The sequence below is a fragment of the Pseudocitrobacter sp. RIT415 genome (genome assembly GCF_003057695.2).
GTDB classification, from domain to species: domain Bacteria; phylum Pseudomonadota; class Gammaproteobacteria; order Enterobacterales; family Enterobacteriaceae; genus Pseudocitrobacter; species Pseudocitrobacter faecalis.
Map to the genome: position 1 here is coordinate 229,069 of NZ_QBJC02000003.1, position 57,671 is coordinate 286,739.

Below are 57,671 nucleotides of genomic sequence, written 5' to 3' on the forward strand. Positions count from 1 at the left end.
CATCGTTTGTCTGTGCCTGACGGAAGAACGCCGTAAACAGCTGGATCTGCCGATGATGGTAGAGAACAACACCAGCGCATACGGGACGGGCTTCACCATTACCATCGAAGCGGCACATGGCGTGACTACCGGCGTTTCCGCCGCTGACCGTCTGACCACCGTCCGCGCGGCAATTGCTGACGATGCAAAACCGTCCGACCTGAATCGTCCGGGCCATGTCTTCCCGCTGCGCGCGCAGAAGGGCGGCGTACTGACTCGTGGCGGCCACACTGAAGCGACCATCGACCTGGTTACTCTGGCGGGCTTCAAGCCAGCAGGCGTACTGTGTGAACTGACCAACGACGACGGTACCATGGCGCGTGCGCCAGAGTGCATCGAGTTTGCCCGCAAACACAATATGGCGTTGGTGACAATTGAAGACCTGGTGGCATATCGCCAGGCGCACGAACGTAAAGCAAGCTGATTGCTGGTTCAACGCCTGTAGGCCGGATAAGACGTTTTAGTTGCATCCGGCACTGAAAGCCCGCTTCGCGGGCTTTTTCGTTTTTAGTTGTAGTTAATTTTATATAACACCACTGTCTGGAACGGCCCAATTTTTACCGTTTCACCTGCCGCCTGACTGAGTTCTGCCTGATAGTTTTTTTCTCGCACCAATAGGTTTGAGTCGAAACTGGCGAACTCTTTGTAATCGTTATAGGTAAAGAAAGTATTATCTTCCGTATCGCGAATCTTTATTTGTAGCCCATTACTTAACCTCAGTGATGTATCGTTATCCGCCAGTGTTTCTGTGGTGTAGAACGATGAAGAGACCTTAAACGTGTCTGTACATTCTGAATCAGCAATGTTTTTAGTGGTTTTGACCGAGAAACTTCGGGTTAACGTTTTATGGTTAATTTCCATGTTGTTAAACGTGCCAAAATCGATGGTCTGGTTTTCCGGATAGATGCTGAACTTGACGCTACAGTCCAGAACACGAATCTGATCCAGGCCCGTCACATGATACTTGAGGTTTTTTGCTTCCGGGTTCTGGTTTACGCCGCCAACGCCGTCGAACTGCACCAAAATATAGTCACTGATACTGCTTTTATAGTCGTGAGGCGGCATCGTGATTATCTTCACATACAGCCTCATACGGGCAATAAACGTACGCGAGTAGTGAATGTTATTAACGTCGCCAGAACAAAGATCGTGCTCCCAGCCTGCCGCCTTAATTTGTTCCGGTGTGTAGATAGCAAGCTGTTTATTATCAAGGCATTGATGGGTATCAATGCCGATGCTGCCCTGAGAGGCGTCGTAGTCTACGCCTTCGTAGGTGACGCCAAGCTGATAATAGGGATCGTTGACGGATGTGTAAGGGTTTACCCACGCATAGATATCTTCGTTTCCGAAGTTTGGCGCGGTGCCCGTGTCACAATAAACCGGAATTTTAATATCATTACTTTCCCAAATTTTATCACCGGCTTTGGCATTACCAGGCACGGCGAAAGGCTCGATATTGGTATAGCCTTCCACCGGCCCATTTGAGGTACCCAAATGACAGTTCACGGCAAAAGCCGATCGCAGCGGAAGCAACGTGGCTAAGGCCAACGCCAGGATAACCAGTATGCGCCTCATTGTTTTTTCTCCGGTGGCGCTTTGACGTCACAGTGAGCATTACAGCGGACATTGAGCATGCGCAGCCCACCGTAGTCGTCAATATAGCCCAACATAAACACGTTTCCTGTATAACGATTCGCATTGAGCGTTTGCGAGCCAAAGGGTGAAAGCATCGTGCTTTCATATCCGGGGAATACGGCTTTATCGTCTTTGCCAAAGAAGGCCAGGGTGATGTAGTAGGGAGTAGGGTTTTTGACCAGCAGCGAACTCCCTTGTTGAGATGCGGTGATTTGCTGCTCAATTTTCGCATCAGGCGATTTTTTTAGGCCCACTGGCCGCCAGAACAGTTTAAGTTTTGACTGTAATGCCAACTGCAAAACCGCATGGTTATCGTTATTCTCCGGGACGGGCGGAATTTCACGCACGTTGAAGTAAAAGAGAGACTCGCGGTCAGTGGGCAGAGTGCTGGCTTTACTTTGTTTAACAATACGAACCTGACTTATTGCCCCGGGTTCCAGGCGCTGAATGGGGGGCAATGCCGCAATGGCACTGTCATCCTTTTGGCCATGCTCGTTTTCAATCCAGGAGTAAGCGAGGTAGGGCTGTGATTTGCTTTGATTCTCCAGTTTCAGGCTGCTGGCCTTCTCATCCGCATGAAAGATAACGCGGGTTCTGTCAGGTAAAACGGCTGCATGGCTTGTTAATGGCAGTAGCACACAGAGAAGGGGGAGTACTTTAGAAAGTGTCATTTCTCATCCTTAATTAATGACAAGGTAAAATAAGCTGCTGTGCGACGGATTCCAGGGATGCTGGTAGTTTAATCGTGCAGCGGTTCTCTTTGCCCCACTGTACGTTAAACGTCTGGCCGCCTTTGACGCCGCTCAGCCAGGCGTGTCCCTCTTCGCTCACCATGCCAACGTCGATATTTTTATCACTCAGATAAACCACCGCGCCCAGTGGCGGCACGCCGTTGTCTGCCGTATGGATGATGACAGAAAGATCTTTACCGGCGCGCGATACCAGCGATTTATAGCCGATAGCACCTTCCGTCCAGGCCTGACGCATAATATTTTCGTCAACCGTAACGCCATCAGGCAGGTTATTCATATTGACGGCAATGGTCGCAGGTGAATAACTGGAGATCATGGGGACAACCGTGTTGCCCAGCCAGTTAGTTTCGTTGAGCTCGCCCTGCACCGGGATGCCCGCAACGCCGTCGGCGTCGATCATAATTCTGGGCTCATTGCCAAAACTACGGCGATGCCATGCGAAACCCTGCCGTGTCGCCGTCATCGAACCCGTCCAACTGGCGCTGACCGAGCTGTAATCACTGGCGTTATAACTGCCCGAAAGTTGCAAATCGCCCACTGAGGTAATGTGCTGAAGATTACCGCGGAACTGCGCGCCGTTATCGGGTTTATCTGACTCAATGCCTGCCGATACACCCCAGGTGTCACGTGCGCTGGAGGAGTCATTCCAGCTCACCATATGGCTGGTGGTATTGCTACTGTGCATGTCGTAGTTAAGACGACGACCAAAATCGAACGGGATGGAGAGCGACATATAAAACTGGTTATCGCTACCTCGCTCTTCGTAATGTGTCGTGCTCCAGGATGTTGAGAGTGTGAGTCCTTTCCAGCTTCCAATATCGAAGTTAAACCCGGCCGTGAGGTTGGCGGTGGTTGATGTATCGCCATCCCACCACTCCTGACGCAAACCACTTAAATAAAGATTCAGATTGAGCGGATCAATGGGTTGGTTGAACGAAATGCTGAGTGTCTGTTTTTCGTCCTGGGTATCGGCGTCGTGATATTGATGATCAACAAAGTTGGCATAGCTATGAAATTCACGTTCGGAAAAGCGGTAGGCTGCCAGTGACACCTGGCTGTCGGTGGCATCAAAGCGCTTGCTGTAGTTCAGGCGGTAGCTACGGCCCCGTTCCTGATGGCCATCTTCAAAGGTACTGCTGGCATGGGTAATATCAAAAGAAACCGCTCCCAGCCAGCGCATATTTTGGCCAATACCAACGGCAACTGAGCGGTAATCGCAGCCAGCCGCCAGAATGCCTCCGTAGAGTGACGTGTTTGAAAGCATGCCCCATGAGGCTTCGCTACTAATGAAAGTATCGTTTACAACATGGTGAGAGATATCAGGGCGAGCGCGCCCGGCGGCCACTTTATAGCGCACCTGGCCTTCACGCGTCAGGAAAGGCGTGGAGGCTGCGGAAACCTGGAAACTGTTCACGCGGCCATCCTCCTCCTGCACTTTTACGTCCAGCGTTCCTTGTACCGACTGGTTGAGGTCGCTTATCAGGAACGGCCCTGGCGCAACTTTGGTTTGATAAATCACGCGCCCGGCATGGCTGACCGTGACCGTCGCATTCGTTTGGGCGATGCCGCTGATTTGCGGCGCGTAGCCGCGTAGCTCCCAGGGCAACATACGATCGTCGCTGGCGATAGCCGCACCATTATAGGAGAAGGCGTCAAAAATATTCGAACTGAAGTCAGTTTCGCCGAGGGTTAACTTAGCGCCCAGCGAGGGGAGCGGGCGAAACAGATAGGTTCTGGAGATGCTACGTGTGGTTTGCGCGCTGCCACTACTCTGCGTTTGGCTGATTTGATAGTCGCTACGTAAGCGCCATGCGCCGAGATTCGCCCCGGCGGTGCCATAGCTATTATAATTTTCACTGTGCTCACCGTGATTTGGGCGATAGGTGCTGGCAAATAAGTTGTAGTCCAGCAGCAGGCCTGCGACTCCGTTATCCCACGTTGCAGGCGGCATCCACGTATCGGAGCGCCACGCGAGCATAGCCTGAGGAATCACGATGTCCAGATTCTGGGTCGCTCTGTCCAGTTTGAATGTGATATCGGGTTGTGTAGTGAAATCGAGGCAATTGTCCTTAATCGCAAACGTATTACGGATATCTTCTTTTAACCCTAACTGGTCAGCGAGATCGACAGGAATGCAAACCGCTACGGTTTCTTTCTGTTTTTTCCAGCTAAGCTGACGGCCAGAAGAAATAAGGTTTTTATTCACCGTGACGGAAACAAAATAATCTCCCGCAGCGATGGCAGATTTATCTTTGAATTGAGAAAAATCAACGCCATCGCGCATGGATTTATCCAGCACGTTTAAATTAAATTCCACAGCATGGACGGGGAGTGTCAGTAATAACCCACAGCCAGCGGCGAGAAGCTTGCAATTATCCATGGTATCCATACCCGGGCATATGCAAAGAAGGAAGAACGGGTGGCCATCATGGCCACCGATGTTCTTAGTTATAGATTAACGTGTAGTTTGCGGTGGCGGTTACGCCGCCAGCGGTGACAGTATTCGCGCCAATTTTTTCCATCCAGGCCTGAAACGGCAGGATTTGGGTCGCAGAGTCTGGGTTCAGCGCGAGTTCTTTTGCGGTACCCAGAGTAATATTCGCACCAGTGGAATCCATTAAGCGAACGCCGACATTGCTTGCGCCGCCAGCAAAGGTGTTACTGAGCAGACCCGGATTGCTGGCGACAACGTTACTGCTGGTGAAGGTCACTTTCACTTTAGAAAGGGGTTGGCCCTTACCATCATCAGAGCTGGGCAGTGCGCAGTTCTCCAGCGTAATGCTTGAATCTTTGGCTTCAGTGTGGGTATTGGCGTTAATGAAGGTATCCGTCACTTCACCGAGATCGACTTTTTTATCGATATCGTCAGCTTTAATAGAGCACGGCGCGCTGATGACCAGCCCGGTAAAGGTGATTTTGCCGCCACCGCCATCAATATCATCTGCCAGGGCATACCCTGAGGCGAGTACAGAAATGGCTAACGCCAGCAGCGTTTTCTTTCCTGAATTCATGTGATATATCCTTTAAAATTAAATGCAAACGTTATTTTTGAATAATATAAAGTCGGATTATATCTGAAGGGAAGTAATGGTGGTTTTAGTTAAATTACAATCAATCGGCAGTTGAAGTTAAATAATTTGCTCAGAATAATATTGTTTAATTTAATTATTGATGCGGTGATTGTATTTTAATTTTCATGCAATATTAAGCCGGGTGAACAATAGGGTTAGATATCATAATAATCAATGATCTATATGTTTTTTTTAGGAATGTATTTAGTCTCAAATTGTAATGCTATCGGATTAGTTATACGCCGTACTGCTGCCAGCCATACGGCGTAAACCATTTAACCTAACCCAATCGATTGTAACAGAACCAAACTGAGCCCCATCACCGACATGCCGCACAGCACGCCATAGCTGGGGTTATTATTGGGGTCTATCTCTTTTGCCAGCGGCATCAGTTCATCGACGGAGAGGGCGACCATAATACCAGCCACCGCCGCCATAATCGCTGCCATCACCACCGGCGACACCAGGCTACCCAGGATCAACCATGCCAGTACGCCGCCAAGAATTTCCGCCATGCCGGAGATGCCAGCCCAGAATACGGCCTTGCGTTTTGAGCCTGTAGCTGCGTAGATCGGCCCGGAAACCGCTAACCCTTCAGGAATATTGTGTAATGCCACGGCGAAGGCGATGCCGAAACCCAGCTCCAGGTTGCTGCTTGCCGTGACAAACGTCGCGATGCCTTCAGGAAAATTGTGCAGGCTAATCCCAAGCGTCAGCAGGATTGCGGTACGTCGAAGATTGGGCGGAAGAGGCTTAACATCAGCGGGAACCAGATCCTGCGGATGTGCGTGCGGCAACATGCGGTCGAGCGCAAAATAGCCAAGTAGCCCGACGACAAACATGCCGTAGCCCAGAACAGGGGACATTCCTTCGGCATCCAGTGCGGCAGGAAGCATCTCCATCAGTGAAATCAGCAGCATAATGCCTGCCGCGAAGCCAAGGGAAAAGGCCAGAACGCGGTTAGAGGGTTTTTGACCAATAACACCCAGAACTGCGCCAATAAACGTGGCGGCACCTGCTAACAACGTCAGAATAAGAGGGACTGACATCGCTCACTCCTTATGATAATGATTATCATTTATATTATTAGAGATTGTCATCCATTACGAGAGGCACATTGCTTCTTTACGTCACCTTACATTCAAAATTTCTGAAGATCTTCATCATGGTTATCTGAGTTCCTCCTCCAGCATTCCAGGTTAAGGTGTTGCTATCAGAAAATACCTCTACAAAGGATAACATCATGTCTCGTACCCGAATGCCAGCGTTGTTTTTAGGTCACGGCAGCCCAATGAACGTGCTGGAGGACAACATCTATACCCGTACCTGGCAGCATCTGGGCGAGACATTGCCTCGTCCAAAAGCCATTGTGGTGATTTCAGCTCACTGGTTCACCCGTGGCACCGGCGTGACGGCTATGGAAACGCCGAAAACGATCCATGATTTTGGCGGCTTCCCGCAGGCGCTCTATGACATTCATTATCCGGCACCGGGGTCTCCGGCGCTGGCGCAGAGGCTGGTCGAGTTACTGTCGCCGGTACCTGTCACGTTGGATAACGAAGCGTGGGGCTTTGACCATGGCTCGTGGGGCGTGCTGATCAAAATGTACCCGAATGCAGACATTCCGATGGTGCAGTTGAGTATCGACAGCACTAAACCGGCGGCGTGGCATATGGAGATGGGGCGTAAGCTTGCCAGTCTGCGCGATGAGGGGATTATGCTGGTGGCCAGCGGCAACGTGGTGCATAACCTGCGAACCGCCAAATGGCATGGTGATGGCACGCCATATCCGTGGGCATCATCCTTTAATGCGTATGTGAAAGCGAATCTGAGCTGGAAAGGGCCAGTGGCTGCGCATCCACTGGTGAACTATCTGGAGCACGAAGGGGGCGCGTTGTCGAATCCGACACCGGATCATTTCCTGCCTCTGCTGTATGTTTTGGGCGCATGGGATGGCGAAGAGCCGATTTCGATCCCGGTGGACGGGCTGGAAATGGGAAGCTTAAGTATGCTGTCGGTGCAGATCGGATAGCAGAAAAAAGCCCGGCGTCGCCGGGCTTCAGGAGTCTTACTCGACAAAAATATGCGGATAGAAGCGGGAAAGATCCTGGGTGATCAGCGCGCGGTCTTCGCGAATGCCGATCCCCGCGGGTTGATCGTTGATAAGCCAGCTGCCAATCAGCGTATAGCTGTCGCCAAATTTCGGCAGCGGATGGAACTGCTGCACGATCATGCCTTCTTCGCCATAAGGGCCGTCAACTTCTTCCAGCGTTTTGCCGTTCTCAATGATCGAGATGTTAGCGCCTTCGCGTGAGAAGATCGGTTTCACCACATATTTGTCCATTTGCGGATGATCGTCTTCGGCAAAATAAGCGGGCAGCAAATTCGGGTGATCCGGGAACATTTCCCACAGCAGCGGCAGCAGCGCTTTGTTGGAAATTATGCTCTTCCATGCCGGTTCCAGCCAGCGTACACCTGCGTCTTCCAGCTTGGTTGAAAACATCTCGCGCAGCATGTACTCCCATGGGTAGAGCTTGAAGAGATTGCCGATAACCTGATCCTGAAGATCGGTAAACTGACCTTTTTCACCCAGGCCAATATCGTCGATATACAGGAATTCGGTGGCCACTTCCGCTTCTGCCGCGCAGTCCTGCAGATATTGCACGGTTCCGCGATCTTCCACGGTATCGCGACAGCAGGTCAGGTGAAGCAGCTGAAAACCGTGCTGCTCACGCAGTTCGGTGAAGCGCGCGATGATCTTTTCTTGCAGGCTGTTGAACTGATCGCTGCCTTCCGGCAGGTTACCGGAATTGAGCTGATCTTCCAGCCAGATCCACTGAAAGAACGCGGCTTCGTACAGTGAAGTTGGCGTATCGGCGTTGTTCTCAAGCAGCTTCGGCTCGCCCACGCCGTCCCACGCCAGATCCATGCGTGAATAGAGCGAAGGTTGATGCGTCAGCCAGGACTGACGCACAAAGCCCCAGGTGTGTTTGGGAATGCGGAATTTGGTCATCAGCTCATCGCTGGCGACCACGCGCTCGACCACTTTTAAACACATCTGGTGCAGTTCGGCGGTGACCTCTTCCAGTTTTTCAACCTGCGCCAAAGTCAGCTTGTAATAGGCTTCCTCGCTCCAGTACGGCTCGCCATACATGGTGTGAAAGTTAAAGCCATATTCGGTAGCCTTTTCACGCCAGTCCGGGCGCTCTGTAATACTGATTCTTTCCATGAGACTTAGCCGCCCATTGAGCGAGAAGAGGTGCCGGACGCGCTGCTACGCTGCATTGTCGCTTGTTTAGCGACAGACTCGCCAAACCCACCACGAGTGACCGTGCTGGTGGTCGCCGGTTTTGGCGCCATTGCGGTTTTCGGTACCGTCATGGTGCGGCCTGGCTGTGCGGCTCCGTAGTTTTTGCCGCTGGCGTCGGTGTATTTACCATATGCCGGGCTGGACGGGTTTTTAGAGGTGAACACCGGCTGCTGCTGGAAGCCCGCACCGCCGCTCATCATACGACCCATCATGTAACCGGCCATCAACGGCATCCAGAAGCTGCCGCTGCTTTGCGCCTGTGCCTGGTTTTCTGGCGCAACACCTGCCTGAGCTGGCGTTTGCTGACACTGACCTTCACCAAATTCCGCGACGCAATCTTCACGCGTGGCATATTTCGGCGCAGTACGTTCCGCTTCTTTCTGTGCGTTATTAAAGGCAGTGGTGCATTCCGCACTTTTCCCCGGGTTGGCGGCCGAGCAGTCGTCCGCGTTTTGATACAGGGTGACCGTTTCGTCGCTTTGTTCACAGCCCGCCAGCATAAAAACGGCGGTGACGGCGAAAGCAACCGGTGTTAAATGGCGTGCACTCCAGCTTTTGCGAAAAGCGGCGTGCTTAATATTATTTGTCCGTTTCATCGTTATCTTCCTGGACCCAGTGGTAGAGCATTAGCGCTCAGGATAGTGGATGACTGGTTGAAAATGAAGCGAGAAGGGGAAGAAACAGTAGGATCTTTACGTTGCCTTACGTTCTGCGCAATGTAAAACGCCACGCGTGTTCGGCGTGGCGTTTTTATACGGCGTGGAGCTTAACGATTCGCGGTAGTGGTCGCGCCGTTATAGCCGTCTGCTGAGGCGTCCTGCTGCGGATTTTCCGGGGCCACGGACTCAGGCGTCGTGGATACCGGTTTACCCAGCGTGCTGTTCAGCGCCTGCAGATCCTGCTCGTTCAGCGTACCCAGCGCAGATTTGATATTCAGCTGGTTAATCAGGTAGTTATAACGTGCGCTGGAGAGTTGCTGTTTCGCGTTATACAGCGTGGTCGTCGCATCCAGCACGTCGACAATGGTACGGGTACCGACTGAGTAACCGGCTTCCATCGCGTCTAATGAGCTCTGCGCAGAGACAACGGCTTGTTTATAGGCGTTGATGCTGCTGATAGAGGCATTGACGTTGTTGAAGGAGGAACGCACGGTTTGAACCACGGTACGGTGCGCGCTTTCCAGTTGCTCGCTTGCGCCAACGAAGTTGTACTGCGCCTGTTTAACCTGAGAAGTCACCGAACCGCCGCTGTAAATTGGCAGGTTGAAGCTCAGGCCGATAGAGTTCTGGCCGATATCGCGGTCAGCATAGGTGGAACCGCCGGTTTTGCTGCCGTCATACTTGGTATTGGACACGCTGGTGGAAGCGTTGAGGTCCAGGGTCGGCAGGTGACCGTCCTGTGCCTGACGGATCTGCTCACGAGCCAGGTCCTGGCTCAGACGTGCCTGCAGCAGCGACAAGTTGCGGCTTTCCGCTTCTTTCAGCAGCGCATTAACCGCTTTCGGCTTGTCGGTGGAGAAGCTGTCAACGTTCAGCGAAGAGAGTTCCGGGTAGTAGTTACCGGTGACCTGACGCAGCGCTTCAACGGCGTTGTCGAGATTATTGCGTGCGGTCACTTCATTCGCCAGCACGGTATCGTACTGTGAGCGGGCGTTCTGAACGTCGGTAATGGCAACCAGACCGACGTTAAAGCGCTGAGTTGTTTGATCCAACTGACGGTAGATAGCCTGTTTCTGCGCTTCAGTATAGGAAAGCGCATCAATCGCGCTCAGCACGTTAAAGTAGGCCGTCGCCGTGTTCAGAATAAGCTGTTGCTGGTCAGTCTGATACGTGACGTCCTGAATACCGGCGCTTTTTTCTTGCAGCGTCAGGGCGCGCCATTTCGACATATCAAACAACGTTTGCGTTAACTGCAGTGACGCACTGCTGACGTTGGAGTTTACGCCGTTGTTGTCACGGTAGCCGTTGGTATAGGTATAATCAGCACCCAGGCCAAGCTGTGGCAACAGTGGGCTACGCGCTTCGTTGATCTTTTCAAATGCGGCATCGCGGTCTGCTGCGGATTTACGCAGGTCAGGGTTGCTTAAACGCGCCTGCTGATACACTTGCAGCAGGTTCTCTGCCTGGCTCATTGCGCTGAAACCCGTAAGGCTCAGGCCAATAAGGATGGGGAGCAATTTCTTCATTTGCATTCCTTGTTGTGAAGCTTAGCGCTGATCTAATTCAGAAAAATATTCGCCGATTGTATCAGAGTCTGCCAGCTTAAAAAGTTGGCGTAATGTGCCATGCGGCGTTAATTTGCATCAATCTAGCATACAGGCAGCTAAACGGTAGCCAAACTGACCCGAATTCCACAATTTCATCACAAATGCATTTGGAACCAATCATGACTAAGACGAATGACTCAGTGGTTACGTTCTCGAAAAACGATGTAGAAATTATTGCACGGGAAACGCTGTACAGCGGTTTTTTTTCGCTTGATTTGTATCGTTTTCGTCACCGTTTATTTAACGGAGAAATGAGCGGCGAAGTAAAACGCGAAATTTTTGAGCGCGGTCACGCCGCAGTCTTGCTACCCTTTGACCCTGTGCGGGACGAAGTTGTGCTGATTGAACAGATCCGCATCGCCGCTTTCGACACCAGCGAAAGCCCGTGGTTGCTGGAGATGGTGGCTGGTATGATCGAAGAAGGCGAAACCATCGAAGAGGTGGCGCGCCGCGAAGCCGTGGAAGAAGCGGGCTTAATCGTCGGACGCACGAAAAAAATACTGAGTTACCTGGCAAGCCCGGGGGGAACGAGTGAGCGCCTCTCTGTATTAGCGGGCGAAGTCGACGCAACGACGGCCAAAGGCATTCATGGCCTGGCAGAAGAAAACGAAGACATTCGGGTTCATGTGGTAAGTCGGGAACAAGCTTATCAGTGGGTAGAAGAGGGAAAAATCGACAACGCGGCGACGGTCATCGCTTTGCAATGGCTGCAACTGCATTATCAAGACTTACGACAAGAGTGGTTAAAATGAAGCGCTATACACCTGACTTCCCTGAAATGATGCGGCTGTGCGAAACCAATTTCGCCCAGTTACGCCGATTACTGCCGCGCACAGATGCGCCCGGCGACGCAGTGAACTATCAGGTGGCGAATGCGCAATATCGGTTAACGATTGTCGAATCGACGCGTTACACGACGCTGGTAGAGATAGAACAAACGCACCCGAAGATCAGCTACTGGAGCCTGCCGTCCATGACGGTACGCCTGTATCATGATGCCATGGTGGCTGAAGTGTGTTCGAGCCAGCAGATTTTTCGCTTCAAAGCACGTTATGATTATCCTAATAAAAAGTTGCATCAACGCGACGAAAAGCATCAAATTAACCAGTTTCTGGCTGACTGGTTACGTTACTGTTTAGCATATGGAGCGATGGCGATTCCGGTTTAAGCATCGTGAAACCTAAGGACACCATTTGGAAAGCCTGTTAAACCTTCCGCTGGCTGGTGGGGCCAGTGTCAGGTTACTGCAAATTACTGATACTCACCTGTTCGCTAAAAAAAGTGAAACGCTGTTAGGCGTGAATACCTGGGACAGTTATCACGCCGTGCTTGAGGCAATCAACGCCTCGCAGCGTGAAGTGGATCTGGTGGTCGCGACTGGCGACTTAGCGCAGGATCACACCTCCGCGGCCTATCAGCACTTCGCTGAAGGCATCGCGCGATTTTCTGCGCCCTGCGTTTGGCTGCCGGGCAACCATGACTTCCAACCCGCCATGTACAGCACGCTACAGGATGCAGGGATCTCCCCGGCCAAGCGTGTGATGGTGGGGGAGCACTGGCAAATCCTGCTGCTCGACAGCCAGGTCTTTGGCGTGCCGCACGGCGAACTGAGCGAATTTCAACTGGAGTGGCTGGAAAAACGGCTGGCAGAAGCGCCGGAACGTCACACGCTGCTGCTGTTGCACCATCATCCATTGCCTGCGGGCTGTAGCTGGCTCGATCAGCACAGTTTGCGCAATGCCGCGTCGCTGGATAACGTGCTGGTGAATTTCCCGAAGGTGAAAAATCTGCTCTGCGGCCACATTCACCAGGAGCTGGATCTCGACTGGAATGGCCGTCGGATGATGGCGACACCGTCTACTTGTGTGCAGTTTAAACCCCATTGCGCCAACTTTACGCTGGATACGATTTCGCCGGGCTGGCGCTGGCTGGAACTGCATGCCGATGGCTCGCTGACCACCGAAGTTTGCCGCCTTGCCGGGTCGGAGTTTCACCCGGATACCGCGTCAGAAGGATACTGATGGCTACGCTTCTCTACCTGCATGGGTTTAACAGCTCACCCTGGTCTGCCAAAGCGACGGCGTTGAAAACGTGGCTGGCGGAGCACTATCCGGATATCACCATGGTGATCCCCCAGTTGCCGTCCTATCCTGCTGACGCCGCAGAAATGCTGGAGGCGCTGGTGTTAAAGCACGGGGGCGAACCGCTGGGTGTGGTCGGCTCCTCGTTAGGCGGCTATTATGCGACCTGGCTGTCGCAGTGTTTCATGTTGCCCGCTGTGGTGGTGAACCCGGCGATACGCCCGTATGAGTTGCTAACGAACTTCCTCGGTCCGAACGAGAATCCCTACACCGGTGAGCATTATGTGCTAGAGTCTCGCCATATTTACGATCTCAAAGTGATGCGAATTGACCCGCTGGAAGCGCCGGATCTCATCTGGCTATTGCAGCAAACGGGCGATGAAGTGCTTGATTACCGCCAGGCCGTTGACTATTTCGCCTCCTGCCGCCAAACGGTAGAGGAGGGCGGTAATCACGCATTTGTTGGTTTTGAAGATCATTTCACACAGATTATCGACTTTCTGGGGCTGCATTAAGCCGCTCCCATTACCTACGAACAGATCATGACACAATCTTCTTATAACGCTGATGCCATTGAGGTACTCACCGGGCTTGAGCCGGTTCGCCGCCGTCCGGGAATGTACACGGATACCACACGCCCTAACCATCTCGGTCAGGAAGTGATCGATAACAGCGTCGATGAAGCGCTGGCGGGCCACGCAAAACGTGTCGAAGTCATTCTTCATGCTGACCAGTCGCTGGAAGTCATCGATGACGGGCGCGGCATGCCGGTCGACATTCACCCGGAAGAGGGGGTACCGGCGGTCGAGCTGATTCTGTGCCGCCTGCACGCGGGCGGTAAGTTTTCTAACAAAAACTACCAGTTCTCCGGTGGCCTGCACGGCGTGGGGATTTCGGTGGTTAACGCCTTGTCCAAACGTGTGGAAGTAAACGTGCGTCGCGACGGGCAGGTTTACAGCATTGCCTTTGAAAATGGCGATAAAGTGGAAGACCTGCACGTAACCGGTACCTGCGGTAAACGCAATACCGGCACCAGCGTCCACTTCTGGCCAGACGAAAGCTTCTTCGATACTCCGCGCTTCTCCGTTTCACGTCTCAACCACGTGCTGAAAGCGAAAGCGGTGCTTTGCCCTGGTGTGGAAATTGTCTTTAAGGACAAAGTGAATAACACCGAGCAGAGCTGGCGTTATGAAGATGGCTTGACAGATTATCTGAAAGAAGCGGTGAACGGCTTGCCGACGCTGCCGGAACAGCCGTTTGTCGGGACGTTCTCCGGTGAAACGGAAGCGGTTGACTGGGCGCTGCTGTGGCTGCCGGAAGGCGGTGAACTGCTTGCTGAAAGCTACGTTAACCTGATCCCGACCATGCAGGGCGGTACGCACGTTAATGGTCTGCGTCAGGGCCTGCTCGACGCGATGCGCGAATTCTGTGAATACCGCAATATTCTGCCGCGCGGCGTGAAGCTGACGGCAGAGGATATCTGGGAACGCTGCGCCTACGTGTTGTCGGTGAAAATGCAGGATCCGCAATTTGCCGGCCAGACCAAAGAGCGTCTCTCTTCCCGCCAGTGTGCCGCATTTGTTTCCGGCGTGGTGAAAGATGCGTTTTCCCTGTGGCTGAACCAGAACGTTCAGGCCGCAGAAATGCTGGCCGAAATGGCAATTTCCAGCGCCCAGCGCCGTATGCGCGCGGCGAAAAAAGTGGTGCGTAAAAAACTGACCAGTGGCCCGGCGCTGCCCGGCAAACTGGCAGATTGCACCGCACAAGATCTCAATCGTACCGAACTGTTCCTCGTGGAAGGGGATTCTGCAGGCGGATCAGCCAAACAGGCGCGCGATCGTGAATATCAGGCGATCATGCCGTTGAAAGGGAAGATCCTTAACACCTGGGAAGTTTCATCGGATGAAGTGCTGGCCTCGCAGGAAGTACACGATATTTCCGTGGCGATCGGCATCGATCCGGACAGCGACGATCTCAGCCAGCTGCGTTACGGCAAGATCTGTATCCTCGCGGATGCGGATTCTGATGGTCTGCACATCGCGACGCTGCTGTGCGCGCTGTTTGTGAAGCACTTCCGCTCGGTAGTTAAGCAGGGGCACGTATACGTGGCGCTGCCGCCGCTCTACCGCATCGATCTCGGCAAAGAAGTCTATTACGCCCTGACCGAAGAAGAGAAAGCGGGCGTGCTGGAACAGCTTAAGCGCAAGAAAGGGAAACCGAACGTTCAGCGCTTTAAAGGGCTGGGTGAAATGAACCCGATGCAGTTGCGCGAAACCACGCTGGATCCGAACACGCGCCGTCTGGTACAGCTGGTGATTGATGATGAAGATGAACAGCAAACCAACGCCATGATGGACATGCTGCTGGCCAAGAAGCGTTCGGAAGACCGCCGCAACTGGTTGCAGGAAAAAGGCGATATGGCGGATATTGAAGCCTGATTAAGACCCTCTCTGCGGAGAGGGTTTTCATATCACTGATGATTCTTACGATACTGCAACGGCGTCTCACCGATGCCTTTCTTAAACGAGCTGATGAACCATGTGGTATCGGCAAAACCGACCTGGCTTGCCACCTCAGCCACACTGATTGTGCTGTGCAGCAGTAATTCGCAGGCTCGTCGTAACCGTATTGTATTCAAATAGTTATGAATATATTCCCCGGTCTCGACATGAAAGCGCCGTGAAAGATAGCTGCGTGATTTGCCGAGATCCTGCGCCAGTTTATCGAGACTGAATTTTTGCTGATAGTTCTCTTCAATCCAGAACATAACCGGGCTGGCGATGCCGCGGTTATCTTCCGGCATTTTTTCCTGCACCGGCGGCAGCATATGCAAAAGCGTCATCAACAGAGTGGTGACATGCTCCGCGCTTAGCCCTGAAGTGGCAAGCCCGGCGTAGAGAGTAAACAGATAATCGACGTGAACATGTGCGTCGGCAAGGTCGGCAACAAAGGCGGGGCCAGCGCGCTGAGACAGCATTTGCAGACGGCTACGCGCATCGGGAAAGTCGCGCAGCAGGCGAAGAATCGCATGCTGATCGAGATGAATTATCGTGCGGCGGTAGCTGTCCTGAGCCTGTTCATCCACCCTCACTTTGTGCAGCGTAAACGGCGGGAAGAAAAACAGCCGCCCCGGACGCATGGTGTACTGGCGATTATCGACAATCACCACGCCGAACCCCTCCTCGACGTACAGCACTTCCAGACACTGATGCCAGTGGTGATAGCGCACGCTGTTGGCGTACAGACGGCTGAACGATGCCACCTTGTCGTTCAGTGTGATCAGCTCCAGATGTTCCGAATTTAATGTTGTACTCATAGCAACAGAATTAAATTTTTACGTAATAATCCCCACAACTAAACCACCGTTTTAAATTTTATCAAGTCGCGGTTTATTTATTCATATCAGTTGTGACCGGGTTAACACTTCACCGCACGCCTGACTCTCTATGCTTGTACCACTTTCGGGGATGGCTAAGCAGAGGATTCTGGCGGTGATGGAAAAATCAAATTCATTGTCTTCACGTGAAGAGGTGGTGACCGCGCTCACGAGCATGTTGAGTGCGCTGGATAAACAGTTTCCCGTCGGTGCGGCGCAATTCTCGTTGGGTGATACCTGTGCGCATTACAGTGTGGATATTGCCGAAATGGAAGGGCTGTCACGCGCGCTGTGGGGCCTGTTTCCGCTGCTGGCGGGAGGGGCAGAAGTGCCATTCAGCGATAAATATTTCACCGCCATTAAGCGCGGCACCGACCCACATAGCCCGGCGTACTGGGGCGAAACGGGCCCGTACGATCAGCGTCTGGTCGAGATGGCGGCCTATGGCCTTGGGTTGGCGCTGTTACAGGGCCGTTTCGCCGATCATTTCAGCGCCGCTGAGCTGAATAACCTGCACCGCTGGTTGGATCAAATCACCGATTCACAAATGCCGGACAGCAACTGGAACTACTTTGCCATCATGGTACAACTGGGCTTTAAGCGCGCTGGTCTGCCTTACGATCGCCTGGCTGTCGATAAGCGCTTCGCGATGATGGAAGCCTACTATCTGGGCGATGGCTGGTACTCGGATGGCCCCGGGCGGCCCAAAGATTATTACATCTCAATGGCGTTCCATTTCTATGGATTGATCTACGCCACGCTTAACGGCAGCGACGATCCGCTGCGTGCGGCAACTCTCCGCGAACGCGCCACGCTGTTTGCCCGCGACTTCATCTATCTCAGCGCCGCCGATGGCGCTTGTGTACCGTTTGGCCGCAGCCTGACCTACCGTATTGCGATGGTCGCCTTCTGGAGCGGCGTGGCCTTCGCCGGGCTGGATGTCTTCTCGCCGGGCGTGGTGAAGGGCATCATTCTGCGTCATCTGCGCTGGTGGCTGGAAAAACCGATTTTCGATCGCGACGGTATTTTGACCCTCGGTTTTGCCTACCCGAATCTGGCGATGTGCGAGGATTACAACTCACCGGGTTCGCCATACTGGGCGCTGAAGGTCTTTTTGATTCTGGCGCTTGCGGCGGATCATCCGTTCTGGCTGGCGGAAGAACTGCCATTGCCCACGCTGGACGATGTTCATGTGATTGCCCCCGCGCAGCAGGTTTTGCAGCACAGCGAACATTCGCAGCACGTTGTGATGCTCACTTCCGGCCAGCTGGAGCTGAACAACTATGTGAACACCGACGCTAAGTACACCAAATTCGCTTACTCCAGCCGTTTTGGTTTCACCATCGAGCGCGGGCGTTATGGCATTAAACATGCGGCCAGCGACTCCATGCTGCTGCTTGCCGAGAACGATAACCACTGGCGTGGACGTCGGGAGTGCGAAAGCGTTGAGGTGCAGGAGAATACAATCGTTTCACGCTGGTCGCCCTGGCGAGACGTGCATGTCACCACCTGGCTTATCCCGGCGGGGGAGTGGCACGTGCGCGTACATCGTCTGGATACCGCACGTTATTTGCAAAGTGCTGAGGGCGGTTTCGCGGTGATGAAGGCCGATGCGCAGCAGGGGGAAGGCCGGTGTCAGATTACCGCGCGTAATGGCGTCAGCGTGATTGCCGATCTTTCGCCAACGCTTTCGCGCCAGAGTGATGCGGTCGTGACGCCGCCGAATAGCAGCATTATGTTCGCCGAATGTGCGTCGATTCCGCTACTCACTGCCGACCTGACCCCGGGTGAACACTGGCTCTGTTGTGCGGTGGCTGCCAGCGGCGACGTTAAGAAAAAATATCACCAGCCGCCACGGTTGGTTATTGAAAAAAATACGCTCAGGGTAATGGGTGCCTTAGACAAACAATATGCCGCTCTGAGTTTTTAATTTTCCGGGCGCAAGCCCGGAATACTCTCTGTTGACCCTATATGCTTTCGTCGAGGATGGTATGGAAAAGTTATCGTCTCAAAACAGGCTTGAATATTACAAAATAAGTACTTTTATCTTTCTCTACTTTTTTACCTGGTCCGCCAGTATTGGTTTATTCGCTATATGGCTAGGGCAAAAAGCCAATTTAAGCGGTACGGTGATAGGGACTGTTTTTGCGGTGAACGGTATCTTTGCCGTCATCCTGAAACCAATTTACGGTTATATTCTCGATAAAATTGGCATGAGTAAATGCCTGCTCTATTTTGTCGTTGCGGTCTCAGCCCTGATGGCACCATTTTTTATTTATGTCTACCAGCCGCTACTGCTGTCGCACACCATGCTGGGGATTATTGTCGGTGCGATTTATCTGAGCTTCGCCTGGTACGCGGGAGTAGCGGCCTGTGAATCCTATGCAGACCGTTACAGCCGCTTAAACGGCATGGAGTTCGGCCAGATTCGTATGTGGGGATCGCTCGGTTGGGCGGTGGCATCTTCCTTCTCAGGCCTGCTGTTTAACATCTCGCCCGCCTGGAACTTTATTATGGGCAGCGTGACGTCGATTATCATGCTGGTGGTACTGATTAGCCTGAAAGTGAACACTAACTCCGTATATGCAGGCGAGGTACTGACCAAAGACAAAATCGCCCTGGCTGATGTCTATGCCCTGCTGCGAAGTGGCAAGTTCTGGGCCTTCTGTATGTATGTCGCTGGCGTGGCGTGGATGATGTTTATCGCCGAGCAGCAGTTCTCGCGCTACTTCGTCACCTTCTTCGAGGATGTTCATCAGGGCAACGCGATATTTGGTTATCTCGGCACCGTACAGTCGGGTATCGAATTCCTGATGTATATGTTTATCCCGCTGGTAGTGAATTATATCGGTGCCAAACGAGGCTTATTAATCGTCGGCGCCGTGGTCGGTGCACGTCTGATTGTTTCCGGTCTGTGCGATTCCCATCTGCTTATTTCCGTACTGAAACCGCTTTATGGTCTGGAAATCTGTTTGCTGCTGGTGTCGGTATTTAAATATATCGCTGAGCATTTTGATAAACGCGTCAATGCGACCATGTACCTGCTTGGCTACCAGGCGATGTTATATGTTGGCAACGTCGTCGTTTCTTCACCTGCGGGTATTCTTTATGACCGCATAGGTTTTGAAAAAACGTACATCCTGATGGGCTCAATCGCCCTGCTGTTTACTGTTATCTCGGCATTTACCTTATCCGCCTGTCGTACCCAACGCAACCGCGCCGTGGCGCTGAATGTGGCTGAAAACAATGCGGGTAAATAATCCTGAACCGAAGAGTAATAAGGACACGAAAATGCACAAATCCGTCGTTGAGGAAACATTACCGGAATTTCCGGGCGCGCCAGTGAACATGGACGCGTTTAACGATGAAATGGGGGCTGCGCGACAGCACGTACTCACACTGATTCGCCGTCATATGGCTGAGTTTGGTGAAAAATTTCCGGCGGAGACCTGTGAAAAAGGATTTTACCCGCTGACGGAAAACGTCGAATGGACCACCAGTTTCTGGACCGGCCAACTGTGGCTCGCTTGGGAGATGAGCGGTGATGAGGCTTTCCGCACGCTGGCGGAAAAACATGTGCGCTCGTTTGGCCTGCGCATTGCCGGGCGACATGACACCAACACGCACGATCTTGGTTTTTTGTATACGCTCTCCTGCGTGGCCGCCTGGCGTCTGACGGGAAATCGTGATGCACGCGGTTTCTCACTACTGGCCGCCGAAGCGCTGCTGGAACGTTTTCATCGCAAAGCCGAGATCATTCAGGCATGGGGCGATCTCAAGGATCCCGAGCAGGCCGGGCGCATGATCATCGACTGCACCATGAACCTGCCGCTGCTTTACTGGGCCAGCGAACAAACCGGTGACCCGCGTTTTGCTGATGCAGCGAAAGCGCATGTGCGCCAGTCGGCGAAATATCTGGTGCGCGACGATGCATCGACCTACCACACCTACTATATGGATGTGCAGACCGGCGCGCCGCGTTTTGGCAATACGCAGCAGGGCTACGCGGATGACTCCTGCTGGTCGCGCGGGCAGGCGTGGGGCATCTACGGTTTTATGCTGAGTTACCTCTACACCGGTGACAGAGAACTGATTAGCCTGTCGAAAAAGCTGGCGAACTACTTTCTCAATCGTCTGCCGGAGGATGCCGTATGCCACTGGGATCTGGCGTTGCAGGGGACGGATGCCTTACGTGATTCCTCTTCGGCGGCGATTGCAGTTTGCGGCCTGCTGGAGTTGGTGAAATCTCTGCCGGTCACCGATCCGGATCGCGCGCGTTATCAGCAATGGGCGATGGGGATGATGTCGTCGCTGACGAAGCATTATCTGGCGGGGTTAGACGAGCCGGGTAACGGCCTGCTGAAACACTCGGTCTACCATTTAGCCGGGAACAAGGGCGTGGATGAGTGCAGTAGCTGGGGGGATTATTTCTATGTGGAAGCGCTGGTGCGCATGACACAGAGCTGGAAATTGTACTGGTGAGTCATTGCCCGGTGGCGCTGCGCTTCCCGGGCCAACATTATCATGTTGCCGGGGACGCTTTCGTGCCACCCGGCAAAACACTGGAACGTTAAACGCCCGCTTCCAGGATACGAATAGACATATCCAGCACGTCGTTTTTCACCGCTTCACTGTAGGCTTTCATATGCGGGGTCTGCAGGTGCGCTTCAAGATGCGCGATGCTTTCCCACTGCTCAACCATCACGATAGAGTCGGGTGACGTGGTCTGGAAGCTCACGCCTGCGGCATGGTCAACCATCGGCGCGTAGCCGTGGCAGCCTTCTTCCTGCAAAACGGTCGGGATGATTTTCGCAAACTGATCCAGAACCGCCTGACGATGGTGTTGGCCCGGACGTGTACGAATCTCTGCAATAACTGTCAACATAGTAAACTCCTTCTTAATCCAGCTTCCCAGTTAAGCAAAAATTTTACCAAGATGCTCGCGGTATTCTGCAATATAACGTGGAACGTCAGGCATTTTGATAACGTCGTTGGCGATAAAGGTCGGCAGCGCTTCCATTCCCAGGAACTGGTTGGCTTTGTGGAACGGCAGATAAACACCGTCTACGCCCACGCCATGGAAGAACTGTTCTTTATCGGTGAACGCTTCCATCGGCGCGTTCCAGGTCAGGGAAAGCATATAGGTTTTGCCCTGAATCAGACCACCGGAGCCATATTTTTTGCTGGCATCGGAACGGGTGCGGCCATCGCTGGCATACAGCGAACCGTGGCCTTCGGTGAACACGTCATCGATATATTTTTTCACGGTCCACGGTGCGCCCATCCACCAGCCCGGCATCTGCCAGATAACGGAGTCGGCCCACAGAAAGTTTTGGACTTCGGCCTTCACGTCGTAATCGCTGTCGGCGCGCACAACTTTAACATCATGCCCGGCGTCGCGCAGGAAGCTTTCCGCGACCTCGGTCATGGTGTCGTTCAGTTGACCGTTAGAGTGGCCGAATTTTTTTCCGCCGTTAATAATCAGTATGTTGCTCATTTTTTGTCCTCGATGAAAAGCGTTTGGCTATCATAATACTCCTCCGGACGAAGCGTGAATATGAGCAAAATGTGCAAAGTCTTTTGCTCCAGAAGCAATAATCTTATTACCAGCGCACCCGCGCTTCAAACCCACCTTCAGGAATATTGTCAAAATTCACCGTCATCCCGTGCAGAGATGCAATGCGCCGCACAATCGACAATCCCAGCCCGCTGCCCGTTTGTTCCTGGCCTGGCGGGCGATAAAAACGCTCGCCCATTCGCGCCAGCGCATCCGGTGACACGCCTGGCCCGTTATCGCGCACGGTAAAACCGTCTTGCTCCAGCGTCACGTCGATAACACTGCCTGATGGACTGTAGCGCACGGCGTTATCCAGCAGATTACGCACCAGCAGGCTCAGCAGCAGCGGCTGGGCGGTGCGGGCGATGTTGAGTGCGTTGAGGTGCAAGCGCACTTCGATTCCCGCACGCTGGGCGCTGTGATAAATATCCATCACCGCGGATTGCAGCAACTCTTCCAGTTGGACGGTCTGTACATCCGCCAGGTTATCAAGCGAGTCGAGGCGGGAAAGAGTGAGCAGTTGCTCCACCAGACGGGTGGCGCGGTCGATCCCTTCATGCAACTGCGATAAGGCTTTCTCGCGCGCGTCAGCATCATCCTGTGAGAGCTGTGCCACTTCGGTTTGTACTTTCAGTGCGGTTAACGGGCTGCGCAGTTCATGGGCGGCGTCAGAGGTAAAACGTCGCTCGCGGATCATCATTTCGTGGGTTCGATGGAAGAGGTGATTGAGGGCGTCTACCAGCGGACGCACCTCATTCGGCACGCCCCGTGTATCAAGCGACGTATCATCTTCCGGCGAGCGGCGGCGCAGGGTGAGCGTCAGTTTTTTCAGTGGGCGTAGTTCACTGCTAAGCAGCAGGATCAACAGTAAAAACATCACCGGCAGCGCAACCAGCCACGGCGTAAGCTGCGACGTGATGATATCCAGCGCCATCTCTTCGCGATACTCCCACTCCTGGCCGACCACGATGCGGTATTTTTTATCGGCGGTGGTTAGCCACAGAAAACGCCAGCGATCGTCGTCATTGATTAAGTTGCCATCGTCAAACCCTTCCCGGCGATAGCTATAAGGGATAAACGGGCCATTTTCGCCGTCATGCATCACCATTCTGCCGTCAATCGCGTATACCGCGAAGGCCAGCACGTCTTCGTCAAGGTGACCGTGTTTAACCTTCTTCGGCGCGCGGATAAACTGCTGCGAACTACGCACGTCGGTAAAATCCATTGCACTGATGCGCTTGGCGAAGAGCATTTGCTGGGTATCGAAGAGTTTATCCAGCTTATTGGTGGTTTGATGCCAGGCCACCAGGCTGGCGCAGAGCCATGCGGCGGCGGAAAGCAGCATAAACAGCAGCGTCAGGCGGACGCGCAGGCTGAGGCGGGGAAACAGTTTCACTGTGCCCCCAGGGTATAACCGATGCCGTGTACAGTGCGGATAAACTCGCTGCCCAGTTTGCGGCGCAGATGATGCACGTGCACTTCCACGGCGTTGCTGGTGACGTCATCATCCCAGCTGTAGAGCTTTTCTTCTATCAGCTTGCGCGGCAGCACGCGCCCGCTGTTGCGCAGCAGCAACTCCAGCAGGGCGAACTCTTTCGGTTTTAGGGCGAGAGGGTCGCCGTTAAGCGTGGCGGTGAGTTTACCCGGATCGAGCGTCACCGCACCGTGGCGCAGTTCATTGCTGGGCTGCCCGTGTGCGCGACGAATTAAGGCTTCCAGCCTGGCGGCGACTTCAATCAGCGCAAAGGGCTTACATAAGTAGTCATCCGCACCCAGGCGAAGCCCTTCAACGCGTTGGCTGAGCGCATCGCGCGCAGTGAGGATGAGAACCGGCTCATGATGCGATTTTTCTCGCCAGGCGCGCAGAATATCCAGTCCATCAATGCCAGGCAGCGTGAGGTCGAGGATCACGGCGTCATACGGCGCGCTGTCGAGGGCTATTTTTCCTTCTTCGCCCCGGGTAAACCAGTCAACCGTAAAGCCCATTTTGCCAAGGCCGGTCTTTAACCCGTCGCCAATCAGCTTGTCATCTTCCACCAGTAAAATTCGCATCTTGCCTTCCTTGCCTCTCCGCTTGAATAAAGCCAGTAAACCCTTATCAGACCTGCGCTGTACAGTAAAAAAATGAATATTTTTACCTTAAGAAGTCGTTAAGCATTATCCTGTTTAATGGCTTTCGTAATGAAATTTAAGGGAGAAAATATCATGAAGAAATTTGCTGCAATGGCCGCCGTCCTGGCGCTGATCGCTACCCCGGTTCTGGCTAACACTCAGGGTGGTTTTTCCGGCCCGGGCTCAACGTCAACACAAAGCGGCGGCTTCGTTGGCCCGGATGGCACTGCAACCACCGTTGCTAATGCGAAAACCCTGCGCGATGACACCTGGGTTACGCTGAAAGGGACTATCGTTGAGCGTATCTCTGACGATCTCTATACCTTTAAAGATGAGACCGGCACTATCAACGTTGATATCGACGACAAACGCTGGAATGGCCTGACGGTGACGCCGCAGGATAAAGTTGAAATTCGCGGTGAAGTGGATAAAGACTGGAACTCGGTTGAAATCGACGTTAAACAGATTCAGAAACTGAAACCGTAATCAGAAAGCGCCAGCGGCCTGTCTTGTCGTTGGCGCGTTTTCAGGATGTATGTTGAGGTCACTATATGGATGTTACCCTCGTTGATTTTCCGCGCACGCGGGTTGCTTTGCTGCAACATCGTTGCAGCCCGGAACTGGTTAACTATAGCGCTGCGAAATTCATTTTATGGCGCAGAGATACAGGTTTGTCACCGGTTGAGCAGAGTCAAACCTTCGGCATCGCCTGGGACGATCCTCAAACCACGCCGCCGGAAGCGTTTCGTTTTGATATCTGCGGCAGCGTAAGCGCGCCTGTGCCTGAAAACGCCCACGGCGTCATCAACAGCGAAATTCCCGCCGGGCGCTGCGCGGTTGTACGCCACCACGGCTCGCTGGATACGGTCAGCGAAAGCGTCTGGTTCTTGTTGCGCGACTGGCTGCCGGGCAGCGGTGAAACGCCACGCGATTTCCCGGTCTTTTTCCAGTACCACAATTTTGTCGATGACGTTGCTGAACACGAACGGCAAACGGATATCTATTTGCCACTGCAATAAACCGCCTTTCTCGCCTTCTCTCACGGACTTGTGACTCAGCCCGTGAGATAGGGTATTATCTGCGGCAATATTGCCGTCCGAACGGTCAGCATGCAGATTTGAGGAACCCCCATTAATGAGCGATATGGCAGAGCGCCTTGCGCTACATGAATTCACGGAAAACGCCTACTTAAACTACTCCATGTACGTCATCATGGATCGCGCGTTGCCGTTTATTGGTGATGGTCTGAAGCCGGTGCAGCGCCGCATCGTCTATGCGATGTCTGAACTGGGCCTGAATGCCAGCGCCAAATTTAAAAAATCGGCGCGTACCGTTGGTGACGTGTTGGGTAAATATCACCCGCACGGCGACAGCGCCTGCTATGAAGCGATGGTGCTGATGGCGCAGCCGTTCTCATACCGTTACCCGCTGGTCGACGGCCAGGGGAACTGGGGGGCGCCGGACGATCCGAAATCGTTCGCGGCAATGCGTTATACCGAATCGCGCCTGTCAAAGTATGCTGAGCTGCTGCTGGGCGAACTGGGGCAAGGCACGGCGGACTGGGTACCGAACTTTGACGGTACGATGCAGGAGCCGAAAATGCTACCTGCGCGTCTGCCGAATATTCTACTGAACGGCACCACTGGCATTGCGGTGGGGATGGCGACGGATATTCCGCCGCACAACCTGCGCGAAGTCGCAAACGCCGCCATCAGGCTGATTGAACAGCCGAAAACCACCCTGGATGATCTGCTGGATATTGTGCAGGGGCCGGACTATCCGACCGAAGCCGAAATCATCACCCCTCGCGCGGAAATCCGCAAAATTTACCAGAACGGGCGCGGTTCAGTGCGTATGCGCGCGGTGTGGAATAAAGAAGACGGCGCGGTGGTGATCACTGCGCTGCCACATCAGGTTTCTGGCGCGAAAGTGCTGGAACAAATCGCCACCCAGATGCGCAACAAAAAACTGCCGATGGTTGATGATTTGCGTGATGAATCAGACCACGAAAACCCGACGCGTCTGGTGATTGTGCCGCGTTCAAACCGTGTGGATATGGAGCCGGTGATGAATCACCTCTTCGCCACCACGGATCTGGAAAAAAGCTATCGTATCAACCTGAACATGATTGGCCTGGATGGTCGTCCGGCGGTAAAAAATCTGCTGGAGATCCTCACCGAATGGCTGGCGTTCCGTCGCGATACCGTGCGCCGTCGTCTGAACTATCGTCTGGAGAAAGTCCTTAAGCGCCTGCATATCCTCGAAGGTTTGCTGGTGGCGTTTCTCAACATCGACGAAGTCATTGAGATCATTCGCACCGAGGATGAGCCGAAACCGGCGCTGATGTCGCGCTTCGGCATCAGCGAAACGCAGGCTGAAGCCATCCTTGAGCTGAAATTGCGCCACCTCGCGAAGCTGGAAGAAGTGAAGATTCGCGGCGAGCAAAACGATCTGGCGAAAGAACGCGATCAGTTACAGGCGATTCTCGCGTCCGAGCGCAAAATGAATAACCTGCTGAAGAAAGAACTGCAGGCGGATGCCGATACCTTTGGCGACGACCGTCGTTCTCCGCTGCATGAGCGTGATGAAGCGAAGGCGATGAGTGAGCATGACATGCTGCCGTCTGAGCCGGTGACCATTGTGCTGTCGCAGATGGGCTGGGTGCGTAGCGCCAAAGGTCACGATATCGACGCGCAGGGCCTGAACTATAAAGCGGGCGACAGCTGGAAAGCGTCGGTGAAAGGCAAGAGTAACCAGCCAGTGGTGTTTGTGGATACCACGGGCCGAAGCTATGCCATCGACCCCATCACGCTGCCGTCGGCGCGCGGCCAGGGTGAACCATTGACCGGTAAGCTGACGCTGCCGCCAGGCGCGACCGTTGAGCATATGCTGATGGAAAGCGACGATCAGAAACTGCTGATGGCGTCCGACGCGGGCTATGGCTTCTTGTGTACGTTTAACGATCTTGTCGCGCGCAACCGCGCGGGTAAAGCGATGATCTCGCTGCCGGAAAACGCACATGTTCTGCCGCCGGTAGTAGTAGAAGATGAGTCTGACATGCTGCTGGCGATCACCAGCGCGGGTCGCATGCTGATGTTCCCGGTGAGCGACCTGCCGCAGTTGTCGAAAGGTAAGGGCAACAAGATTATCAATATCCCGTCGGCGGAAGCGGCGAAAGGGGAAGATAGTCTGGCGCACCTTTACCTGCTGCCGCCGCAAACCACGCTGACCGTGCACGTCGGGAAACGCAAAATCAAACTGCGTCCGGAAGAGCTGCAAAAAGTGACGGGCGAACGCGGTCGTCGCGGTACGTTGATGCGTGGATTGCAGAAAATCGACCGTATCGATATCGACTCTCCGCTGCGTCAGAGCGCGGGGGAGAGCGAGGAGTAAAGCTTACCCCTCACTCTAACCCTCTCCCCTGGGGAGAGGGGATAGAATGTGCCTGACATGAAGAACTGCGCGGTTTTTCACCCTCTCCCTAAGGGAGAGGGCTGGGGTGAGGGGGACAAAATGCACTTTCTAAAGTAAAAACGTTGTTAATTACGCCGTTGCGATTAAGAATAGCCCTTACGAGGGTTTGCGAGTCACAAATCCTGACCAATATATAACTCTAAGCGGTCAGGGCTTCAGAGGTAGCTATGCTATTTATTTTTCGTGTCATCATCGTGGTCATTTATTGCATCCTGGTATGCGTGTTTGGCTGTATCTATTGCCTGTTTAGTCCGCGTAATCCGAAACACGTTGCCACCTTCGGCCATATGTTTGGCCGCATGGCCCCGCTGTTTGGTCTGAAAGTTGAAACCCGCCTGCCTGCGGACGCCGCAAGCTACGGGAATGCTATCTACATTGCGAACCACCAGAACAACTACGACATGGTGACTGCGGCAAATATTGTTCAGCCGCCAACCGTTACCGTAGGCAAAAAAAGTCTGGTGTGGATCCCGTTCTTTGGTCAGCTCTACTGGCTCACCGGTAACCTGCTGATTGACCGTAACAATCGTGCGAAAGCACACAGCACCATTGCCGAAGTGGTGAAAGCCTTCAACAATCGCAAAATCTCTTTCTGGATGTTCCCGGAAGGCACGCGTAGCCGTGGCCGTGGCCTGTTGCCGTTTAAAACCGGCGCGTTTCACGCAGCCATTGCGGCAGGTGTACCGATTATTCCCGTGTGCGTTTCCAATACATCGGATAAGATTAAACTTAACCGCCTGAATAATGGGCTGGTGATTGTTGAAATGCTGCCGCCTATCGATACCCGCAAATGGGGTAAAGACCAGGTACGCGAGCTTTCCAAATATTGTCGTGATGTAATGCAGGCAAAGATAGAAGAACTGGATAAAGAAGTCGCCCAGCGCGAGTCTGACGGAAAACTATAAAACCGGGTCAGGCTCTCTCGCCGCCGGGCGAATAAAGCACGGCGGCAATCATCAAACGCGGTGCTGGCTTACGGGAAACGAATTCCTTTTTTGATTGATCAGTTTTCATGGAGTTTATATGTCACTCAGTCGGCGTCAGTTTATTCAGGCATCGGGCGTTGCGTTCTGCGCAGGGGCAGTGCCGCTGAGGGCAAATGCCGCAGGGAAACAGCCTGAGCTGCCGATACCGCCGCTTGTGGAATCGCGTCGCGGACAGCCTCTCTTTCTTACCTTACAACGTTCACACTGGTCCTTCTCTCAGGGTACGCGCGCGCCTGTCTGGGGCATCAATGGTCGCTACCTTGGGCCGACCATTCGCGTGTGGAACGGTGATGACGTTAAACTGATTTACAGCAACCGCCTGACGGAAAATGTTGCCATGACCGTGCGCGGTCTGCAGGTTCCCGGCCCGCTGATTGGCGGCGCGGCGCGAATGATGTCGCCAAACGCCGACTGGGCGCCGGTGCTGCCGATTCGACAATCCGCGGCAACGCTGTGGTATCAGGCCAATACGCCAAACCATATGGCTCAGCAAGTCTACAACGGTCTGGCGGGGATGTGGCTGATCGAAGATGAAGTTAGTAAGTCCTTACCCATTCCAAATCACTACGGCGTCGATGACTTCCCGGTAATCATTCAGGACAAGCGTCTTGATAATTTCGGTACGCCGGAATACAGCGAACCGGGCAGCGGTGGCTTTGTCGGCGACACGCTGCTGGTGAATGGTGCCCAAAGCCCTTACGTTGAAGTCTCACGCGGTTGGGTGCGTCTGCGCCTGCTGAACGCCTCTAACTCGCGCCGCTATCAGTTGCAGATGAGCGATGGCCGCGCGCTGCACGTCATCTCCGGCGACCAGGGCTTTTTGCCCGCGCCTGTTTCGGTCAAGCAGCTGTCGCTCGCGCCTGGCGAACGTCGTGAAATTCTGGTCGATATGACCAATGGTGATGAAGTCTCCATCACCTGTGGGGAAGCGGCAAGCATCATGGACCGCCTGCGTGGTTTCTTTGAGCCGTCGAGCATTTTGATCTCTACACTGGTGCTCACCCTGAAACCGACCGGCCTGCTGCCGCTGGTCACCGATAACCTGCCGATGCGTTTGCTTTCCACCGAGATCATGACCGGTACGCCGCTGCGCAGCCGCGATATCGTGCTGGGGGATGATCCTGGTATCAATGGCCAGCTGTGGGATCCGCAGCGTATTGATATCACCGCGCAGCAGGGAACCTGGGAGCGCTGGACGGTACGCGCGGATGAGCCCCAGTCATTCCATATTGAAGGCGTGATGTTCCTGATTCGCAACGTTAACGGCGCGATGCCGTTCCCGGAAGACAGAGGCTGGAAAGATACCGTTTGGGTGGATGGGCAAATTGAATTGCTGGTCTACTACAACCAGCCGTCCTGGCCGCACTTCCCGTTCCAGTATTCCAGTCAAACGCTGGAACTGGCCGATCGCGGCTCGATTGGGCAAATTCTGGTAAACCCGGCACCGTAACGCGGGATGCAGGAAGCCGCGCCGGGTAATGCCCGGCGCTGCTGTTTTACATCGCTTGCAGACGCGCAATTCTGTCTTCAATGGAGGGGTGTGTGGCAAATAACCCCGTTTTTCCCCGATCGGCTTTCAGAGGTGATGTGAACCAGAGAGATTGACTCGCGTTATCGACCCGCTCAATCATCTCTGCGCGTCCGCTGATTTTTTCCAGTGCCGCGATTAATCCCTGCGGGTTGCGCGTCAGCTCAACCGCCGTTGCATCTGCCAGAAATTCTCGATTGCGTGAAAGCGTTAAACGCACAATGGTCGCGACGATGGGAGCTAATAACAGGAATACAAAAGCAGCGATATACAGCACCATGCTGCCACCGCCACCTTTACTACGGGAACTTTTACGATTTTTGCCCCCGCCCAAAAACAGGCTTTGTTTGCCCAGCGAACTCATTAACGTAATGGCGGATACCAACGCGACGGCGATAGTCGCAAGGCGGATATCATAATTACGTACGTGCGCCATTTCATGGGCGATGACGCCTTCGAGTTCATAGCGCTCCAGGCTTTCCAGAAGCCCACGAGTGACCGCCACGGCGGCTTTTTCCGGTGATGTGCCAGTAGCAAAAGCATTGGGGGATACATCGTCGATGATAAAAATGCGCGGCACCGGGACGCCCGCGACATTTGCCATATCTTCTACCGTTTCAAACAGAACAGGTGCCTGTTCACGGTCAGTGATTTCTTTTCCACCGTTCATCCACATCACAACTGCGGAACCTTGGTAGATCATTATCAGGATATACACAATGCTAATGAGCATCGAGGCGCCAACGCCATAAAAGAAATTCTTGAACAACAGAAAACCCATCGCTGCGCCAACTTCAATCAGCAAAAGAAAGAAAATAATCACTAATAAAAATGTGTTGCGTTTATTGTGGGCAATTTCTTCAAATAACATGAGCGCGTTCCTTGCGGATTAGAACTTAACGGTGGGTGTTTCCCGTTCAGTTTCGGCGATGCTTAACATCTCTTTTTTCTCGAAATGATGGAAATTGGCAATGATATTTGATGGGAAAGATTCTACCCGATTATTCCAGTTCATTACGGTTGAGTTATATAATTGACGTGAATAGGCAACTTTATTTTCCGTGGTGGAGAGTTCGTGCTGTAACTCAACGAAGGAATCGTTCGCTTTGAGTTCTGGGTAGCTTTCGCTAAGCGCGAAAACGGAGCGCAGTGCACCAGTGAGTTGATTGTTCGCCTCAAGCTGTTGCTGTGGGCTGTTTCCGGCAGCAATGATGCTGTTACGCGCAGCGATCACCTTTTCCAGCGTATCTTGCTCATGACGTGCAAATCCCTTTACAGTTTCGACCAGATTAGGAATTAAATCGCAGCGTCTTTTTAGCTGCACGTCGATTTGTGCCCACGTCTCCTCGACGCGGTTACGGTTTTTTATAAATGCGTTATAGGTTCCAATATAGAATCCGGCCAAAATAATAACGATGGCAAGCGCGATAAGAAAAAACATTGTCGATCCCTCTGATAATAAAGTCATCACTATAAATAATGTGGCGTTAGGGGTAAATATAAGTTGTGTTAGCCGGCGGTTTTTTGTGATGTTTAGTGTGGCTTCGTTATCGGTTAATATTTCTGGTAAATTTATTTATGAATCCTGATTAATATTATGAATAGTTTTGCGACTCCTGTAGAGGGATAAACTCTCCACACCCTCGCTTACTTGTTCCTTCTCCGCTGTCACGCTCGTCAGGATGCTTACCTGGTAGAATCACCGCGCCGCGCCGCATACCTGGCAACAATCTCCTTCATTTCCCCCCTGAATACAGCGTATAATCCCCGGCCTTTGATTATTTTTTTACCACTTTTCTTTTTGGAAGCAAAATGAGCTCTATCTCCCTGATCCAACCGGATCGCGACCTGTTCTCCTGGCCGCAGTACTGGGCCGCCTGTTTTGGGCCGGCGCCGTTTTTGCCAATGTCCCGTGAAGAGATGGATCAACTTGGCTGGGATAGCTGCGATATCATTTTGGTTACCGGCGACGCGTACGTCGACCATCCAAGCTTTGGTATGGCGATTTGTGGCCGTATGCTGGAAGCGCAGGGGTTCCGCGTGGGCATCATTGCGCAGCCGGACTGGAACAGTAAAGACGACTTTATGCGCCTGGGTAAGCCAAACCTCTTTTTCGGCGTCACCGCAGGCAACATGGACTCGATGATCAACCGCTACACGGCCGATCGTAAGCTGCGTCAGGACGATGCCTACACGCCGGATAACGTCGGTGGCAAACGCCCCGATCGTGCAACGCTGGTTTATACCCAGCGCTGTAAAGAAGCGTGGAAAGATGTGCCGGTGATCCTGGGCGGCATTGAAGCCAGCTTGCGTCGTACCGCGCATTACGATTACTGGTCTGACACCGTGCGCCGTTCGGTACTGGTTGACTCTAAAGCCGATATGCTGATGTTCGGTAACGGCGAGCGCCCGCTGGTGGAAGTCGCGCATCGTCTGGCGCAGGGCGAACTCATTTCACAGATTCGCGATGTGCGTAACACGGCGATTATCGTCAAAGAAGCGCTGCCGGGCTGGGCTGGCGTGGATTCAACGCGTTTAGATACGCCGGGGAAAATCGACCCGATCCCGCATCCGTATGGTGAAGATTTGCCGTGTGCTGACAATAAGCCGGTGGAACCGCAGAAAGCGGAAGTTAAAACCGTCACCGTTCAGCCGCCGCGTCCTAAGCCGTGGGAAAAAACCTACGTGCTGCTGCCGTCTTTTGAGAAAGTGAAAAACGATAAAGTGCTGTACGCACATGCTTCGCGTATTTTGCACCATGAAACGAACCCCGGCTGCGCACGTGCGTTGATGCAAAAGCACGGCGATCGCTATATCTGGATCAACCCACCGGCGATCCCGCTTTCCACCGAAGAGATGGATAGCGTGTTCGCGCTGCCGTATCAGCGTGTACCGCATCCGGCATATGGCAATGCGCGCATTCCGGCATATGAGATGATCCGCTTCTCGATCAACATCATGCGCGGCTGTTTTGGCGGCTGTTCTTTCTGCTCCATTACCGAGCACGAAGGGCGCATTATTCAGAGCCGTTCGGAAGACTCGATCATCAACGAGATCGAAGCCATTCGCGATACGGTGCCAGGCTTTACCGGCGTCATTTCCGACCTCGGCGGGCCGACCGCGAACATGTACATGCTGCGCTGTAAATCGCCGCGTGCCGAGCAGACCTGCCGCCGTCTCTCCTGTGTTTATCCGGATATCTGCCCGCACATGGACACCAACCATGAGCCGACGATCAACCTTTACCGTCGCGCGCGCGATCTGAAAGGTATCAAGAAGATCCTCATCGCCTCCGGTGTGCGTTACGACATCGCGGTGGAAGATCCGCGCTATATCAAAGAGCTGGCAACCCACCACGTGGGCGGTTATCTGAAGATTGCGCCGGAGCATACGGAAGAGGGGCCGCTGTCGAAAATGATGAAGCCGGGGATGGGGACTTATCACCGCTTTAAAGAGCTTTTCGACACCTATTCGAAGCAGGCCGGGAAAGAGCAGTATCTGATTCCGTACTTTATCTCTGCACACCCGGGTACGCGTGATGAAGATATGGTGAATCTGGCGCTGTGGCTGAAGAAACATCGCTTCCGTCTCGACCAGGTGCAGAACTTCTATCCGTCGCCGCTGGCGAACTCGACCACCATGTATTACACCGGCAAGAACCCGCTGGGTAAAATTGGCTATAAGAGTGAAGAAGTGGTTGTGCCGAAAGGTGATAAACAGCGTCGCCTGCATAAAGCGCTGCTGCGTTACCATGATCCGAAAAACTGGCCGATGATCCGTCAGGCGCTGGAAGCCATGGGTAAAAAACATCTTATCGGCCCGCGTCGTGATTGCCTGGTGCCGTCACCGACGCTGGATGAGATGCGTGAAGCACGTCGCCAGAACCGCAACACGCGCCCGGCGCTGACTAAACACACGCCGGTGGCGCATCAGCGTCAAACGCCAGCAGGCGCGAAGAAGGCTCCTGCCGCGCAGCCACGCCCGGTTAATACGGGGGCGAAAAAACGCGCAAAACCGGCGGCAGGGCGTTAAGAATCCTGCTCCGCTCTGATTCTGGCCGCTAATGCGGCCAGCTTCTCATCATCCGCCCGCTCGTGATCGTGAGAAGATAAATAGCCCTCATACTGTTCAAAATACTTCTTCTGCGTAAACTCGATAGGCTGCCATTTCGTCATGTCGCCGGTGCCATGCATCGGGCTGAGTTTGCTGTGCACGTGGTCCACGCCGAAACCTTCAAAAAACATTCCGCTGCGACCCACATCAGCAAAAGATTTATCCAGCAATTTAGCCACTTTCTGTGTCGCCAGAACCAAATCGGCCAGCGCCTGTGGTGGCATATCAAAGGCATAGCTTGGATAGTGTTTTTTCGGAATGACGACGGTAAAGCCTTCGGTATTAGGGAAAATCGACAGGAAGGCCAGGTGATGTTCATCTTCCCAGATTTTATGGCAGGGCGCTTTGCCCGCAACGATTTGGCAGAAAATGCAGGTCATGCGATCCTCGCGAAAAAGATAAGGTGTAAGCCAGATTATCACAGATAAAAAAAACGCTACCGTAGTCGGTAGCGTTTAGTATGAATGCGTTAGCCGCCGAATTGATCCGGGTCGGGCCCAAGACGTTTGCCTTTATCCAGTTTGGCTATTTCGCCCAGTTCGTCTTTATCAAGACGGAAATCCCAGACGTCGAAGTTGGCGGCAATACGCGCAGGCGTCACCGATTTCGGGATGACGACCAGGCCGTTATCCAGGTGCCAGCGAATCACGATTTGTGCCGGAGTTTTGCCATATTTATCCGCCAGATCGCGAATGATTTTCTGATCGAATACTCCTTCGCCGCCCTGTGCCAGCGGGCTCCAGGATTCGGTTTGAATTTTATGCGTCGCGTTCCACGCATGCAGTTGGCGTTGTTGCATCAACGGGTGAAGTTCAATCTGATTGATAACCGGGGCGACGCCGGTTTCGTCGATAATGCGTTGCAGGTGATTTACCTGGAAATTGCAGACGCCGATGCTTTTTACCAGCCCTTGCTGTTGCAGTTCAATCATCCCTTTCCACGCGTCCACGTAGTGGTCAATGGCGGGAACCGGCCAGTGCATCAGGTAGAGGTCGAGATAATCGAGTTGTAGCTTCTCAAGGCTTTCCTGTAGCGCCTCGGCAGGGCGTTTCTGATCGTCGTTCCACAGTTTAGTGGTGATAAACAGCTCTTCACGCGGAACGCCCGCGCTTTTCAGCGCCTGGCCCACGCCATCTTCGTTCTTGTAGGCGGTGGCGGTATCAATCGAGCGATACCCGACCTCCAGCGCTTTATGAATCGCGGTGACAACCTCCTCGTTGCTTGCTTTCCACACGCCGAGACCCAGTTGCGGCATCACGTTGCCGTCCTGGAGTTTGATTACGGTTGGATGTGTCATGCATTTCTCCTTTTCTCTCTATTGCTTATCGGCGCAGTGGGCCCGATAAGATTTGTAAGATCAATTCTGGTCGAAATATGCAAAAACGAAAGCCAGACGCTAAAGACTTAGGTCTGGCTTTGAGTGGGGATTAACGTGCCGCTTCGTAAATGCGACGGCTTACTTCTAGGGTAATATCCTGATTTTCACCCAGTTTTGTCATGCCATGCTCTTCGAGTTTTTTCAGCAGCGCCGGGATGGAGCTCCCGTCCAGCCCGTAATCGGACAAATGAGTCGGAACGCCCATTTGCTCGAAGAAATTGCGGGTGGCGGCGATGGCAGCGTCGATACGCGCATCATCGGAACCTTCGGTGATGTTCCAGACGCGTTCCGCGTATTGCAGCAGTTTGGCGCGTTTGGTGTCACGTTTTTCATTCCACAGGGCAGGCAGGACGATGGCCAGCGTCTGTGCGTGGTCAAGGCCGTGCATGGCGGTCAGTTCGTGGCCCAGCATGTGGGTCGCCCAGTCCTGCGGCACGCCTGCGCCGATCAGGCCATTTAACGCCTGAGTTGCCGCCCACATAATATTGGCGCGAATATCGTAGTTTTCAGGTTCTTTCAGCGCTTTCGGGCCATCTTCAACCAGCGTTAACAGAATGCCTTCCGCGAAGCGATCCTGAATTTTGCCGTTTACCGGATAGGTGACGTACTGTTCAACCGTGTGTACGAAAGCATCAACCACGCCGTTGGCTACCTGACGCGGTGGCAGCGTGTAGGTGTAAACCGGATCCAGAATCGCGAAGACCGGCTGCACGTGCGGCGACATAAAGGCGCGTTTGTCGCCGGTGGTTTTACGAGAAATAACCGCACCTTTATTGGATTCAGAACCGGTTGCCGGAAGGGTAAGGACGGAACCCATCGGAATCGCGCTGTTCACTTTGCTGCCGTAAGTTTCCAGAATTTCCCACGGGTCGATAGACGCATCGTAATGCGCTGCCGCCGCGATAAATTTGGTGCCGTCCAGAACGGAACCGCCGCCAACGGCGAGCAGGAACGTGATTTTTTCGTCGCGGGCAATTTTCACCGCGTTCATCAGCGTTTCATAAGACGGGTTCGGTTCAATACCGCCAAACTCGCGAACGTCAAGACCTTCCAGAGCGGATAACACCTGATCCAGTACGCCGGTTTTTTTCACACTGCCGCCACCGTAGGTCACCAGCACGCGAGCGTCTTCCGGAATTTGCGCACGCAGGTTTTCAATAACGCCTTTACCGAAAAGAATGCGGGTTGGAGTATGGAGATCAAAATTAAACATGGCTCGTTTCCTTCATCGGAGGATGGAAAAAGTGGGTAGCAACCGTGGCTACCGGATGACGACTATTGTGGTCTTCAGGGTCGATCCTCTCAATGCACATTTCTGCCATTGTCTTGCCCATTTCTCCACAGGGCTGGAGAAAAGTAGCGAAAAGGTCAACAATGAAAGCCTGTATTCATCTGGCGGGAGAGTGGGGAAATGAACCGGGAAGAGATTTGTGCGTTGTTAACGGATAAGATTAAATTATTGAAAAGTAATGAACAAAGTCTTAGTGCTTTGGTGCCAGATATCCAGCTTATCTATGGTACTCAGCCTGCCGCACGCACACCCGTTATGTACCGTCCTGGGATTATATTTCTCTTTTCTGGCTATAAGATTGGCTATATCAATGAACGTACCTTCCGCTACGACGCCAATGAATATTTACTGCTGACGGTGCCGCTGCCGTTTGAGTGTGAAACCTTCGCCACCGAGACCGCGCCGCTGGCCGGGTTACGTCTGAACGTCGATATTATGCAGCTTCAGGAGCTGTTGATGGATATCGGGGAAGATGAACGCTTCCAGCCTGCAATGGCGGCGAGCGGCATTAACTCGGCGACGCTCTCTGATGAGATCCTTTGTGCGGCAGAGCGCCTGCTGGATGTGATGGAACGTCCGCTGGAGGCGCGCATCCTCGGCAAACAGATTATCCGCGAAATGCTGTTCTATGTGCTTACCGGGCCGCGCGGTGGGGCGCTGCTGGCATTGGTCAGCCGCCAGACGCATTTCAGCCAGATCAGTCGCGTGTTGAAGCGCATCGAAAGTCAGTACACCGAAAATCTGAGCGTCGACCAACTGGCCGCCGAGGCCAATATGAGCTTGTCGGCGTTTCATCATAACTTTAAATCGGTGACCAGCACGTCACCGTTGCAGTACCTGAAAACGTATCGCCTGCACAAGGCGCGCATGATGATGGTACATGATGGTTTGAAGGCAAGCGCAGCGGCAATGCAGGTGGGATATGAAAGCGCATCTCAGTTTAGCCGCGAATTTAAACGCTATTTCGGCATTACACCGGGAGAAGATGCGGCGCGTTTACGCGCGATTCAAATCGTTTAGGCAAGAGGCTTTTGTAGGCCGGATAAGCGCAGCGCATCCGGCTTCAAAGCGCATCCGGCCCTAAAGAGCAGCGCCCTCAGGCGCTGCAATACTTCTTCTTAATCACCACCACCAGCGTACCGAGCAGCCCGGCAACCAGCAGGAAAATAGGCAGGATCATCAGGAAGGTCATCACCTGATCTTCATGACGTTTTACAAACGGAATCATGCTGATGGCATAGCCGAGGCTGGTGACGACGCCCACCCACAGCAGCGCGCTCAGCCAGTTAAAGAACTGGAAGCGACGATTAGAGAGCCCGGAAATGCCCGCCATGGTTGGCAGCAGCGTACGCACGAACGCCAGAAAACGCCCGGCGAGCAGCGCCAGCAGGCCGTGACGATCGAACATGCAGGTCGCACGTTGATGATATTTTTCCGGTAATTGCGCGAGCCAACCTTTCACTGTGCGGGTGTTGCCCAACCAGCGCCCCTGAATATAGCTCAGCCAGCAGCCGAGGCTGGCGGCAGTCGTCAAAATGATCACCGTCGGTACAAATCCCATCACCCCTTTGGCGATGAGCGCGCCCGCGAGCAGCAACAGGCTATCGCCCGGCAGGAAGGACGCCGGAAGCAGACCGTTTTCTAAAAACAGCGTGGCAAACATAACCAGATAAACCACCCCCACAACGTGAGGATTCGCCAGTGCGGCAAAGTCATGTTGCCAGAGCGCGGCGACAATATCTTGAATGACGACCATGGACTTTCCTGTGGAACAGCATTTTCGCTTATTGTACTCCCGAATTGCCTGAAACTCTTTGATCCCTCGCGCAACAACAGATGCACAGCTGTTCAGGAATAAGAACAACCTGAGCCGTATGCGTTTACGCCGGAATATTCTGGCCATTCGGTTGATAGACTGTTCTCAAAATCTTGAAAACGCGCGAGGCATTGCGCGACGCGTATCTTCAGGGACATTGCTAACCAGACAGCCCGGGGCGATATACCACCGGGCCTGAGGCTATTTTACACAATACGTGCGAAGCCTGCTGCTAAATCCGCGCTCAGATCGTCAATGTTTTCTAAACCAATATGTAAGCGAATCAGGGTGCCCGTGAAGTCGACAGTGCCACCGGGGCGAATCTCCGCCAGTTGTTCTGGCTGGTTCGGCAGGATCAGCGACTCAAAACCGCCCCAGGAATAGGCCATGCTGAACAGGGAGAAGTTGTCGAGGTAAGCAGAAAGTTCGGCATCCGTTAAACGCTTTTTAAGCACGAAGGAGAACAAGCCGCTACTGCCTGTAAAATCTCGTTTCCAGTATTCGTGACCTTTACTGCCAGGCAGCGCCGGATGATTCACGCGAGCAACCTGCGGATGTTGTTCCAGCCATTCGGCAATCTTCAGGCTGCTTTCATGATGCTGACGCAGGCGAACGCCGAGCGTGCGCAGGCCACGGCTGGTCATGTAGGCGGTATCTGCATCCACCATTTGGCCCATCAGATACGCATTTTCGCGCAGTTGCGCCCAGCAGCGTTCGTTAGATACAGCAGTACCGACCATCGCATCAGAGTGGCCAATCAGGTATTTCGTGCCTGCCTGAATTGAGATATCGATACCGAAATCGAGCGCTTTAAACAGTACGCCTGCCGCCCAGGTGTTGTCGATCATGATGATCGCCTCCGGCGCAACGCTGCGCACGGCGGCGACAATCGCCGGAACATCATGAACTTCCATGGTGATTGAGCCTGGAGATTCCAGGAACACCACTTTGGTATTGGGTTGAATCAGATGTGCGATTTCGCTGCCAATCATCGGGTCAAACCAACTCGTGGTGACACCCAGTTTACCGAGGATTTTGGTACAGAAATCCTGGCTCGGCTCATAGGCGGTATTGGTCATCAGCACATGATCGCCCTGCTCAACGAAGGCCAGAATCGTATTAGCGACCGCCGCTGCACCGCACGGGAAGAGGGCGCAGCCCGCGCCGCCTTCCAGCTCGCACATCGCTTCCTGTAATGAGAAATGGGTGAGCGTGCCGCGACGCCCGTAGAAGAGTTCGCCTTTCGCGCGATTGCGGGTGGCATGTTTCTTCGCCTCTACGGTGTCGAACACCAGCGAAGAGGCGCGCTGAATGACGCTGTTTACCGAACCCTGCGTGTACTTTTTACTCCGCCCGGCGTTGACCAGCGCGGTATCCAGGTGCTTATCTGCCATCTCTCTCCTGCCTATTTTTATACGTCTGGACGTCTAAATTATCACGATTGTTGCAAGATGTACCCGCTTGCACGATATAAAGCAGAAAATTTCTCAAAAAGCGCGGTGGTGACTTTTTTACTGCGTAAGCGCAAGGAAAATAAGTATGATTTGAGTCACTATGTAAATACTAATGAGAACTACTATCAATTCGACGTCGTTTTGATATTATTGTGCTCAGATTTTGTGATTTATGTCCTGGAGATACAGAGTGGGTAATAATTTGATGCAGGCGGATCTCTCCGTTTGGGGTATGTATCATCATGCCGACATCGTTGTTAAAGTGGTTATGATTGGCCTGATTCTGGCATCCGTAGTCACCTGGGCCATCTTCTTTAGTAAGAGCGCAGAGTTGTTCTCCCAGAAGCGTCGCCTCAAACGCGAGCAGCAGCTGTTAGCGGAAGCCCGCTCTATCGATCAGGCGCACGAAATCGCCGCCGCCTTCCACGCGAAAAGCCTTAGCACGCAACTGATTCATGAAGCGCAGGACGAGCGTGAGCTTTCTGCGGGCTCTGAAGACAATGAAGGGATTAAAGAGCGTACCGGCTTCCGCCTGGAACGTCGCGTTGCCTTCGTGAGCCGTAATATGAGCCGCGGCACCGGTTACCTCGCGACTATCGGCGCCATTTCCCCGTTTGTCGGTCTGTTTGGTACCGTTTGGGGTATCATGAACAGCTTCATCGGGATTGCGCAGACACAAACCACCAACCTGGCTGTTGTTGCGCCGGGTATCGCAGAAGCGCTGCTGGCGACCGCAATTGGTCTGTTTGCCGCGATTCCGGCGGTGGTTATCTATAACGTCTTCGCCCGTTTGATTGGCAGCTATAAAGCAAACCTCAGCGATGTTGCTGCGCAGGTTCTGCTGCTGCAAAGCCGTGACCTGGATCTTAACGCCAGCGGCGTGACCCAGCCGGTACGTTCCGCACAGAAATTACGAGTAGGTTGATGCCCCATGGCAATGCGTCTTAATGAAAATCTGGACGATAACGGCGAAATGCATGAAATCAACGTGACGCCGTTTATCGACGTTATGTTGGTTCTGCTGATCATCTTTATGGTTGCCGCGCCGCTGGCGACGGTGGATGTAAAGGTCAATCTGCCCGCGTCCTCCAGCCAACCGCAGCCGCGCCCGGAAAAACCGATCTATCTGTCGGTGAAAGCGGATAAGTCGATGTTCCTGGGTAATGACCCCATTACCGATGAGAACATGGTGAATGCGTTGAACACGCTGACGGAAGGGAAGAAAGACACCACAATCTTCTTCCGTGCCGATAAAACCGTCGACTATGAAACGATGATGAAGGTGATGGACACCCTGCATCAGGCGGGTTATCTGAAGATTGGTCTGGTAGGGGAAGAGCACGCAGGGGCGAAATAAACCCCTCACCCCGACCCTCTCCCTCAGGGAGAGGGTGAAAACCGCACTCACTTAAACCCTGGCTCTGTCGGTGCCCTCTCCCTTGAGGGAGAGGGCAGGGTGAGGGGGTAAACACCGCACATTTCCCCTAAGTCCTCTCCCCTAATAAATACTTCTCCCAATATAATTATCCTTCGCTGCTTTAAATTAAATTTAATTCTTTTTATATAGTTATTAAAAACACCACGAAGAATATATTCTCCCCCTCCACTGGTAATGATTTACAAACTCTCTACGCTTATTAATGGCGTTAAAAATACTAATAACATTACCTGTACAGTGCGGGGCAATATGGATAAATCAAACAATTCAGATACTCGCGGATTGCTGCGTGAAAGCATCTCTGTCTCGTCTATTCGCCAGCGGGCCGACGGCCAGATGTTGGCGCTGGTATGGTTACTTTGGGGGATCACCCTGTCTGTGGGATGGATGGCTGACAACGCGCTGGTAGCACTCTTTTTCGCGACGCCATTAGCGCTTCTGGCTACACTTGTCACCGCATTTTTTCGCGGTCGATTAATTTCACGGCTGATTTTTGCGTTTATCCTGATGGCCTTTTCCGCACTGCTTATTCAGCTTGGTGAGGGAGAAACGGAATATCACTTCTCTGTCTTTGTGCTTTTATCGGCGTTGCTGGCCTGGCGTGACTGGCGTCCATTAGTGATGGGGGCCGCAATTATCGCGGTACATCATTTAGTCTTTAATTATTTGCAGGAATATCACCTTTATCACATCGTCATTTTTATGCATACCGGCCTGCATATGGTGGTGATGCATGGTGTATTTGTGGTAGCGCAAACGCTGTTCCTGGTCGTACTGGCGGTGCGTATGGAACAGGATGCGATATCTGCCAGCGAGGTGGCGAAACTGGCGGCGGTGATTAATCGTGAACCCGGAAGCCTGACCCTTTCGCGAGAAACCCACGTCAGCCATTCGCCGTTTGCCCGTACGTTCAGCCGTACACTGGGTGCGATGCGCACTACCCTTGAGCAGGTGAGCGGCAATGTGGGGCAGTTGCTGGACGCGTCGCACACGATTTTGCAGCGCAATACCGCGCTTTCAGAACGCACCGACAGCCAGGCCACTTCTCTCGCTATCGCCGCCAGCGCAATGGAACAACTGGCTAGCGCTGCGTCACAGACCAGTGAACAAGCCGGCGAGGCGCGCAAGCGTGTTTTACAGGCGTGCGATGTCGCAAGGCAGGGCGGGGAGAACATCCGCGCGGCGACGGCCTCAATGATGCATATTCGTGATGAATCGCAGCAGATTAATAGTATTCTGGAGTTAATCGACGGCATCGCCTTTCAAACCCATATTCTGTCGCTGAACGCCTCCGTTGAAGCCGCGCGTGCGGGCGAGCATGGCAGAGGGTTTGCGGTAGTCGCCTCTGAGGTGCGTTCGCTGGCACTGCGTTGTGAAGAGGCTGCAAAAGAGATTCGCCAGCTCACCGCCGCTTCGGTGAAAAGTACGCATCAGGGCGCTGAACAGGTCGAACTGGCAGGAAATACCATGCAGGCGATCATTAGGCACATTGAAGGCTTGCAGGACTCCCTCGAAATTCTCTCTTCGATGAGCGAGCAGCAGCGAGCCAGCGTCATACAGATGAAGGGCAGCATCGCCAGCATCGACGCCAGCGTGCAGGAAAATGTTCAGCATGTGGCGCAGACCATGCAAATGGCGCAGCAACAGCAGCGCTATACCGGCGAGCTGCAACAGGCAATTTCGGTGTTCAGGTTGGTGTAAATAACCCTAAATTGCTGATGCGAATTGTTGAAATGATGTTGCATGGTTGCGATATACTAAGCCGAATTGAGTTTATCGGCAGGACACTATGGAACGTTTTTTTGAGAATGCGATGTATGCGTCGCGCTGGATTTTAGCCCCGGTCTATTTTGGCCTTTCATTGGCGCTGTTGGCGTTGATGATTAAGTTTTTTCAGGAGATTTTTCACGTACTGCCTAACATCTTTGAGCTGGCAGAAGCCGATCTTATCCTGACGTTGTTATCACTGGTCGATATGACGCTGGTGGGTGGTCTGCTGGTGATGGTGATGTTTTCCGGTTACGAAAACTTTGTCTCACAGCTGGATATCAGCACCCACAAAGAGAAGCTGAACTGGCTGGGGAAAATGGACGCCACATCGCTGAAGAATAAGGTCGCGGCGTCGATCGTCGCTATTTCCTCTATTCATCTGCTGCGGGTGTTTATGGATGCCAAGAATGTGCCGGATAACAAGCTGATGTGGTATGTGATTATCCACCTGACATTTGTGCTCTCGGCGTTTGTGATGGGGTATCTGGATCGCTTAACGCGCGGCCAGAAGCATTAAAACGCGACTCGTGCCCGGTAGCGATGCGCCACCGGGCAAGGGGGGGGCTATTTATCTGACGACGCCTGCCACAAATTCAGTTGCCCATCGGCAACATGCTGATCAATCTGCGCCAGCTCTTCTGCGGTAAAGTTCAGGTTATTCAGTGCCTGAACATTCTCTTCAATCTGTTCCGGTCGACTCGCGCCAATCAATACAGACGTTACACGATTATCTTTCAGCAGCCAGCTCAGGGCCATTTGCGCCATGCTTTGGCCGCGGCTTTGCGCCATCTCGTTTAACAAACGCAGGCTGTTGAGGTTGCTTTCGCTCAACATGTTTTCAGTCAGACCGCGTGCTTTTTTCCCTTCGGTCTGCATGCGTGAGCCGTCCGGAATTCCATTGAGGTATTTACCGGTCAGCAGCCCCTGTGCCAGCGGGGTAAAGGCGATGCAGCCAACGCCGTTCTCTTCCAGCGTATTCAACAGACCGCTCTTATCGACCCAGCGATTGAGCAAGTTGTAGGAAGGTTGGTGAATAAGTAGCGGAATTTTCCACTCGCGCAGCAGTTCCGCCATTTTTTGCGTGCGCTCGGGTGAATAGGATGAGATCCCCACATACAGCGCTTTTCCACTCTGCACCGCCTGCGCCAGCGCGGCAGCGGTTTCTGCCATCGGTGTGTTTTCATCCACGCGGTGCGAGTAGAAGATATCGACGTAATCCAGCCCCATCCGCTTCAGGCTCTGATCGAGGCTGGCGAGCAGGTATTTGCGCGAACCGCCTTTTCCGTATGGCCCCGGCCACATGTCGTATCCGGCTTTGGTTGAGATGATCAGTTCATCGCGATACGCGGCGAAATCTTGCCGCAGCAGGCATCCAAAGTTCTCTTCCGCACTGCCTGGAGGCGGCCCGTAGTTATTGGCGAGGTCGAGGTGAGTAATGCCGCAGTCGAACGCTTTACGCAGTAGCGCGCGCTGGCTGTCGAGCGACTGGATATGACCGAAACTGTGCCATAACCCGAGTGACAGCGCGGGCAGTTGCAGGCCGCTGTTGCCGCAATAGCGATATTGCATCTGCTCGTAACGGGCAGGATTGGCGGACCAGGTCATAATGTCTCCTTGATTGTCTGATTTCTGAAACGCTGTTTCCAGATTAACGTTTTTGTCACATCCAACCCGTCGGCGGGATCACAATGCTGATGATTTATGGGCAATAAATCTGTCTTGTGCTTTTCTTAGTTAATGCCTGTTAATGGAGATCCCTCGATGACCCGACTGACCGCCAAAGACTTTCCGCAAGAGTTGCTCGATTACTACGACTATTACGCGCACGGTAAAATTACAAAACGCGAGTTTCTGCAACTGGCGGGGCGGTACGCCGTCGGCGGCATGACTGCGCTTGCGTTGTTTAATCTGCTCAAGCCCAACTACGCGCTGGCGGAACAGGTCGAGTTCACCGACCCGGATATCAAACCGGAATATATTCGCTACCCGTCGCCCAACGGTCACGGCGAGGTGCGTGGTTACCTGGTCACGCCGACGAAAGCCGCCGGAAAGGTGCCCGCCGTGGTGGTGGTGCATGAAAATCGCGGCCTTAACCCGTATATAGAGGATGTTGCCCGACGCGTCGCGAAAGCGGGCTATATCGCCCTTGCGCCGGATGGCCTCTCTTCCGTCGGCGGTTATCCCGGTAACGATGATGAAGGGCGCGAGTTACAGCAAAAAGTTGATCCCACCAAACTGATGAATGATTTCTTCGCCGCAATTGAGTTTATGCAGACGCATCCGCAGGCGACGGGCAAAGTCGGGATCACCGGTTTTTGCTACGGCGGCGGCGTGTCGAATGCGGCGGCGGTGGCTTATCCTGAGCTGTCTTGCGCGGTGCCGTTCTACGGACGTCAGGCCCCGATCGCGGATGTCGAAAAAATCAATGCCCCTTTATTGCTGCATTATGCGGCGCTGGATACGCGTATTAATGAAGGCTGGCCGGCAATGGAAGAGGCGTTAAAAGCGCATAAAAAAGTGTACGAAGCCTATGTTTATCCGGGCGTGAATCATGGCTTCCACAACGACTCGACCCCGCGCTACGACAAGGCCGCAGCGGAGCTCGCCTGGCAACGAACGCTGGCGTGGTTTGAGAAATATCTGCACTAAAAGTATAGGCTGCAAATAGCACTGGATATCGCTCAAAAATGCGCTATATAATTTTATATATAACGATTGAGGGTTGAGCGATGGATAACCATTTTGGTAAAGGCCTGATGGCCGGGCTGAAAGCACCTTACGCCGACAGTGCGCAGAAGGTTCTGGGCTTTTGTTCTGACTATAAACGCGGGTTTGTGCTGGGGTTTTCCCATCGCATGTTTGAGAAGACGGGCGACCGTCAGCTTAGCGCCTGGGAAGCGGGCGTTCTGACGCGACGTTATGGCCTGGATAAAGAGATGGTGATGGATTTCTTTAAAGAACACGAATCCAGCACCACGGTGCGCTACTTTATGGCGGGCTACCGGCTGGAAGGGAGATAAACCGGGTGGAATGCACCCGGTTTCCGCCGTTTAACCCTGACGTTTATCTTCCGTTTGGGTGTCGAAATCGCTGGCGGCATGACGTTCATGCAGTTGCTCATTCAACGGGCCGTTGGTGCGATTAACAATGCGTCCACGCTGTACCGCCGGGCGGCTGGCGATATCCTTCGCCCAGCGCTGCACGTTTTTGTAGCTCTTCGCATCAAGGAACTCATCCGCACCGTACACGGTACCCAGCGCCACGTTGCCGAACCACGGCCACACTGCCATGTCGGCAATGGTGTACTCTTCGCCTGCCACATAGCGTCCGCGCGCCAGCTGTTTATCCAGCACATCCAGCAGACGTTTCGCTTCCATGGTGAAACGGTCGATCGCGTACTCAATTTTCACCGGTGCGTAGTTATAGAAATGACCAAAGCCACCGCCGAGGAACGGTGCAGAGCCTTGCAGCCAGAACAGCCAGTTCAACGTTTCCACACGGCCCGCCGGATCTTTGGGCAGGAAATGGCCAAATTTTTCCGCCAGGTACAGCAGGATATTGCCGGACTCGAACACGCGGGTTGGCGGTGTGGTGGAGTGGTCGCGTAGCGCCGGGATTTTCGAGTTCGGGTTCACGTCAACAAAGCCGCTGGAGAACTGATCGCCCTCACCAATGCGGATAAGCCACGCGTCATACTCCGCGCCCGTCACGCCCAGAGCTAACAACTCTTCGAGCATGATGGTGACTTTCTGCCCGTTCGGCGTACCCAGCGAATAGAGCTGAAGCGGGTGATGCCCAACCGGCAGTTCCTTCTCATGCGTCGCACCGGAAACCGGGCGATTGATATTGGCGAACGCGCCGCCGTTATTCTGTTTCCACTCCCAGACTTTGGGAGGCTGATAGGTATTGTCTGACATGTTGGCCTGCCTTTTTGATGATGTGTTGAGGCAGTGTAGCAGTTGATGGCGGAAATGATCACCCTCACCCCGGCCCTCTCCCTGAGGGAGAGGGTGAGGGCATCAGACCGCACAGTGTGACAGCGTGCACAACAGGTGTATGATTAACCGACACCTGTTGGATAAATAACAACGTGCAGGGACGACCTCACCCGCTATTACTCGCCGCCTGCATGCTCTGAGGAAGACACATGAGTTGTACGAGTAGTGACGCGCCGTTTGGCACGTTGTTGGGATATGCACCGGGTGGCGTTGCCATCTATTCTTCAAATTACAGCAGCCTGAAGCCCGAAGAGCGGGCGGATGATGTCTCGTTCCGTAGCTATATCGATAACGAGTACATGGGCTACAAGTGGCAGTGCGTCGAATTCGCGCGCCGCTTCCTGTTCCTTACCTACGGTTTCGTTTTCACCGATGTCGGCATGGCCTATGAAATCTTCTCACTGCGCTTTTTGCGTCAGGTGGTGAATGACGACATTCTGCCGTTGCAGGCGTTTGCCAACGGTTCCCGCCGTGCACCGAAAGCGGGCTCGCTGCTCATCTGGCAGAAGGGCGGCGAATTCCATGAAACCGGCCACGTCGCGGTTATCACCCAACTGGTTGGCAACAAAGTCCGTATTGCAGAACAGAACGTTATCCATTCGCCGCTGCCTGCGGGCCAGCAGTGGACGCGCGAACTGACGCTGGAAGTGAAAGACGGCCATTACATCCTTCACGATACGTTTGACGACACCACCATTCTTGGCTGGATGATCCAGACCGCCGATACCGAACACAGTCTGCCGCAACCGACAATTGCCAGCAAAGCGCTGAATCTGCAAGGCGCGCGGCTGGAAAATCGCGGTCAGTTCGAGGGCAAATGGCTTAACGAACAGGATTCGTTGCAGAAAGCGTACGTCGCTGCCAACGGTCATGTGATTAACCAGGACCCGTATCAGTACTTCACCATGACGGAAAGCGCTGAACAGGAGCTGATTAAAGCCACCAACGAAATGCACCTGATGTATCTGCACGCCACCGATAAAGTGATGCGTGACGATAACCTGCTGGCGCTGTTTGATATCCCGAAAATCCTCTGGCCGCGTCTGCGTCTCTCCTGGCAGCGCCGTCGCCACGACATGATCACCGGGCGTATGGATTTCTGCATGGATGAACGCGGTCTGAAGGTGTACGAATACAACGCCGATTCCGCATCCTGTCATACGGAAGGTGGATTGATCCTCGAACAGTGGCTGAAAACCGGCTTTGAGGGCAAAGGCCATAACCCTTCAGATGAACTGCTCAGCGAACTGATTGGTGCGTGGAAACACAGCTCGGCGCGTCCGTTTGTTCACATCATGCAGGATAAAGATCTGGAAGAGGATTACCACGCGCAGTTTATGCAGCGCGCCATCACTCAGGCCGGGTTCGAGTGTAAAATTCTCCACGGCCTGGAAGAGGTGCACTGGGATGCCGCGGGTCAGCTGGTGGATGATGAAGGGCGACTGGTAAACTGCGTATGGAAAACCTGGGCGTGGGAAACTGCCATTGAACAGGTGCGCGAAGTCAGCGATGCCGAGTATGCCGCCGTGCCGATCCGCACCGGGAGCCCGGCGGGGGAAGTGCGTTTGATTGACGTGCTGCTGCGCCCGGAAGTGATGGTCTTCGAACCACTGTGGACAGTGATTCCTGGTAACAAAGCGATTCTGCCGGTGCTGTGGTCGCTGTTCCCGAATCATCCTTATCTTCTCGACACCGATTTTGAAGTGACCGATGCGTTGGCGAAAACCGGCTATGCGGTGAAACCGATCTCCGGGCGCTGCGGCAGCAATATTGACCTGGTGAGCGGACACGATCAGCTTCTTGACCAAACCAGCGGTAAGTTTATCGACCGCAAAAATATCTACCAGCAACTGTGGTGTTTACCGAACGTCGCCGGGAAATACATCCAGGTTTGTACCTTTACCGTCGGCGGTAACTACGGCGGAACCTGCTTGCGTGGCGATACGTCGCTGGTGATTAAGAAAGAGAGCGATATCGAACCGCTGGTGGTGATTGAGCGGTAAACAGCTAAGGCGGAGCCTGCAACAGGCTCCGTTTTATTACCTGCGAACATCACGACACAATATTGAACCCTTCCGTCAATTCGGCGCATAAATTGATCCAGCACAGCCCAAACGTATGATGAATCCTTAAAATCATCATACTCACTTAGTCTTACTCCTTTTCACTGAAGGTCACCGTTTTGTCCATTCTCCGTCGCACGCTCATTGCGCTGCTGACCTGTGCCTCGTTTTTCGCACACGCCGCTGCGCCAGATGAAATCACTACCGCCTGGCCGGTTAACGTTGGGCCGCTCAATCCGCATCTTTATACGCCGAATCAGATGTTCGCCCAGAGCATGGTTTACGAACCGCTGGTGAAATATCAGGCGGACGGTTCGGTGAAACCCTGGCTGGCAAAAAGCTGGACGCATTCGGAAGATGGCAAGATCTGGACCTTCACCCTGCGCGATGATGTGACCTTCTCCAACGGTGAACCGTTTGATGCAGAGGCGGCAGCAGAAAACTTCCGCGTGGTGCTCGATAACCGTCAGCGTCATGCCTGGCTGGAGCTGGTGAATCAGATTGTCGACGTGAAAGCGCTGAATAAAACCGAGCTGCAAATTACCCTGAAAAGCGCCTACTACCCCTTCCTGCAAGAGCTGGCCTTACCCCGACCTTTCCGCTTTATCGCCCCGTCGCAGTTTAAAAATAACGAGACAATGCGCGGGATTAAAGCACCTATCGGCACGGGCCCGTGGGTACTGAAAGAATCGAAACTGAATCAGTACGATGTCTTCGTCCGCAACGGAAACTACTGGGGCGAAAAGCCAGCGATAAAAAAAATAACCCTTAAAGTCATCCCCGATCCAACCACCCGCGCAGTCGCGTTTGAAACCGGCGATATCGACCTGCTGTATGGTAACGAAGGTTTATTGCCGCTCGATACTTTCGAGCGTTTCAGCCATAACCCGGCGTACCGTACCCAGCTTTCACAGCCGATTGAAACGGTGATGTTGGCACTCAACTCCGCTAAAGCCCCCACCAATGAACTGGCGGTACGCGAAGCGCTCAATCACGCGGTGAATAAAAAATCGCTGATCGACAACGTGCTTTACGGCACGCAGCAGGTGGCGGATACGCTGTTTGCGCCGACCGTACCTTATGCCGACCTCAACCTGAAACCGCGCCAGTACGATCCGCAACGGGCGAAAAATCTTCTGGAAAAAGCAGGCTGGACGCTGCCTGCCGGGAAAACTATCCGCGAGAAAAACGGTCAGCCGCTACGCATTGAACTGTCGTTCATCGGCACCGATGCATTAAGCAAATCAATGGCCGAAATCATTCAGGCCGATATGCACCAGATTGGCGTCGATGTGGCGCTGGTTGGCGAAGAAGAGAGCAGCATCTACGCGCGCCAGCGCGATGGGCGTTTTGGCATGATCTTCAACCGCACCTGGGGCGCGCCTTACGATCCGCACGCGTTTTTAAGTTCGATGCGCGTACCTTCACACGCTGATTTTCAGGCACAACAAGGTTTAGCCGACAAGCCGCTGATTGATAAAGAGATCGGCGAAGTTCTGGAAACCCCGGACGAGACGAAACGCCAGGCGCTTTACCGCGATATTTTGACGCGCCTGCATAGCGATGCGGTGTATCTGCCGATTAGCTACGTTTCGATGATGGTGGTGGCAAAACCTGAACTGGGCAAAATCCCTTACGCGCCAATCGCCAGCGATATTCCTTTTGAACAGATTACCCCGGTGAAACCCTGATGTTGCGTTACGTATTCCGCCGCGTGCTGTTGCTGATCCCGATGGTGCTTTCCGCCTCGGTGATCATTTTTCTGATGTTACGTCTCGGCACCGGTGACCCGGCGCTCGATTATCTGCGTTTATCTAACCTGCCGCCGACGCCGGAGATGCTGGCCTCTACCCGCACCATGCTCGGTCTGGATCAGCCGCTGTACGTGCAGTACGGAACCTGGTTGTGGAAGGCGCTGCATCTCGATTTCGGCATCTCATTCGCCACACAGCGCCCGGTGCTGGACGATATGCTGAATTTCCTGCCCGCCACACTGGAACTTGCGGGGGCGGCGCTGGTGTTAATTCTGCTGACCTCCGTGCCGCTCGGCATCTGGGCGGCTCGTCATCGCGATCGTTTGCCCGATTTCGCCGTGCGTTTCATCGCGTTTCTTGGTGTGTCGATGCCCAACTTCTGGCTGGCATTTTTGCTGGTGATGTTCTTCTCGGTCTACCTGCAATGGCTGCCCGCGATGGGCTACGGTGGCTGGCAGCACATCATTCTGCCTGCGGTTTCCATCGCCTTTATGTCGCTGGCGATAAACGCGCGGCTGCTGCGCGCCAGCATGCTGGAGGTGGCCGGGCAACGTCACGTCACCTGGGCACGACTGCGCGGGCTTAACGCTAAACAGACCGAACGCCGCCATATTCTGCGTAATGCCTCGCTGCCGATGATCACCGCCGTGGGGATGCACATTGGTGAACTGATTGGCGGGACGATGATTATCGAAAATATCTTTGCCTGGCCGGGCGTCGGGCGCTACGCGGTGTCGGCGATTTTTAACCGTGACTATCCGGTGATCCAGTGCTTTACGCTGATGATGGTGGTGGTTTTTGTGGTCTGCAATTTGATTGTCGATTTGCTCAACGCCGCGCTGGACCCGCGTATTCGTCGTCATGAAGGAGCGCACGCGTGAACTTTTTCCTCTCTTCCCGCTGGTCGGTACGCCTGGCGCTGATCCTTATCGCCCTGCTGGCGCTGATTGCGCTCACCAGCCAGTGGTGGCTGCCGTATGATCCACAGGCAATTGATCTGCCGTCGCGCCTGCTCTCGCCGGATGCGCAGCACTGGCTGGGCACCGATCACTTAGGGCGTGATATTTTCTCGCGGCTGATGGCGGCGACGCGCGTGTCGCTCGGCTCGGTAATGGCCTGCCTGCTGTTGGTGTTGGTGTTAGGGCTGGTTATTGGCGGCAGCGCCGGGTTGATTGGCGGGCGCGTTGATCAGGCCACCATGCGCGTTGCCGATATGTTTATGACCTTCCCGACCTCGATTCTGTCGTTCTTTATGGTTGGCGTGCTCGGCACTGGACTAACCAACGTGATTATCGCCATCGCCCTGTCGCACTGGGCGTGGTACGCGCGCATGGTACGCAGCCTGGTGATTTCACTGCGCCAGCGCGAATTTGTGCTGGCGTCGCGGCTTTCCGGGGCGGGCCATGTGCGGGTGTTTGTTGATCATCTGGCAGGTGCGGTGATCCCTTCGCTGCTGGTGCTGGCAACGCTGGATATCGGCCATATGATGCTGCACGTCGCGGGGATGTCCTTCCTCGGCCTCGGCGTGACCGCGCCGACCGCCGAATGGGGCGTGATGATTAACGACGCGCGCCAGTATATCTGGACTCAGCCTCTGCAAATGTTCTGGCCGGGGTTGGCGCTGTTTATCAGCGTGATGGCCTTTAACCTGGTGGGTGACGCACTGCGCGATCATCTGGACCCTCATCTGGTGACGGAGCACGCACACTAATGCCACAACAGATTGAACTACGTAATATCGCACTACAGGCCGCGCAGCCGCTGGTGCACGGTGTAACGTTAACCCTGCAACGCGGGCGCGTGCTGGCGTTAGTCGGCGATAGCGGCAGCGGGAAATCACTGACCTGCGCCGCTGCGCTGGGCATTCTGCCCGCTGGCGTTCGCCAGACGGCGGGGGAAATTTTAGCCGATGGCAAACCGGTTTCGCCTTGTACGCTACGCGGGATAAAAATTGCCACCATCATGCAGAACCCGCGCAGCGCCTTTAATCCGCTGCACACCATGCACACCCACGCGCGGGAAACCTGCCAGGCGTTAGGGAAACCCGCCGATGACGCTACGCTTATCGCCGCCATAGAAGCGGTGGGGCTGGAAAACGCCGCGCGCGTGCTGAAGCTGTACCCGTTTGAGATGAGCGGCGGCATGTTGCAGCGCATGATGATTGCGATGGCGGTGCTGTGCGAATCGCCGTTTATCATCGCCGATGAACCAACCACCGACCTTGATGTGGTCGCACAGGCGCGCATCCTCGATCTGCTGGAAAGCATTATGCAAAAACAGGCGCCGGGAATGCTGCTGGTGACTCATGATATGGGTGTGGTGGCGCGTCTGGCGGATGACGTGGCGGTGATGTCTGACGGCAAGATTATCGAACAGGGCGATGTCGAAACGCTGTTTAACGCCCCTAAACATGCGGTGACGCGCAGCCTGGTTTCGGCTCATCTCGCGCTTTATGGTATGGAGATGGCATCATGACTTTACTTAATGTATGCGACCTTTCCCATCACTATGCGCACGGTGGATTCAGCGGAAAACATCAGCACCAGTCGGTACTGAATAACGTTTCGCTGACCCTAAAAAGCGGTGAAACCGTCGCCCTGCTGGGGCGCAGCGGCTGCGGGAAAAGTACCCTCGCGCGGCTACTGGTAGGTTTAGAATCGCCCTCGCAGGGGGACATTCGCTGGCGCGGCGAACCACTGGCGAAACTTAATCGCGCCCAGCGTAAGGCGTTCCGCCGCGATATTCAGATGGTGTTTCAGGACGCCATCAGCGCTGTGAATCCGCGTAAAACCGTGCGCGAGATCCTGCGTGAACCGATGCGCCACCTGCTATCGCTGAAAAAATCCGAGCAACTGGCGCGCGCCAGCGAAATGTTACGCGCGGTCGATCTCGATGAAAGCGTACTCGACAAACGCCCACCGCAGTTAAGCGGTGGCCAGCTTCAGCGCGTCTGCCTGGCGCGCGCGCTGGCGGTCGAACCAAAACTGCTGATTCTGGATGAAGCCGTTTCCAACCTTGACCTCGTGCTACAGGCGGGCGTCATTCGCCTGCTGAAAAAGCTGCAACAACAGTTTGGCACCGCCTGTCTGTTCATCACCCACGACTTACGCCTGGTGGAACGCTTTTGCCAGCGGGTGATGGTGATGGATAACGGGTACATTGTTGAAACACAGGCCGTAGGGGAGAAATTAGCCTTTTCCTCTGATGCCGGGCGCGTGCTTCAAAACGCGGTATTACCCGCATTCCCCGTGCGCCGTCGCGCCACAGAACAGGTTTAACGCAAATGCAACGAGTCACCATCACGCTTGATGACGATTTACTGGAGACGCTGGACAGCCTGAGCCAGCGTCGTGGTTATAACAACCGTTCCGAAGCTATCCGCGATATTCTGCGTAGCGCGCTGGCGCAGGAGGCTACCCAGCAGCATGGCACACAAGGTTTCGCGGTGCTGTCGTATGTGTATGAACACGAAAAACGCGACTTAGCCAGCCGTATTGTCTCCACGCAGCACCACCACCACGATCTCTCCGTCGCGACGCTGCATGTCCACATCAACCACGACGACTGCCTGGAAATTGCCGTACTGAAGGGCGATATGGGCGACGTGCAGCATTTTGCCGATGACGTTATCGCCCAGCGCGGCGTGCGGCACGGGCATTTGCAGTGCCTGCCGGAAGAGTGAATTAGTCGTAGCTCACATTGAAGACCATATGCCCGGTGACATCACCCGCCTGCGCTTTGGGTTGATATTGATAGAATCGGGCAAAATAGCGTAGGTCAATAAACTGCGAGACGGCGCTATTCAGGGTCGCGACGTGATTCGCCTGGCGGAACGGCACCGGTCGGCGGTTCTCGTCCATGATCTGCACGCCGATACCTTCCGCTGCGGTTCTGCTGCGGCTCTCATTGCGAATCACGCCCAGGGCAGGTGAAATACCCTCTGGCGTGTTTCCGTCAAAGGTCATATTCAGCCGCGTACCGGCGACGCTAACATTCCCCGCACACTGCATACGAATCGAAAAATTGCGCCCTCCGGCTCCTGTACCTTTCCCCTTCAGAGCCGCAAGGGGAATGGAGCCGAGATTCACACGAAAGTTGGCATTATTGGTGATGCGGCAAGAGGGCGAGACGATAATCAGCGAATTTTCGCGCAGCCAGGTATTCAGCAACGACTGACTCCCGCTACCAAAAGTGGTGTATTGCCCGGCGGCAACCGTGCCGCTCCCCACAAGGCTCGCTGTCTTAATGACGTCCAGTTTGAAGGTGAGATCGTTAAGCGAGACATCGCTTTTACCGCCTCCGCCAACGTCAATTTTCCCTGGATAGCCAATCTGCTGAGCCTGGCGCTGAAGCGTAAATCGCAGGCCAATACCGGGAATATTGGTTGACCAGATCTGATTGCCTGTTTCGCGACTGCCATTGGCGATAACTTTCGTTTCCAGACTCTGCGAGCCGCTACATTGAAGCTGCAAACGATTGTCGCGTAACGGCCAGCTGCGGCTGGCAATCACCGTACCGGGTGGCGTTTGCGGCTGAACCATGATGCGCCCAATATCCATAAACAGTGGGGAAGGGATGGCGTCCGAGCCCAGAATACAACCGGCATGGGCCACGCCGCTGGTGAGCAGCGTGGCGGCTAACCACCATTTTATGCGAAGCATCATAAGCACCTCAGCTGTTGTGAACCACCGATCGGCAGTACCACCTGACACTGCCCACCGTCCCAGCGAACCCAGGCGTTTTTCACATTTTCGCCAGTGATATAAAGTGTGCTGCCCTGGCCGACAAAGCCGAGGGATTTACCTCGCCCATCGGTAATTTCAGAGCCGAATGGGAGCTGCGTTCCGTTGCTCTGTTTGGCAACAAACACGCGCGTTTTTTCGCGGCGGGTATTGAATACCACCTTCACCACGCTGCCTTCATACGGTACCGTGCGGGCTTCAGTGCTGGCGAATTGAACATCTTCGTGCGCCCCTTTGGGGTCGATTTCAATGTTATTGACTCGGTAAGGCTGCAAGGATGAAAGTACGGCATAACCTTGATTATCAAACCAGGTCGGCGCGCCCATGATGGCGGCGCCTTTGGCATCTTTTGCTTCAACCAGCGCGAGCGTTGTTCCTGTTTCCGGCGTGAGCGTCACGCCGCCGGAGTGTACGACAACCGAGCCTTCCGCAGAGGCGGCAGCCTGCTGATAGCTGCGACCATAGGTATAGCTCCCTGATAACGCCGTCCAGGGGGAGATGTATCCGCCGTTAACGCCTGTCGTGTAGTGACCCTCCTTGTCTGTGTTCGCGTTGACGCCCCATGTCAGCGCGTGATCCTGACCGACTGAACCATTAACACCCAACTGGCTGCGATCGAAGGACGAGTCTTTGAATTGGGTGTTCGATGAAAGCGTGGCAGAGCTATCTTCGCCCTGGAAAAGGGGATAGCTGAAACTCAGAAAGACGAAATCCTCTTTTTTACGTCTTGAGGAGGTTGTCCCGGTATCGTCATCTGTTTCATTCTCATTGGAATAACTCCGCTGGAACGTCAATGACCAACTCAGACGTCCCCAGCTATTGCTGTATCCCAGTGAGTACTGCTCTTCTTTGCCGGAGTAATGCCAGTATCGCGTGACGGAACCATTCAGATAGAGCATCCCCCACGTTTCCGGCAATTGTTGGTTAATGGAAAAACTGACGCCGCTTTTTTGTCGAATATTGGTGCTGGTGGTGCCGCGCATTTCGTCATCGCGGGCGTAGAGTGCATCACGCAGAGAGTAGTAATTGTCGTAATTATTAACCCATCCCTGAATATTCATGGTGGTTTGTGAGGCACCAAACATGCGACTAAAGGTGGCGCGGTATTCCTGACCCGATGTTGTGGCGCTGGGCAGTTTCGTTTTCGCCTGGGTCACATCCAGCCCCAGCGCGCCATAACCGGTATTCATCCCCACGCCAACCTGTCCGGCCTGATAATCGTTGAACCCCGTGAGGGCTGAATAGAGTGTGAAGGTGTTATTCAAACCATACTGAAAGCTACCCTGGCCGATGGTCGGTTTATCTTTCAGCCCGTCTTCATCAACCTGACCGGCGGCAATGCCGTACAGACTCATATCCGGATGTAATAACTGCACCACTGAATCATAGGGAATAGACCAGGTAGAGGTGCGCCCATCGGCTTCCTGCAAGGTCACAATAAGATCGTTACCCGTGCCTGAAGGATAAACATCCGTAAGGCTGAAGGGGCCCGGCGTGACGGTGGTCTGATAGATAATGTTGCCGTCCTGACGAACGGTAACCAGGGCGTTAGTCTGCGCCACGCCGTTCACGACGGGCGCGTAGCTACGCATGCTATCAGGGTACATGAGATCGTCCGTATGCAGGTCAAGACCGATCAGGCTGATGGCGTCGAAAAACGTGCCGTT

53 protein-coding genes and 1 pseudogene (2 of these 54 only partly in view) are annotated in these 57,671 nt (G+C 53.9%); 30 read left to right on the forward strand and 24 right to left on the reverse strand.

The genetic code is table 11. From position 1 onward, the window contains the following. On the forward strand, positions 1-463 hold the 3' portion of the coding sequence (gene ribB, locus DBY68_RS05215; RefSeq protein ID WP_108475086.1) for a 3,4-dihydroxy-2-butanone-4-phosphate synthase. The gene continues 191 nt to the left of window position 1, outside the view; 463 of the gene's 654 nt are visible here — the last part of the coding sequence; the start codon falls outside the window, past its left edge; its stop codon occupies positions 461-463. 83 nt (positions 464-546) lie between these two features. Here ribB and DBY68_RS05220 read toward each other — a convergent pair whose 3' ends face one another. From DBY68_RS05220 to zupT, 5 genes are all read right to left on the reverse strand, one after another. Further along, the gene (locus DBY68_RS05220; RefSeq protein ID WP_108475087.1) at positions 547-1,614 is read right to left on the reverse strand and encodes a fimbrial protein; all 1,068 of its coding nucleotides are present in this window, start codon (positions 1,612-1,614) and stop codon (positions 547-549) included. Then, positions 1,611-2,345: a molecular chaperone gene (locus DBY68_RS05225; protein ID WP_108475088.1), complete on the reverse strand. Its 735-nt coding sequence runs from the start codon at positions 2,343-2,345 to the stop codon at positions 1,611-1,613. Before DBY68_RS05225 ends, DBY68_RS05220 begins: the two co-directional genes overlap by 4 nt. A 13-nt stretch (positions 2,346-2,358) precedes the next feature. Next, positions 2,359-4,806: a fimbria/pilus outer membrane usher protein gene (locus DBY68_RS05230; protein WP_199538650.1), complete on the reverse strand. Its 2,448-nt coding sequence runs from the start codon at positions 4,804-4,806 to the stop codon at positions 2,359-2,361. 64 nt (positions 4,807-4,870) lie between these two features. After that, entirely contained in the window at positions 4,871-5,437 is a 567-nt protein-coding gene (locus DBY68_RS05235) for a fimbrial protein (RefSeq protein ID WP_108475090.1), read from the reverse strand. A 335-nt stretch (positions 5,438-5,772) separates the two neighbouring features. Beyond that, positions 5,773-6,546, reverse strand: coding sequence for a zinc transporter ZupT (gene zupT, locus DBY68_RS05240; protein WP_108475091.1), 774 nt, complete (start codon positions 6,544-6,546; stop codon positions 5,773-5,775). A gap of 194 nt (positions 6,547-6,740) precedes the next feature. Between zupT and ygiD the strand changes: the two genes are divergently transcribed. Continuing rightward, a complete protein-coding gene (gene ygiD / locus DBY68_RS05245; protein ID WP_108475092.1) occupies positions 6,741-7,529 on the forward strand; it encodes a 4,5-DOPA dioxygenase extradiol in 789 nt (262 codons plus the stop codon). Positions 7,530-7,565: 36 nt separating this feature from the next. Here the strand turns inward: ygiD and DBY68_RS05250 are convergent, their stop codons facing one another. From DBY68_RS05250 to tolC, 3 genes are all read right to left on the reverse strand, one after another. Further along, complete coding sequence (locus tag DBY68_RS05250) at positions 7,566-8,726, reverse strand: glutathionylspermidine synthase family protein (protein WP_108475093.1); 1,161 nt, start codon at positions 8,724-8,726, stop codon at positions 7,566-7,568. Positions 8,727-8,731: 5 nt separating this feature from the next. After that, positions 8,732-9,403, reverse strand: a complete 672-nt coding sequence (locus DBY68_RS05255) for a DUF1190 family protein (RefSeq protein WP_108475094.1) — start codon at positions 9,401-9,403, stop codon at positions 8,732-8,734. Between the two features lie 170 nt (positions 9,404-9,573). After that, positions 9,574-10,992, reverse strand: a complete 1,419-nt coding sequence (gene tolC / locus DBY68_RS05260) for an outer membrane channel protein TolC (protein WP_108475095.1) — start codon at positions 10,990-10,992, stop codon at positions 9,574-9,576. Between the two features lie 200 nt (positions 10,993-11,192). Here tolC and nudF point away from each other — a divergent pair, with 200 nt between their 5' ends. The 5 genes from nudF to parE are packed head-to-tail and all read left to right on the forward strand — an operon-like array spanning position 11,193 to position 15,592. Beyond that, positions 11,193-11,825: an ADP-ribose diphosphatase gene (nudF, locus tag DBY68_RS05265; RefSeq protein ID WP_108475096.1), complete on the forward strand. Its 633-nt coding sequence runs from the start codon at positions 11,193-11,195 to the stop codon at positions 11,823-11,825. Beyond that, complete coding sequence (locus DBY68_RS05270) at positions 11,822-12,241, forward strand: DUF1249 family protein (RefSeq protein WP_108475097.1); 420 nt, start codon at positions 11,822-11,824, stop codon at positions 12,239-12,241. The genes nudF and DBY68_RS05270 overlap by 4 nt, the downstream gene beginning before the upstream one ends. 25 nt (positions 12,242-12,266) lie before the next feature. Next, positions 12,267-13,094, forward strand: coding sequence for a 3',5'-cyclic-AMP phosphodiesterase (gene cpdA / locus DBY68_RS05275; RefSeq protein ID WP_108475098.1), 828 nt, complete (start codon positions 12,267-12,269; stop codon positions 13,092-13,094). Then, positions 13,094-13,669 carry an esterase YqiA gene (yqiA, locus tag DBY68_RS05280; protein ID WP_108475099.1) on the forward strand — a complete coding sequence of 192 codons (576 nt, stop codon included), beginning with the start codon at positions 13,094-13,096 and terminating at the stop codon, positions 13,667-13,669. Before cpdA ends, yqiA begins: the two co-directional genes overlap by 1 nt. A 27-nt stretch (positions 13,670-13,696) precedes the next feature. Beyond that, a complete protein-coding gene (gene parE / locus DBY68_RS05285; protein ID WP_108475100.1) occupies positions 13,697-15,592 on the forward strand; it encodes a DNA topoisomerase IV subunit B in 1,896 nt (631 codons plus the stop codon). A 32-nt stretch (positions 15,593-15,624) separates the two neighbouring features. On the opposite strand, the gene DBY68_RS05290 is transcribed toward parE, so the two are convergent. After that, positions 15,625-16,470 carry an AraC family transcriptional regulator gene (locus DBY68_RS05290; protein ID WP_108475101.1) on the reverse strand — a complete coding sequence of 282 codons (846 nt, stop codon included), beginning with the start codon at positions 16,468-16,470 and terminating at the stop codon, positions 15,625-15,627. Between the two features lie 178 nt (positions 16,471-16,648). Here DBY68_RS05290 and DBY68_RS05295 point away from each other — a divergent pair, with 178 nt between their 5' ends. The 3 genes from DBY68_RS05295 (at position 16,649) to DBY68_RS05305 (ending at position 21,012) form a co-directional block, all read left to right on the forward strand. Beyond that, a complete protein-coding gene (locus tag DBY68_RS05295) occupies positions 16,649-18,460 on the forward strand; it encodes a DUF2264 domain-containing protein (RefSeq protein WP_233503876.1) in 1,812 nt (603 codons plus the stop codon). Between the two features lie 61 nt (positions 18,461-18,521). Then, positions 18,522-19,790, forward strand: a complete 1,269-nt coding sequence (locus DBY68_RS05300) for an oligosaccharide MFS transporter (RefSeq protein WP_108475103.1) — start codon at positions 18,522-18,524, stop codon at positions 19,788-19,790. Positions 19,791-19,821: 31 nt separating this feature from the next. After that, positions 19,822-21,012 carry a glycoside hydrolase family 88 protein gene (locus tag DBY68_RS05305; protein WP_108475104.1) on the forward strand — a complete coding sequence of 397 codons (1,191 nt, stop codon included), beginning with the start codon at positions 19,822-19,824 and terminating at the stop codon, positions 21,010-21,012. Between the two features lie 88 nt (positions 21,013-21,100). Here DBY68_RS05305 and DBY68_RS05310 read toward each other — a convergent pair whose 3' ends face one another. From DBY68_RS05310 to qseB, 4 genes are all read right to left on the reverse strand, one after another. After that, positions 21,101-21,415 (reverse strand): putative quinol monooxygenase, encoded by a 315-nt coding sequence (locus DBY68_RS05310; RefSeq protein WP_108475105.1) that lies wholly within the window; start codon positions 21,413-21,415, stop codon positions 21,101-21,103. Positions 21,416-21,445: 30 nt separating this feature from the next. Further along, positions 21,446-22,027, reverse strand: a complete 582-nt coding sequence (locus DBY68_RS05315; protein ID WP_015962981.1) for an NAD(P)H-dependent oxidoreductase — start codon at positions 22,025-22,027, stop codon at positions 21,446-21,448. Between the two features lie 106 nt (positions 22,028-22,133). Further along, on the reverse strand, positions 22,134-23,483 hold the full coding sequence (qseC, locus tag DBY68_RS05320; RefSeq protein WP_108475106.1) for a quorum sensing histidine kinase QseC: 1,350 nt from the start codon (positions 23,481-23,483) through the stop codon (positions 22,134-22,136). After that, positions 23,480-24,139, reverse strand: coding sequence for a quorum sensing response regulator transcription factor QseB (qseB, locus tag DBY68_RS05325; protein ID WP_108475107.1), 660 nt, complete (start codon positions 24,137-24,139; stop codon positions 23,480-23,482). The genes qseC and qseB overlap by 4 nt, the downstream gene beginning before the upstream one ends. 153 nt (positions 24,140-24,292) lie before the next feature. Here qseB and DBY68_RS05330 point away from each other — a divergent pair, with 153 nt between their 5' ends. The 5 genes and pseudogenes from DBY68_RS05330 to ftsP all read left to right on the forward strand — a co-directional run bounded on the left by DBY68_RS05330 (position 24,293) and on the right by ftsP (position 30,109). Continuing rightward, a complete protein-coding gene (locus DBY68_RS05330; RefSeq protein ID WP_108475147.1) occupies positions 24,293-24,685 on the forward strand; it encodes a YgiW/YdeI family stress tolerance OB fold protein in 393 nt (130 codons plus the stop codon). A 65-nt stretch (positions 24,686-24,750) separates the two neighbouring features. Next, positions 24,751-25,218 (forward strand): annotated as a pseudogene (locus tag DBY68_RS05335) (GyrI-like domain-containing protein); the annotation flags it as partial. 115 nt (positions 25,219-25,333) lie between these two features. Next, positions 25,334-27,592, forward strand: coding sequence for a DNA topoisomerase IV subunit A (gene parC, locus DBY68_RS05340; protein WP_108475109.1), 2,259 nt, complete (start codon positions 25,334-25,336; stop codon positions 27,590-27,592). 248 nt (positions 27,593-27,840) lie between these two features. Further along, positions 27,841-28,578 (forward strand): 1-acylglycerol-3-phosphate O-acyltransferase, encoded by a 738-nt coding sequence (gene plsC, locus DBY68_RS05345; RefSeq protein ID WP_108475110.1) that lies wholly within the window; start codon positions 27,841-27,843, stop codon positions 28,576-28,578. Between the two features lie 118 nt (positions 28,579-28,696). After that, complete coding sequence (gene ftsP, locus DBY68_RS05350) at positions 28,697-30,109, forward strand: cell division protein FtsP (RefSeq protein WP_108475111.1); 1,413 nt, start codon at positions 28,697-28,699, stop codon at positions 30,107-30,109. Between the two features lie 46 nt (positions 30,110-30,155). Here ftsP and htpX read toward each other — a convergent pair whose 3' ends face one another. Continuing rightward, the gene (htpX, locus tag DBY68_RS05355; protein WP_108475112.1) at positions 30,156-31,058 is read right to left on the reverse strand and encodes a zinc metalloprotease HtpX; all 903 of its coding nucleotides are present in this window, start codon (positions 31,056-31,058) and stop codon (positions 30,156-30,158) included. Between the two features lie 18 nt (positions 31,059-31,076). Next, positions 31,077-31,628 carry a LemA family protein gene (locus DBY68_RS05360; protein ID WP_108475113.1) on the reverse strand — a complete coding sequence of 184 codons (552 nt, stop codon included), beginning with the start codon at positions 31,626-31,628 and terminating at the stop codon, positions 31,077-31,079. A 371-nt stretch (positions 31,629-31,999) separates the two neighbouring features. On the opposite strand from DBY68_RS05360, the gene DBY68_RS05365 reads away from it, so the two are divergent. Continuing rightward, on the forward strand, positions 32,000-34,219 hold the full coding sequence (locus DBY68_RS05365; protein WP_108475114.1) for a YgiQ family radical SAM protein: 2,220 nt from the start codon (positions 32,000-32,002) through the stop codon (positions 34,217-34,219). Here DBY68_RS05365 and DBY68_RS05370 read toward each other — a convergent pair. The 3 genes from DBY68_RS05370 to yqhD all read right to left on the reverse strand — a co-directional run bounded on the left by DBY68_RS05370 (position 34,216) and on the right by yqhD (position 36,891). Continuing rightward, complete coding sequence (locus DBY68_RS05370) at positions 34,216-34,680, reverse strand: HIT family protein (protein ID WP_108475115.1); 465 nt, start codon at positions 34,678-34,680, stop codon at positions 34,216-34,218. The two genes, DBY68_RS05365 and DBY68_RS05370, sit on opposite strands and share 4 nt — an antisense overlap. Before the next feature lie 89 nt (positions 34,681-34,769). Beyond that, positions 34,770-35,597, reverse strand: coding sequence for a 2,5-didehydrogluconate reductase DkgA (gene dkgA, locus DBY68_RS05375; RefSeq protein WP_108475116.1), 828 nt, complete (start codon positions 35,595-35,597; stop codon positions 34,770-34,772). 130 nt (positions 35,598-35,727) lie between these two features. Beyond that, positions 35,728-36,891 carry an alcohol dehydrogenase gene (gene yqhD, locus DBY68_RS05380; protein ID WP_108475117.1) on the reverse strand — a complete coding sequence of 388 codons (1,164 nt, stop codon included), beginning with the start codon at positions 36,889-36,891 and terminating at the stop codon, positions 35,728-35,730. A gap of 198 nt (positions 36,892-37,089) precedes the next feature. Between yqhD and DBY68_RS05390 the strand changes: the two genes are divergently transcribed. After that, complete coding sequence (locus DBY68_RS05390) at positions 37,090-37,989, forward strand: AraC family transcriptional regulator (protein ID WP_108475119.1); 900 nt, start codon at positions 37,090-37,092, stop codon at positions 37,987-37,989. Positions 37,990-38,065: 76 nt separating this feature from the next. Here DBY68_RS05390 and yghB read toward each other — a convergent pair whose 3' ends face one another. Together yghB and metC are read right to left on the reverse strand one after the other, a co-directional pair. Further along, positions 38,066-38,725, reverse strand: a complete 660-nt coding sequence (gene yghB / locus DBY68_RS05395; RefSeq protein ID WP_108475120.1) for a DedA family general envelope maintenance protein YghB — start codon at positions 38,723-38,725, stop codon at positions 38,066-38,068. A 266-nt stretch (positions 38,726-38,991) separates the two neighbouring features. Further along, positions 38,992-40,179, reverse strand: a complete 1,188-nt coding sequence (metC, locus tag DBY68_RS05400; RefSeq protein WP_108475121.1) for a cystathionine beta-lyase — start codon at positions 40,177-40,179, stop codon at positions 38,992-38,994. 250 nt (positions 40,180-40,429) lie between these two features. Between metC and exbB the strand changes: the two genes are divergently transcribed. The 4 genes from exbB to DBY68_RS05425 all read left to right on the forward strand — a co-directional run bounded on the left by exbB (position 40,430) and on the right by DBY68_RS05425 (position 43,964). After that, a complete protein-coding gene (exbB, locus tag DBY68_RS05410) occupies positions 40,430-41,164 on the forward strand; it encodes a tol-pal system-associated acyl-CoA thioesterase (RefSeq protein ID WP_108475122.1) in 735 nt (244 codons plus the stop codon). A gap of 6 nt (positions 41,165-41,170) precedes the next feature. After that, the gene (exbD, locus tag DBY68_RS05415; protein ID WP_108475123.1) at positions 41,171-41,596 is read left to right on the forward strand and encodes a TonB system transport protein ExbD; all 426 of its coding nucleotides are present in this window, start codon (positions 41,171-41,173) and stop codon (positions 41,594-41,596) included. 330 nt (positions 41,597-41,926) lie between these two features. Continuing rightward, the gene (locus DBY68_RS05420; RefSeq protein WP_108475149.1) at positions 41,927-43,378 is read left to right on the forward strand and encodes a methyl-accepting chemotaxis protein; all 1,452 of its coding nucleotides are present in this window, start codon (positions 41,927-41,929) and stop codon (positions 43,376-43,378) included. 88 nt (positions 43,379-43,466) lie between these two features. Next, complete coding sequence (locus tag DBY68_RS05425; protein ID WP_015963007.1) at positions 43,467-43,964, forward strand: TIGR00645 family protein; 498 nt, start codon at positions 43,467-43,469, stop codon at positions 43,962-43,964. A 47-nt stretch (positions 43,965-44,011) separates the two neighbouring features. Here the strand turns inward: DBY68_RS05425 and DBY68_RS05430 are convergent, their stop codons facing one another. After that, complete coding sequence (locus DBY68_RS05430) at positions 44,012-45,052, reverse strand: aldo/keto reductase (RefSeq protein WP_108475124.1); 1,041 nt, start codon at positions 45,050-45,052, stop codon at positions 44,012-44,014. A gap of 156 nt (positions 45,053-45,208) precedes the next feature. Here DBY68_RS05430 and yghX point away from each other — a divergent pair, with 156 nt between their 5' ends. Together yghX and DBY68_RS05440 are read left to right on the forward strand one after the other, a co-directional pair. Then, positions 45,209-46,096 carry a YghX family hydrolase gene (gene yghX / locus DBY68_RS05435; protein ID WP_146745434.1) on the forward strand — a complete coding sequence of 296 codons (888 nt, stop codon included), beginning with the start codon at positions 45,209-45,211 and terminating at the stop codon, positions 46,094-46,096. 80 nt (positions 46,097-46,176) lie between these two features. After that, entirely contained in the window at positions 46,177-46,467 is a 291-nt protein-coding gene (locus DBY68_RS05440; RefSeq protein ID WP_015963010.1) for a DUF2623 family protein, read from the forward strand. Between the two features lie 30 nt (positions 46,468-46,497). Here the strand turns inward: DBY68_RS05440 and yghU are convergent, their stop codons facing one another. Further along, positions 46,498-47,364, reverse strand: a complete 867-nt coding sequence (gene yghU, locus DBY68_RS05445; RefSeq protein WP_108475126.1) for a glutathione-dependent disulfide-bond oxidoreductase — start codon at positions 47,362-47,364, stop codon at positions 46,498-46,500. A gap of 230 nt (positions 47,365-47,594) precedes the next feature. On the opposite strand from yghU, the gene gss reads away from it, so the two are divergent. From gss to nikR, 7 genes are all read left to right on the forward strand, one after another. Then, the gene (gene gss / locus DBY68_RS05450) at positions 47,595-49,448 is read left to right on the forward strand and encodes a bifunctional glutathionylspermidine amidase/synthase (RefSeq protein WP_108475127.1); all 1,854 of its coding nucleotides are present in this window, start codon (positions 47,595-47,597) and stop codon (positions 49,446-49,448) included. Positions 49,449-49,612: 164 nt separating this feature from the next. Next, positions 49,613-51,199 (forward strand): nickel ABC transporter substrate-binding protein, encoded by a 1,587-nt coding sequence (gene nikA / locus DBY68_RS05455; RefSeq protein ID WP_108475128.1) that lies wholly within the window; start codon positions 49,613-49,615, stop codon positions 51,197-51,199. Then, on the forward strand, positions 51,199-52,143 hold the full coding sequence (gene nikB / locus DBY68_RS05460) for a nickel ABC transporter permease subunit NikB (protein ID WP_108475129.1): 945 nt from the start codon (positions 51,199-51,201) through the stop codon (positions 52,141-52,143). The genes nikA and nikB overlap by 1 nt, the downstream gene beginning before the upstream one ends. Then, positions 52,140-52,973 (forward strand): nickel ABC transporter permease subunit NikC, encoded by an 834-nt coding sequence (nikC, locus tag DBY68_RS05465; RefSeq protein WP_108475130.1) that lies wholly within the window; start codon positions 52,140-52,142, stop codon positions 52,971-52,973. Before nikB ends, nikC begins: the two co-directional genes overlap by 4 nt. Then, positions 52,973-53,737, forward strand: a complete 765-nt coding sequence (gene nikD, locus DBY68_RS05470; protein WP_108475131.1) for a nickel import ATP-binding protein NikD — start codon at positions 52,973-52,975, stop codon at positions 53,735-53,737. Before nikC ends, nikD begins: the two co-directional genes overlap by 1 nt. After that, complete coding sequence (gene nikE, locus DBY68_RS05475; RefSeq protein ID WP_108475132.1) at positions 53,734-54,540, forward strand: nickel import ATP-binding protein NikE; 807 nt, start codon at positions 53,734-53,736, stop codon at positions 54,538-54,540. The genes nikD and nikE overlap by 4 nt, the downstream gene beginning before the upstream one ends. 5 nt (positions 54,541-54,545) lie before the next feature. Further along, positions 54,546-54,944, forward strand: a complete 399-nt coding sequence (gene nikR, locus DBY68_RS05480) for a nickel-responsive transcriptional regulator NikR (protein ID WP_108475133.1) — start codon at positions 54,546-54,548, stop codon at positions 54,942-54,944. Between the two features lies 1 nt (position 54,945). On the opposite strand, the gene DBY68_RS05485 is transcribed toward nikR, so the two are convergent. After that, entirely contained in the window at positions 54,946-55,926 is a 981-nt protein-coding gene (locus DBY68_RS05485) for a fimbrial protein (RefSeq protein ID WP_108475134.1), read from the reverse strand. Continuing rightward, on the reverse strand, positions 55,923-57,671 hold the 3' portion of the coding sequence (locus DBY68_RS05490; protein ID WP_108475135.1) for a fimbria/pilus outer membrane usher protein. Its footprint extends 768 nt past the window's final position; only the last 1,749 of its 2,517 coding nucleotides appear in the window; the start codon falls outside the window, past its right edge — the gene reads right to left on this strand; its stop codon occupies positions 55,923-55,925. The genes DBY68_RS05485 and DBY68_RS05490 overlap by 4 nt, the downstream gene beginning before the upstream one ends.

Coding starts and splice junctions, on each gene's coding strand:
- DBY68_RS05220 (WP_108475087.1), bottom strand. CDS start 1,614: ATGAGGCGCATACTGGTTATCCTGGCGTTGGCCTTAGCCACGTTGCTT.
- DBY68_RS05225 (WP_108475088.1), bottom strand. CDS start 2,345: ATGACACTTTCTAAAGTACTCCCCCTTCTCTGTGTGCTACTGCCATTA.
- DBY68_RS05230 (WP_199538650.1), bottom strand. CDS start 4,806: ATGGATAATTGCAAGCTTCTCGCCGCTGGCTGTGGGTTATTACTGACA.
- DBY68_RS05235 (WP_108475090.1), bottom strand. CDS start 5,437: ATGAATTCAGGAAAGAAAACGCTGCTGGCGTTAGCCATTTCTGTACTC.
- zupT (WP_108475091.1), bottom strand. CDS start 6,546: ATGTCAGTCCCTCTTATTCTGACGTTGTTAGCAGGTGCCGCCACGTTT.
- ygiD (WP_108475092.1), top strand. CDS start 6,741: ATGTCTCGTACCCGAATGCCAGCGTTGTTTTTAGGTCACGGCAGCCCA.
- DBY68_RS05250 (WP_108475093.1), bottom strand. CDS start 8,726: ATGGAAAGAATCAGTATTACAGAGCGCCCGGACTGGCGTGAAAAGGCT.
- DBY68_RS05255 (WP_108475094.1), bottom strand. CDS start 9,403: ATGAAACGGACAAATAATATTAAGCACGCCGCTTTTCGCAAAAGCTGG.
- tolC (WP_108475095.1), bottom strand. CDS start 10,992: ATGAAGAAATTGCTCCCCATCCTTATTGGCCTGAGCCTTACGGGTTTC.
- nudF (WP_108475096.1), top strand. CDS start 11,193: ATGACTAAGACGAATGACTCAGTGGTTACGTTCTCGAAAAACGATGTA.
- DBY68_RS05270 (WP_108475097.1), top strand. CDS start 11,822: ATGAAGCGCTATACACCTGACTTCCCTGAAATGATGCGGCTGTGCGAA.
- yqiA (WP_108475099.1), top strand. CDS start 13,094: ATGGCTACGCTTCTCTACCTGCATGGGTTTAACAGCTCACCCTGGTCT.
- parE (WP_108475100.1), top strand. CDS start 13,697: ATGACACAATCTTCTTATAACGCTGATGCCATTGAGGTACTCACCGGG.
- DBY68_RS05290 (WP_108475101.1), bottom strand. CDS start 16,470: ATGAGTACAACATTAAATTCGGAACATCTGGAGCTGATCACACTGAAC.
- DBY68_RS05295 (WP_233503876.1), top strand. CDS start 16,649: ATGGAAAAATCAAATTCATTGTCTTCACGTGAAGAGGTGGTGACCGCG.
- DBY68_RS05300 (WP_108475103.1), top strand. CDS start 18,522: ATGGAAAAGTTATCGTCTCAAAACAGGCTTGAATATTACAAAATAAGT.
- DBY68_RS05305 (WP_108475104.1), top strand. CDS start 19,822: ATGCACAAATCCGTCGTTGAGGAAACATTACCGGAATTTCCGGGCGCG.
- DBY68_RS05310 (WP_108475105.1), bottom strand. CDS start 21,415: ATGTTGACAGTTATTGCAGAGATTCGTACACGTCCGGGCCAACACCAT.
- DBY68_RS05315 (WP_015962981.1), bottom strand. CDS start 22,027: ATGAGCAACATACTGATTATTAACGGCGGAAAAAAATTCGGCCACTCT.
- qseB (WP_108475107.1), bottom strand. CDS start 24,139: ATGCGAATTTTACTGGTGGAAGATGACAAGCTGATTGGCGACGGGTTA.
- DBY68_RS05330 (WP_108475147.1), top strand. CDS start 24,293: ATGAAGAAATTTGCTGCAATGGCCGCCGTCCTGGCGCTGATCGCTACC.
- parC (WP_108475109.1), top strand. CDS start 25,334: ATGAGCGATATGGCAGAGCGCCTTGCGCTACATGAATTCACGGAAAAC.
- plsC (WP_108475110.1), top strand. CDS start 27,841: ATGCTATTTATTTTTCGTGTCATCATCGTGGTCATTTATTGCATCCTG.
- ftsP (WP_108475111.1), top strand. CDS start 28,697: ATGTCACTCAGTCGGCGTCAGTTTATTCAGGCATCGGGCGTTGCGTTC.
- htpX (WP_108475112.1), bottom strand. CDS start 31,058: ATGTTATTTGAAGAAATTGCCCACAATAAACGCAACACATTTTTATTA.
- DBY68_RS05360 (WP_108475113.1), bottom strand. CDS start 31,628: ATGTTTTTTCTTATCGCGCTTGCCATCGTTATTATTTTGGCCGGATTC.
- DBY68_RS05365 (WP_108475114.1), top strand. CDS start 32,000: ATGAGCTCTATCTCCCTGATCCAACCGGATCGCGACCTGTTCTCCTGG.
- DBY68_RS05370 (WP_108475115.1), bottom strand. CDS start 34,680: ATGACCTGCATTTTCTGCCAAATCGTTGCGGGCAAAGCGCCCTGCCAT.
- dkgA (WP_108475116.1), bottom strand. CDS start 35,597: ATGACACATCCAACCGTAATCAAACTCCAGGACGGCAACGTGATGCCG.
- yqhD (WP_108475117.1), bottom strand. CDS start 36,891: ATGTTTAATTTTGATCTCCATACTCCAACCCGCATTCTTTTCGGTAAA.
- DBY68_RS05390 (WP_108475119.1), top strand. CDS start 37,090: ATGAACCGGGAAGAGATTTGTGCGTTGTTAACGGATAAGATTAAATTA.
- yghB (WP_108475120.1), bottom strand. CDS start 38,725: ATGGTCGTCATTCAAGATATTGTCGCCGCGCTCTGGCAACATGACTTT.
- metC (WP_108475121.1), bottom strand. CDS start 40,179: ATGGCAGATAAGCACCTGGATACCGCGCTGGTCAACGCCGGGCGGAGT.
- exbD (WP_108475123.1), top strand. CDS start 41,171: ATGGCAATGCGTCTTAATGAAAATCTGGACGATAACGGCGAAATGCAT.
- DBY68_RS05420 (WP_108475149.1), top strand. CDS start 41,927: ATGGATAAATCAAACAATTCAGATACTCGCGGATTGCTGCGTGAAAGC.
- DBY68_RS05425 (WP_015963007.1), top strand. CDS start 43,467: ATGGAACGTTTTTTTGAGAATGCGATGTATGCGTCGCGCTGGATTTTA.
- DBY68_RS05430 (WP_108475124.1), bottom strand. CDS start 45,052: ATGACCTGGTCCGCCAATCCTGCCCGTTACGAGCAGATGCAATATCGC.
- yghX (WP_146745434.1), top strand. CDS start 45,209: ATGACCCGACTGACCGCCAAAGACTTTCCGCAAGAGTTGCTCGATTAC.
- DBY68_RS05440 (WP_015963010.1), top strand. CDS start 46,177: ATGGATAACCATTTTGGTAAAGGCCTGATGGCCGGGCTGAAAGCACCT.
- yghU (WP_108475126.1), bottom strand. CDS start 47,364: ATGTCAGACAATACCTATCAGCCTCCCAAAGTCTGGGAGTGGAAACAG.
- gss (WP_108475127.1), top strand. CDS start 47,595: ATGAGTTGTACGAGTAGTGACGCGCCGTTTGGCACGTTGTTGGGATAT.
- nikB (WP_108475129.1), top strand. CDS start 51,199: ATGTTGCGTTACGTATTCCGCCGCGTGCTGTTGCTGATCCCGATGGTG.
- nikD (WP_108475131.1), top strand. CDS start 52,973: ATGCCACAACAGATTGAACTACGTAATATCGCACTACAGGCCGCGCAG.
- nikE (WP_108475132.1), top strand. CDS start 53,734: ATGACTTTACTTAATGTATGCGACCTTTCCCATCACTATGCGCACGGT.
- nikR (WP_108475133.1), top strand. CDS start 54,546: ATGCAACGAGTCACCATCACGCTTGATGACGATTTACTGGAGACGCTG.
- DBY68_RS05485 (WP_108475134.1), bottom strand. CDS start 55,926: ATGATGCTTCGCATAAAATGGTGGTTAGCCGCCACGCTGCTCACCAGC.